Origin of the sequence: Pseudorhizobium endolithicum (assembly GCF_902153245.2) — a bacterium.
Classification (GTDB): domain Bacteria; phylum Pseudomonadota; class Alphaproteobacteria; order Rhizobiales; family Rhizobiaceae; genus Neorhizobium; species Neorhizobium endolithicum.
The window spans coordinates 1-57,671 of sequence record NZ_CABFWF030000014.1 but is presented as its reverse complement, the minus strand read 5'-3'; the positions used below and the strand labels follow the sequence as shown (position 1 = coordinate 57,671).

The following is a 57,671-nucleotide window of genomic DNA, read 5'->3' as shown; positions in this document are numbered from 1 at the left end:
GCTTCTTCCTCCTGCACAGGCGCCGCCTCTTCAACCCTGCGGAAGGCGCCTGGATGGGCTGGGAGCGCAAGCGCGGCAAGCTCCACGAACTCAACCTGCTGCTGCGCGGTGACCAGGACACCAGTTATCTCCCCGGTGCCAACGTCGTGCCGGAGGGTGTCCAGTATGTGATGACCCTGGATGCCGACACGCGCCTGATGCGCGACGCGGTCACGAAACTGGTCGGCAAGCTTCACCACCCCATCAATCAGCCGGTGCATGACCCGGAGACGGGTCATGTGACGGAAGGTTACGGCATCCTCCAGCCGCGCGTGACCCCGTCGCTGACGACAGGCAAGGATGCCTCCGTCTTCCAGAGGGTCTTTTCGGTCGGCCGAGGGCTGGACCCTTATGTCTTCACCGTCTCCGACGTGTATCAGGACCTGACGGGCGAGGGCACCTTCACCGGCAAAGGCCTCTACCATGTGGACGCCTTCGAGCGGTCGATCAAGGGCCGCATCGACGAGAACTCGGTCCTCAGCCACGATCTCCTGGAAGGGTCCTTCGCGCGTTGCGCGCTCGTGACCGACGTGGAACTCGTCGAGGACTTTCCCACCCGTTACGAGGTGGAGGTCTCCCGGCAGCACCGCTGGGCGCGCGGGGACTGGCAGCTGCTGCCCTATATCCTCGACCCCTCACGCGGTGTAACCGCTCTCGGCCGCTGGAAGATGGTCGACAACCTGCGCCGTTCCCTGACCCCGATCGCCTGGTTCTTCGCGTCGGTGCTCGGCTGGTACTTCTTCGAGCCGCTGGGTGCGCTTGTCTGGCAGATCTTCCTGATCTTCCTGCTTTTCGTCGCCCCGACCCTCTCGCTGATCACGGGGGTTTTCCCGCGCAGCACGGATATCGTGCCGAGCGCCCATTTCTACTCGGTCTGGTCCGACATCCGCTCCGCCAACGCCCAGGTCGCACTGCGTATCGTGTTCATCGCCGACATGGCGTGCCTCATGACGGATGCGATCGGCCGGTCCCTCTACCGGCTGTTCGTCAGCCGGAAACTCATGCTGGAATGGAAGACGGCTGCGAGCATCCAGTCCAGCGCGCAGGGCAGTCCGCTCGACTACTACAAGCAGATGTGGCATGCGCCGGTCATCGCGGTGTTCAGCCTGATCTTCGCGGCCATTCCCGGCGACAACGCCTTCCTGGTCGGGCTGCCGTTCGCGGTGCTGTGGATCATGTCGCCGCTTCTCGCCTGGTATGTCAGCCAGTCCGCGGAAACCGAGGACCGGCTCTTCGTTCCCGAAACGGTGGCGACGGAACTTCGGCAGATTTCACGGCGCACATGGCGATATTTCGAGACCTTCGTCACGGCGGAAGAAAACCATCTGCCGCCCGACAATTTCCAGGAAAGACCCGAACCGGTCGTAGCGAGACGGACGTCGCCCACCAATATCGGCGTCTATCTTCTCTCGGTCGTTTCCGCCCGCCAGTTTGGATGGATCAGCTTCGCCGACACGATCGAGCGCCTCGAGCGGACCATATCGACCGTGGAGAAGATGGAGAAGTACCGCGGGCACCTGCTGAACTGGTACCACACCGACAGCCTCGCACCCCTCGGTCCGCGATACATCTCCGCCGTAGACAGCGGAAACCTGGCCGGCCACCTCATCGCCATCTCGTCTGCCTGCCGGACCTGGGGCGAAGCACCCTCGGCCCATCTCCAGTCCAGTCTGGACGGCATCGGCGATGTCCGCGGGATCCTGTCCCTCGCCATGGCAGCGCTTCCGGACGACCGCAAAACCGTGCGGCCGCTGCGCCGCCGGCTCGAGGAGCGGATCAACGGCTTCGGCAACGCGCTGGCGGCCGTGAAACGGGAGCACGAGTTTGCATCGATCCGCATCATCAATCTGGCGGTCCTTGCGCGCGACATACAGAAGCTGGCAACGAACCTGCATCACGAAACCCAGTCTCCACTGAGCGAAGAGCTGCTCTACTGGACAAGCAAGCTCGTCGATGTCTGCGAGGCGCATATCTCCGACAGCGTCTTCGACCATTCAAACATCGAGCCGCTGCGCCGGCGTCTCCTCGCGCTCGGCGACCGAGCCCGCGACATCGCCTTCTCGATGGACTTCACCTTCCTGTTCCGGAAGGACCGCAGGCTCCTGTCCATCGGCTACCGCGTGGACAGCAACGAACTGGATGAGGCCTGCTACGACCTGCTGGCATCGGAATGCCGGCTGACCAGCCTTTTTGCCATCGCCAAGGGTGACCTGCCGAACGAGCACTGGTACCGCCTGGGAAGACAGGTCGTGCCGATCGGCGCCCAGGGTGCGCTGGTTTCCTGGTCCGGCTCGATGTTCGAATACCTGATGCCGCCGCTCGTCATGCAGGAAAGGCAAGGTGGTATCCTCAACCAGACCAACAATCTGGTGGTCAAGGAGCAGATCGCCCACGGCAAGCGTCTCGGCACCCCCTGGGGTATTTCCGAGGCGGCCTTCAACGCGCGGGACCACCTGCTGAACTACCAGTACACGAACTTCGGCGTACCGACGCTCGGCCTGAAGCGTGGACTGGGGCAGAATGCGGTGATCGCGCCCTACGCCTCCATCCTTGCCAGCCAGTACGACCCCCTCTCGGCGCTGGAGAACCTGCAGGACCTTCAGCAACTGGGAGCGCTTGGTCGCTACGGATTCCACGATGCCGTCGACTTCACGCCGACCCGCGTCCCGTCCGGATCGCGATGCGCCGTGGTGTACAACTACTACGCGCACCACCACGGCATGTCGATCGCCGCGATCGCCAACGTCGTGTTCAATGGCTATCTGCGCGAGCTCTTCCACGCCGATCCGGTGATCGAGGCTGCCGAACTGCTCTTGCAGGAGAAAGCGCCGCGTGACGTTCCGGTCATGAGCGCCAAATACGAGGAGACGCCGGGCAAGGGGCAGGCGGATCTCCTGCGGTCCGAAATTCGCACTATCGAGAACCCCGCCTTCAGGGACCGCGAGATCGCGCTTCTCTCCAACGGACATTACTCGGTGATGCTGACGGCCACCGGAGCGGGCTCGTCACGCTGGAACGGCCAGGTGGTCGCACGCTGGAAGCCGGATCCGACGGAGGATCGCTGGGGACAGTTCATCTTCATACGGGACACGGCTACCGGCGACTGGTGGTCGGCGACCGCCGAGCCACGGCGGATCGATGGCGAAGTCAGCAAGACCATGTTCGGCGACGACAAGGTGGAGTTCCACAAGACCGTGGGGGACATCACCAGCGTCGTGGAATGCATCGTGGCCACGGAGCACGATGCGGAAGGCCGTCGGGTAACGCTGCTCAACATGGGCAGCGAAGACCGCTTCATCGAGGTCACGTCTTATCTGGAGCCGGTTCTGGCGTCGGAGGACGACGACAATGCACATCCGGTCTTTTCGCGGATGTTCGTTCGCACCGAGATCGGCAAGCGCGGCGACGTCATCCGGGCCTGGAGGAACAAGCGCAATCCGAACGAGCCGGCCATCATGGTGGCGCATCTTGCCGCCGACAATGCCGGACCGGCACGTCCGACGGAGTTCGAGACCGACCGCCGCAGATTCCTGGGACGGGGTCGCACGCTGTCCGAGGCGGCGGCGTTCGATCCGGATGCGACACTCTCGGGAACGGACGGCTTCACCCTCGACCCGATCATGGCGCTCAGGCGGATAGTGCGCGTGCCTGCCGGCAAAAAGATCAACATGATCTTCTGGACCATCGCCGCACCGAAACGGGACGAGCTGGATCAGGCGATCGAACGCTACCGGCATCCGGACGCGTTCGCCCACGAACTCATCCAGGCATGGACAAGAACCCAGGTGCAGATGCGCCACCTCGGCATCAGTTCGCAGCAGGCCGCGGGTTTCCAGCACCTCGCCCGTTACCTGATCTATCCCGACATGCATCTGCGGTCGGACCGGGAGACCCTGGAGGCGGGGCTGCAGCCGCAATCGGCCCTGTGGCCGGTGGCGATCTCCGGCGATTGTCCGATCTTCGTGCTGCGCATCAACGACGACATGGACATCGGCGTTGCGAAGGAGGCCCTGAGCGCGCAGGAATACCTGCGTTCACGCGGAGTGACGGCGGACCTCGTCATCATCAACGAGCAGGCTTCTTCCTATGCGCAGGAGATGCAGCATGCGCTCGAGAGCCTGAGCGAGCCTCTTCGCCGTGCCGGACAGACGGAATCCGGGCGCCCGCACGTGTTCGTGCTCCGCCGGGACCTGATGGAAGACAGCACCTTCGATGCAATCATCTCCGCAGCGCGTGTGGTTCTCCATGCCCGCAACGGAAAGCTCATCGACCAGATCAACAGGGCAGTTTCCCTTTTCGCGGCGCCCGTTGATCCGTCCACCCATCATCGACTGCTAGCGTCTTCTGCACAGGCCATTTCCTCCAACCGTCAGCGGATGGGCGACGGTCTGGAGTTCTGGAACGGCTTCGGCGGATTTGAGCAGGACGGACGCGAGTACGTGGTGCGTCTCCACGGAGGACAGGCGACTCCTCATCCATGGATCAACGTCATCGCCAACGACCGGTTCGGTTTCCATGTGTCTGCCGAGGGCGGCGGCTATACCTGGGCCCGCAATTCCCGTGATTATCAGCTCACCAGCTGGACGAATGATCCGGTCATCGATCGGCCAAGCGAGGCCTTCTATATCCTCGACTGCGAGACCGGCTCCGTCGTCAGCCCCTTCGCCTCGCTCGCCAGGGATCCCGATCAACAGTTCGATGCGAGACACGGCCTCGGATATTCCGTCTTCTCCACGCAAGACGAAGGGCTCAGGATAACGGTCACGCAGACGGTTGACCGCGAGCGTCCGGTCAAAGTCTCGGGCTTGCGGATCCGCAACGGCGGTTCTGCAACGCGTCAGCTGCGTGTCTTCGGCTATGTCGAATGGATCCTCGGCAACAACCCGGCGCGGACGCTTCCCTATGTCGTTACCAGCCACGACGAGGACAGCGGAGCGGTGCTGGCGACCAACCGCTTCAGCACGGCTTACCGCCGTCACGCCTTCCTGGCTGCCAGCGAGCCTACGGCAAGCTTCACCACGAGCCGCCGTGATTTCATCGGCCGCTTCGGCTCCATCCGCTATCCGGCTGCACTGTCGTCCATGGAACCTCTGGGCGGTACGGTTGGGGTCGACGGCGATCCCTGCGCCGCGATAGCCTGTGACATCACGCTGGCGCCAGGTGAGGAGAAGGAGATAGCGTTCTTCCTAGGCGATGCCGAAACCGGCGAGGAAGCCGTCGAACTGGCTCGGCAGGTGAAGGCGGAGCGCTTCGACAGCATTCTTGCCGAAACGAAGGCCTACTGGAGGGAGTTCACGGGAAAGCTGACGGTGGAAACGCCGGACAAGGCCTTCAACCATCTGGTCAATCACTGGCTTCCCTACCAGGCCCTGGGTTGCCGCGTAACCGCCCGCAGCGCCTTCTACCAGGCCAGCGGTGCCTACGGATTCCGGGATCAACTGCAGGATACGCTTGCGCTCCTTCTCCAGCAGCCGTCGCTTGCCCGTCGGCAGATCATCGGTGCGGCGTCCCGGCAGTTTCCGGAAGGCGACGTGCAACACTGGTGGCTGCCGGAGAGCGGCGCGGGGGTCCGTACGCGGATAGCAGACGACATCGTGTGGCTGGCCTACGCAATACACGAATATATCACCGCGACGGGCGACGATGCCATTCTCGATGAGGTTATTCCCTTCATCGAGGGGCCTTTGCTGGATGCAAAGCAGCATGATTCATTCTTCGAGCCGACCGTATCGACGCAGACAGCCGATCTGTACGAGCATGCGGCGCGCGCCCTGGATCTCGCGATAGAGCGCACGGCCGGCGACGGCCTGCCTCTGATGCTGGGCGGTGATTGGAACGACGGCATGAACCGCGTGGGTATCGGCGGCAAGGGATCGAGCGTCTGGCTCGGATGGTTCCTGCTCGGCGCTCTGGAGAACTTCGCCCGGTATGCTGCCAAGCGCAAGGACCACGCACGTTCGGAGCGGTGGACCGCCCATGCCGTCAGGCTGAAGGAGGTTCTGGAGGACGCCGGCTGGGACGGAGGCTACTACCGTCGCGGCTACTTAGACGACGGTTCGCCTTTGGGATCGAGCGAAGCTCAGGAATGCCGGATCGATTCAATCTCCCAATCCTGGAGCGTTCTTTCCGGGGCAGGCGATCGGGAGCGGTCGGAGCAGGCCATGGATGCGGTCCTGGCGCAACTGGCCGATGACAAGGCCTCGATAATCCGGCTTTTCACGCCGCCTTTCGCGGATACGCTTCAAGATCCCGGCTATGTCAAAGCATATCCGCCTGGCGTTCGCGAGAACGGCGGCCAGTATACCCACGCGGCCGCATGGGTCGTCTACGCCCTCACCCGGCTGGGACGAGGTGATGACGCTTGGCGGTGCTTCAACATGCTGAACCCGGTGAACCACGCCTTGGATCGCGAGGCCGCCGAACGGTACAGGGTCGAACCCTATGTCGTTGCCGCCGACGTCTATGGTGCGGGAGCGCTCACCGGACGCGGTGGCTGGACCTGGTATACCGGCTCGGCCGGTTGGCTCTACCGTTGCGCCGTGGAGGGCATCCTCGGTATCAGCCGGCGCGGCGGCGAGCTCCTCGTTCGGCCGGTGCTTCCGGCGGAGTGGCAGAGTTTCGACGCTGAGATCACGCTCGACGGGCAGTCCTGCAAGCTGGCGGCCCGGAGGCAGCAGGACGGAAGCCTTGCCGTCACGGTCAATGGCCAGGCCCTAGGCGAAGGAGGGCAGATCTCGATATCCGCGATCGCACCGGCGCCGAAGCGCGTGCGGGAAGAAGCCTGAGGGCCGATTGGAAAAGCTCGTCCTATGGCGAGCTTTTCCGGGTCCATGCCGATCTGCGTGAGCTTCAGGATCGGGCGGCTACCGGTTCCGCGCCTTCGTCTTCCGTCAGGATACCGCTGGTGCGAAGCAGGGAGGTAAACCTTCCCCCACTGCGGCTCAACTCGTCGAAGCTGCCCATTTCGATGATCCTACCGTCGTCCAGGAAGATCACCTTGTCCGCGTCGCGAACTGTCGACAGCCGATGCGCGATGATGAACGTCGTGCGGTTTTCGCGCAGCCGGTCGATGGCCGCCTTGACGCGAGCCTCCGTTTCCACGTCGAGTGCGCTGGTTGCCTCGTCCAGCACCAGGATCGGCGCGTTCTTCAAAATAGCGCGTGCGATGGCGATCCGCTGGCGCTCCCCGCCGGAGAGGCGGTTGCCCCTTTCTCCGACGGAGGTGTCATAGCCGGTCAGGCGGCTCTCGATGAAGTCGGTCGCCGCTGCGGCCTCGGCCGCGCGGGCGATCTCCTCCTCCGTTGCTCCTTCCCGTCCCAGCCGGATGTTCTCGCTGATGGACCGGTTGAGAAGCCCTGCGTCCTGGAAAACCGTCGCGATCGAGTGGCGCAGCGAACGCCGCGTGACGGTCGCGATGTCGGTGCCGTCGATGAGGATCTGCCCCTTCTTCGGGTCGTAGACGCGCTGCAGGAGATTGACGAGGGTGGTCTTGCCGGCGCCGGTCGGCCCCACGATGGCTACCGTCTCGCCGGCTCGTGCCCGGAAGGAGACGTCATGCACACCCTGGGAGGTGCTGGCGAAGTCGAAGGTTACGTTCCTGAATTCCACCTCGCCCCGGATATTCTGCAGTTCAGCCATGCCTGCCGGCTCTTCCCGCTCCTGCACCGAATCCTCAAGGATGAAGAATTCCTCGAGCTTCGCCCGCGCCTCGAAAATCTGAGTTGCGAACTGGCGCATCTGGTCGAGCCGTCCGATGAGCAGGTTGGCAAAGCCTATGAAAGCGATGACGTCGCCGACCCGCAATTCTCCCTGCTGAACCAGAAGCGTGCCGATGATGAGGATGACCATCATCGAAACGGTCGAGGCAGTGCGGTTGAGGGCGCTCGCGAGCGCCCACCAATCAAGGACGGGATACTGCGCCGCCAGGAGGTTTTTGGTGTAATCCTGCAAGGCGCGGGTCTCGGCCTCAATGCGATTGTAGCTGTGCAGGACCGAGACATTGCTGATGGAGTCGCTGACGTGGGAAAAGACGTTGTGGTAGTGGCTTTCCACCGACGCCTGTCCTTCCTTCGTCCGATTCATGACCATCTTGCCGATGATCCAGTAGGTGATGCTCAGAACCACGAGCACCACACTCAGCCGCACGTCCATCGAAAAGGCCGTCGGGATCAGCAGCACCAGAGCGACCGCTGTCGCGAGATGCGTCCGCATGAACTCCAGCCACAGCCCAAAAAGCGTTTCGCTTGCCCTGAGAAGCGTGTGAAGGGCATTCGAGGTCCCGCGCTGGTGATGCCAGGAGAGGGGCATCGAAATGATCCGTCCGAAGGCTTCAGTGAGAAGCGAGGCCCGCCTTCCGTGTGCCAGACGATCGGCTTCCCGCGCAACAAGCACGTAGGCCACGGTATTGAACACGCCGAAACCGGCCCACAGCATGAGGATCGAGACGACTTCTCCTCCGGATGAAATGGCGTCGATGATGCGGCCGAACAATATGGGTTCGGCGATCGTGATGACGGCGAGCACGATATTGGCAAGAACCACTACCGCCACGCGAAACCGGTTCTCGGAGAGGTACCTGAGAGCTCTGGTGTAGACTTGGACCAGCGTCACCTTCCGCTATCCTTTCCTTGTTGTCGTTGCGTGCTGCCTGAAGGCCGCGCCGTGGTCAAGCTTCATATCCGCAGCAGCATGAAGGCGATCTGAACAAAGTTGCCGCAAGGAAATCTCCGTTCGTCGGGGGTGGAACCTCTGCCGCCCTTACCGCTTTGATCCGCGGCAGCCTTCCATATGGCGAAATCTAGCCGTGCAAATTCAACCATGGATAATTGCAACTGCAGGATGATCGACACTTGCGGGAGATTTGAACGTGAGGCAAGACTGCGGGAAGACAGGCTGGGGGCAGCTTTGAATATTCATTCGATTGTACATTTTCTTGTTCTTGCGGGTGAAGCCAAGAGCACAGATGAACTGATAAAACAGCTTGACGCATTACTGGCGTCCTACCGTTTCGACTTCTACGAGCTCGCGATCGACGGGCGGCTTCAGGAGGAAGCAGGAGGCCCGGTCCTGGCGGAACGGTGGCCTGGAGGTTGGAGAGAAATCTACGCCGCCAAGCGCTATGCTCTCGTCGATCCTGCTGCGCGGATGTTGGTGATCGCGCAACGGCCCTATAGGGTTCGCGATGCCCTGCCGCTGATGAGAAACGACCCTCGCCGGTCCCGGGTCCAGCGTATGATGCAGGATGCCGTAAAACACGGGCTTCACGACGGATACATGTTTCCGATCCACGGCCGGACAGGCCTGCTGGGGCACATGGCAATTGGCGGCCGGCCGGTCGATCTTTCTCCGGCGGAGGTTGCACTGTTCGACGCCGCGGCCAAACGGATCATGTGGCGTATGCTCGAATTGCGAGGCCTCGCTTCGGATCTGGAGAAGCCGACGCCCGTAGATATTCCTCTGACACGCAGGGAGCTGGATGTCGTTTCGCACCTGACGCAAGGCCTGACCTCCCCGGAGATCGCCAAGGCGTTGCAGATATCGAGCCATACGGTCGACTGGTACATCAACGGCCTGCAGGAAAAGATGAAGGCAAGGAACCGCCAGCACGTGGTCGCCCTCGCCCTCCGCAAGGGCTTCGTGGCGTAGCTGTTTTCCCTATGCAGGCAAATTGAACTTCCCGGACTTAGCAGGTAATGATCCTTCGCAGTGCAGCATTTGCCTGGTTGATGGAGGAGATCTACCTTGCCCATTTCGAAGATACTGGTTGCCAACCGATCCGAGATAGCCATCCGCGTGTTCCGGGCGGCAAACGAACTGGGGATCAAAACGGTCGCCATATGGGCTGAGGAAGACAAGCTCTCGTTGCATCGCTTCAAGGCTGATGAAAGCTATCAGGTGGGGCGCGGGCCCCATCTGGAGCGGGATCTGGGGCCGATCGAAAGCTACCTTTCGATCTCCGAAATCATACGTGTGGCAAAACTCTCCGGCGCGGATGCCATCCATCCGGGCTATGGCCTGCTGTCGGAAAGTCCGGAATTCGTGGAAGCTTGCAACGAGGCGGGCATCATCTTCATCGGCCCCAGGGCTGCAACGATGCGCCAGCTCGGCAACAAAGTCGCCGCCCGCGATCTCGCCGTCTCCGTCGGCGTGCCCGTCGTGCCTGCGACGCCGCCCCTCCCGGAAGACATGGGAGAAGTCGCGCGGATGGCGGCCGAGATCGGCTATCCGGTGATGCTCAAGGCATCGTGGGGCGGCGGCGGCCGAGGCATGCGCGCCATCCGTTCCGAGGCTGATCTGGCAAAGGAGGTCATGGAGGCCAGGCGCGAGGCGAAGGCCGCCTTCGGCAAGGATGAGGTTTATCTCGAAAAGCTCGTCGAGCGCGCACGCCACGTGGAGAGCCAGATCCTCGGCGACACCCACGGAAACGTTGTGCATCTCTTCGAGCGGGACTGCTCCATCCAGAGGCGCAACCAGAAGGTCGTGGAGCGGGCACCCGCTCCTTATCTTTCCGATGCCCAGCGACAGGAGCTGGCGGAATATTCGTTGAAGATCGCCCGGGCGACGAACTATATCGGCGCCGGTACGGTCGAATACCTGATGGATGCCGACACCGGCAAGTTCTACTTCATCGAGGTCAATCCGCGGATCCAGGTCGAGCACACGGTGACCGAGGTCGTTACCGGCATCGACATCGTGAAGGCTCAGATACACATCCTGGAAGGCGCAGCGATCGGTACGCCGGACTCCGGCGTGCCGCGCCAGGAGGATATCCGTCTCAACGGTCACGCGCTCCAGTGCCGGATCACGACGGAGGATCCGGAGCAGAATTTCATTCCAGACTATGGGCGCATAACGGCTTACCGTTCCGCGGCCGGCTTCGGCATCCGTCTGGACGGCGGAACGGCCTATACCGGCGCCATCATCACCCGTTACTACGACCCGTTGCTGGTGAAGGTCACGGCGTCGGGCAGCACGCCCAAGGAAGCCATCAGCCGCATGGACCGCGCGCTGCGCGAATTCCGTATCCGCGGGGTGGCGACCAACCTCACCTTCCTGGAGGCCATCATCGGCCATCCGGACTTCCAGAACAATTCCTATACGACGCGCTTCATCGACACGACACCCGAACTCTTTACGCAGGTAAAGCGGCAGGATCGTGCCACGAAGCTTCTCACCTATCTGGCCGATGTCAGTGTCAACGGCCATCCGGAAACCAAGGGGCGGCCGATGCCGCCGCCGCAGGCGGCAAGACCGGTCGTGCCTTACATCAACGGTCCGATCCCCGACGGCACGAAACAAAAGCTCGATGAACTGGGGCCGCGGAAGTTCGCGGAGTGGATGCGGGGCGAGAAGCGCATTCTGATGACCGACACGACCATGCGTGACGGGCACCAGTCGCTGCTGGCCACGCGCATGCGCACCTATGATATCGCCCGCATAGCCGGGGTTTATGCGCGGGCGCTGCCCAACCTCTTCTCGCTGGAATGCTGGGGAGGCGCCACGTTCGACGTCTCCATGCGTTTCCTGACGGAGGATCCCTGGGAGCGCCTGGCGCTGGTGCGGGAGGCTGCGCCCAACCTTCTGTTGCAGATGCTGCTGCGGGGGGCAAACGGGGTCGGCTACAAGAACTACCCCGACAACGTCGTCAAGTATTTCGTGCGGCAGGCGGCCAGGGGCGGCATTGACGTCTTCCGCGTCTTCGACTGCCTCAACTGGGTGGAGAACATGCGCGTCTCCATGGACGCGGTGCAGGAGGAGGGCCGGCTGTGCGAGGCAGCCATCTGCTATACGGGCGATCTCCTCAACAGCGCCCGGCCGAAATACGATCTGAAATACTATACGGCGCTGGCGGAGGAACTGGAAAGGGCGGGCGCGCATATCATCGCCGTCAAGGATATGGCCGGTCTCCTGAAGCCTGCTGCGGCTCGTATCTTGTTCAGGGCGCTTCGCGAGGCGACGGACCTGCCCATCCACTTCCATACGCACGACACGTCCGGAATCGCGGCGGCGACGGTACTTGCTGCCGTGGAGTCGGGCGTCGACGTCGTCGATGCGGCCATGGACGCCTTCTCCGGGACGACATCCCAGCCCTGCCTGGGATCGATCGTGGAAGCGCTTGCGGGGACGGAGCGGGACCCGGCGCTCGATCCCGATTGGATCCGCCGGATCTCCTTCTACTGGGAAGCCGTACGCACGCAGTATGCCGCCCTCGAGAGCGACCTGAAAGGTCCCGCTTCCGAGGTCTACCTGCATGAGATGCCCGGGGGACAGTTCACTAACCTGAAGGAGCAGGCCCGCTCGCTCGGCCTCGAGTCGAAGTGGCACAAGGTGGCCCAGACCTACGCGGACGTGAACCAGATGTTCGGCGACATCGTGAAGGTGACGCCCTCGTCGAAGGTCGTGGGCGACATGGCATTGATGATGGTCAGCCAGGAGCTGAGCGTCGCTGACGTCGTCAATCCCGCAAAGGACATCGCCTTCCCGGAATCCGTCGTCTCCATGCTGAAGGGAGATCTCGGCCAGCCTCCGGGAGGATGGCCGGAAATGCTCCAGAAGAAGGCCTTGAAGGGTGAGAAGCCCTACACGGCACGGCCGGGATCGCTCCTCCCGGAAGCGGATCTGGAGGCGGAGCGGAAGGAGATAGAGACCAAGCTCGAGCGCTCCGTCAGCGATTTCGAATTTGCATCTTACCTCATGTATCCCAAGGTCTTTACGGATTTCGCTCTGGTCAGCGAGACCTATGGCCCGGTTTCGGTGCTGCCCACCCATGCCTATTTCTACGGGATGGCGGATGGGGAGGAACTGCTTGCCGACATCGAGCAGGGTAAGACGCTGGTGATCGTCAACCAAGCCATGAGCGGTACCGACGCCAAGGGCATGGTCACGGTCTTCTTCGAGCTGAACGGCCAGCCGCGTCGTATCAAAGTGCCGGACCGCGCCCACGGAGCATCCGGCAGCGCCGCCCGCCCGAAGGCGGATAACTCGAACCCGAACCATGTCGGAGCTCCGATGCCGGGCGTCGTCTCGACCGTTGCTGTCTCGGCAGGACAGGCTGTCAAATGCGGCGATGTGCTCCTCTCCATCGAAGCAATGAAGATGGAGACTGCGTTGCACGCCGAGCGCGACGGGACCGTGGCGGAAGTTCTCGTGCGCACGGGGGACCAGATCGACGCCAAGGATCTGCTGGTCGCCTTCGACGGGGGAGAGGCGTAGCTGTTCACACCTGCTCGTGCCGCTACACAAAAAGTGAGATCACGTACCCTGGCGCGGCTTGTCATGCTAATCGATTTAACTAAGTTCGCCGCAGCATGATGGGATGGTGAAGATGGATGTATCTCGCGAGGGCGCGGCGGCGCGGAGCAGTTATGTGACGCGGGAGCGCCTGGCAGTGGCCCTCCTGTTCCTGATGAACGGTTTCATGGTCGGTGCGTGGGCTCCGAAGATCCCGGAGTTCGCGAGCCGGCTTTCGCTTTCCGAAGGCGGACTGGGGCTGATGATCCTGATCTTCGGTCTCGGCTCGCTGGTCATGATGCCGATCGCCGGGAGCCAGATCGCGCGGCTCGGCTCCAGCACCGTCTCCCGCATTGCCGCCGTTCTTGCCACGCCGACCCTGTTTCTTCTCACGCTGGTCGGCGACGTCTGGACCGGCGCGGTGGCAATCTTCCTGTTCGGCGGGCTGATCGGCGCCATGGACGTTGCGATGAACGCGAATGCGGTCGCGGTCGAGAAGTTCATGCGGCGGGCGATCATGTCCTCCTGCCACGCCTTCTGGAGCCTTGGCGGCCTGTTGGGGGCTGCAAGCGGCGGGTATCTCATCGAGCGCCTGGGAGTGGTCGGCCATGCATTGCTCGTGACGGTTCTGGCTGGCGCCATGGTGATGGCCGCATGGCAGATGATCCTTCATGATGCGCCCCATCCCGAGGAAGTTGCGGAGCGGGCACGTCTTCCCCGGTCCGGGCTGCCCTGGCTCATCGGTCTCATGGCTCTGTTCTGCATGATCCCGGAGGGCGCGGTTATCGATTGGAGCGCTCTCTACCTGCGCGAGGAATTGGGATCCTCGGTGACGGCCTCCGGCTTCGCATTCGCGGCCTTCTCCCTCACCATGGCCATTATGCGCTTTGCCGGGGACCTGGTCCGCGACCGCTTCGGTGCTGTGCGGACGCTGCGGGTCTGTGCGGTGGTCTCGGTGACAGGCCTGCTGATCGCCGGTTTCGCGCCGGACGAGACCGTCGCGATCATGGGGTTTGCTCTGGCAGGCATCGGCGTCTCCAACCTTGTCCCGATCGTCTTCTCGGCGGCCGGCAACCTGCCGGGCATGCAGCCGGGAGTAGGCCTGTCGGTGGTCACGACGATGGGATATTCCGGAATCCTGGTCGCGCCTTCCGCGATCGGTTTCATAGCAGAGTATACCGGTTTGGCCGTGATCTTTGCCGGTCTGTCGATCCTGCATCTCGTGGTCCTGCTGCTGTCTCCGCTGGCACGCCATGCGGATGGCGTGCGGCACGATTGAGGGCGGGAGCCGAGGACGGAAGCCCCGGCGGTTGACAAGCCACATTTGATCCTCCACCTGAAAGGCATCCATCCCAGCCGACGAGACCCGAATGTCCACATGCCTTGAGTACGATCCGAAGCCGCGCCGGACGACGGTCGCCGTCGATGTCGGCGGCGTGATCGTCGGTGGCGGCGCGCCGGTCGTCGTCCAGTCCATGACCAATACGGACACGGCCGATGTGGACGCGACCGTAGCGCAGGTCGCGGCTCTCCATCGGGCCGGCTCGGAAATCGTGCGCATCACGGTCGATCGGGACGAGAGTGCCGCCGCCGTGCCGAAGATCCGCGAACGTCTGCTGCGCCTGGGCATGGACGTGCCGCTGGTGGGCGATTTCCATTATATCGGCCACAAGCTTCTTGCGGATCATCCGGCCTGTGCCGAAGCGCTTGCCAAATACCGCATCAATCCCGGCAATGTCGGCTTCAAGGACAAGAAGGACAAGCAGTTCGCCGACATCATCGAGATGGCGATCCGCTACGACAAGCCGGTGCGCATCGGGGTCAACTGGGGTTCGCTGGATCAGGATCTCCTGACGACCCTGATGGACCGCAACGCTGCCGAAGGCTCGCCGCTCTCCGCCCGGCAGGTAATGCACGAGGCGATCTGCCAGTCGGCGCTGATCTCGGCGGAGCTGGCGGAAAGCATCGGCCTGCCGCGCAACCGGATCATCCTGTCGGCCAAGGTCAGCCAGGTGCAGGACCTCATCGCCGTCTATTCCATGCTTGCCGAACGCTCCGGCCATGCCCTGCACCTCGGCCTCACCGAGGCCGGCATGGGGACAAAAGGCATCGTGGCCTCCTCCGCCGCCATGGGCTATGTGCTGCAGCAGGGGATCGGCGATACGATCCGGGTATCGCTGACGCCCGAGCCGAACGGCGATCGCACCCGCGAGGTACAGGTGGCCCAGGAACTGCTCCAGGTCATGGGCTTCCGCCAGTTCATCCCGGTGGTTGCCGCCTGCCCCGGTTGCGGCCGCACCACCTCCACTGTCTTTCAGGAGCTCGCGCAGCGCATCCAGGAGGACATCCGCAAGAACATGCCCGTATGGCGCGAGAAATATCCCGGCGTCGAGGCGCTCAACGTCGCGGTGATGGGCTGCATCGTCAATGGTCCCGGCGAAAGCAAGCATGCCGATATCGGCATTTCGCTTCCCGGCACCGGCGAGACGCCGGCGGCACCGGTCTTCATCGACGGCAAGAAGGCTCTGACCCTGCGCGGCCCAGACATCGCCGCTGATTTCGAAAAGCTGGTGATCGACTACATAGAGCAGCGCTTCGGACAACGCTCCGCAGCGGAATGACCTATCCTTGTCCCCGTGCTGCCGTATTTCGTGGTAAATGACGATTCACCACAGACGACGGGGACATCGATTCGAATGATCAAGAAGCTCGCATTCGTCGCGCTTGCAGCGACCTATCTTTCCGCATGCACCACGACCGACCCCTATACCGGTCAGCAGAAGGTTTCCAATACGGCCGGGGGCGCCGCCATCGGCGCCGGTCTCGGCGCCCTCACCGGTCTTGCAATAGGCGGTGACGGGAAGGGCGCACTGATCGGTGCCGCAGTGGGCGGTCTCGCCGGCGGCGCCATCGGCAACTATATGGACCAGCAGGAAGCCGAACTGCGGGCGCAACTGCAGGGCACGGGTGTTTCGGTCACCCGCATGGGTGACCGCATCGTTCTCAACATGCCGTCCAATGTGACCTTCGCAACGGATCGGGATCAGGTGATCCCACCCTTCTATCCGACGCTGGACTCCGTTGCGATCGTGCTGAACAAGTTCAACCGCACGCTCATCGACGTCAATGGCCATACGGATTCGACGGGAAGTCTTGCCCATAACCAGGGTCTGTCGGAGCGGCGCGCCGCGTCGGTCGCCAACTATCTGGCGAGCCGCGGCGTCGACCAGCGCCGCATGTCGACGATGGGCTTCGGGCCGTCGCAGCCGATTGCCTCGAACGCCACGCCGGAGGGCCGTGCGCAGAACCGCCGCGTCGAGGTCATGATCGCGCCGATCACGCGTTGACCGGTCCATCCCGACGGGCCGTCACTGGCGGCTCGTCAGGAGCCGTCGCATTCCGATCCGGAGCCCGGATCGTCAGTTCTTCCGGTCCGCAATAAATTGTGCTGCCTGCTGCAGGATGGAGGCGCGGGGACCGAAACCGGCGAGGAGGTCGATGGCCTCCTGCGCGAGGGTGGCAAGCCGCTCTTCCGCCCACGCCGTCCCGTGCAGTGCCACCAGCGTTCCCTTGCCTCGACCGGCGTCCTTGCCGGTTGCCTTGCCCATGATCGCGGCATCGGCGGTAACGTCGAGCAGATCGTCCGCGAGTTGGAAGGCGAGGCCGATCTTCTGGCCGAAGGTCCGCAACCGCTGTCGGTCCTCCGTATCGGATCCCGCCACGATGGCGCCTGCCTCGCACGCAAAGCGCAGGAGAGCTCCGGTCTTCATCGCCTGCAGGGTCAAAATTCCCGCTTCATCGGGCGGAGACTTCTCGGCGGCGAGATCCAGCGCCTGCCCTCCGGCCATGCCGCCGATACCGGACGCCCGTGACAGGGCTAGGATCAGTTCGACTTTCGGCCTGTCCGCCAGCCGCGTCTCCGGTGCCGCGATGATGTCGAAGGCGAAGGTCAGCAGGCTATCCCCGGCAAGGATCGCGGAAGCCTCGTCGAATGCCTTGTGGACGGTTGGTCGTCCGCGCCGGATATCGTCGTTGTCCATGGCCGGCAGGTCGTCGTGGATCAGGGAATAGCAGTGCACGCATTCGAGCGCGCAGCCGACTCGCGCAGCGACCTGCGGATCGCCTCCCAGAAGCGCTGCGCTTTCCTGCACGAGGAAGGGCCGCAGGCGCTTGCCGCCGTTCAGCGTTCCGTGCCGCATTGCCGCCAGCAGCGACGCCGGCCGGGCGATCTCGCCGGCCAGGCGGCTGTCGCCAAGCAGAGAGGCCAGAAGTGCCTCTGTTCGCTTGGCGCTTTCGATGAGGTGTTGTTCGAACGACTTCAAGGACATGGTCATGGCGGCTGTTTGGCACGAGTGGAGGCCAACTTCAACGTGCCCTGCGAATGGGTGGTAAGATTTGGCCGATCCACTGGTCATCGCTTGCGCCAAACGTTAAGAGTCGCCGACGCGAGAGGCGAAATTGGACGTTGTACCGGAACGACAGGTAGAAGAGGGGGAGGAGGGATTGCGGCATAGCCGGCAATCATCGGCAGCGCGCTTCCTGCGCCGGCTCATCCTTGTGGTGCTGGTCGTGCTGATCGCTCCCTATCTGCTCATTCTTCTCTATACGCCGCCGTTCGTCCACCCCGTCTCGACGCTGATGCTGGCGGATCTTGCTCTGCTTAGGGGTTATGAGCGCCGGTGGGTGGCTCTGGAAGATATTTCCCCCAATCTCGTCCGATCGGTGATGATGTCGGAAGACGGACAGTTCTGCCGGCATTCCGGGGTGGACTGGGGGGAAATGAAGGCGGTGGTCCAGGAGGCCCTGGAGGGAGAAGCGACGCGCGGCGCGAGTACGATTCCGATGCAGACGGCCAAGAACCTCTTTCTCTGGAACGGCAGGTCCTTCGTCCGAAAGGGGCTCGAAATGCCGCTGGCGATCGCCGCGGACTTCTTCTGGTCCAAACGCCGGCTGATGGAGATCTACCTCAATATCGTCGAATGGGGACCTGGAATCTACGGTGCGGAAGCTGCCGCTCGGCACCATTTCGGCGTTTCAGCCAAGGACCTGAGCCGCAGGCAGGCGGCGCTTCTGGCGGTGGCGCTGCCGAATCCCATTACGCGCGTCGCCGGCAAGCCCGGCAGGGGGATGCAGCGGCTTGCCGGGGTGGTGGAGCGAAGGGCGCGCAACTCCCGGGATTACGTCACATGTATTTATCAGTGACGTCGAGACTTTTCATTGGTCCCGCCGAGTAAAGCTGGGTAGCTATTGCGTGCGCGTGGAGAACCCGATGACCCAGCTTACCCTTTATATTGGCAACAAGAACTATTCCTCCTGGTCGTTCCGTCCCTGGATCGCCTTGACGGCGGCCGGCATTCCCTTCGAGGAAGTCCTGATACCCTTCGACTTCCCTGCCGGTAATCCCCGCTTCTTCGAGGTATCGCCGACGGGGCGGGTCCCGGCCCTTCATCACGGGCCGCTGCGGGTCTGGGAGTCGCTCGCGATCATCGAATATGTCGCGGAGCTCTTTCCCGAGCGGCATCTTTGGCCGGAAAATGCTGCGTCACGCGCTATCGCGCGTTCGATCTCCATGGAAATGCTCTCGGGCTTCCGCGCCCTCCGCGGCGCCTGCCCGATGAACATGCGTCGCGAAAAACGGAAGATCGTCCTTCCGGAAGGCGTAACGGACGATGTCGCCCGTATTTCCACGATCTGGAGGGAATGCTGCGAGATGTCGGGAGGCCCCTTCCTCTTCGGCCGTTTCTCTGCAGCGGACGCGATGTTCGCTCCGGTGGTCAATCGGTTCGATGTCTACGATCTGCCGGTCGACAGGGATGCGCTTACCTATATGGACGCGATGAAATCGCATCCGGCCTGGATCCGATGGCGCGAGGCCGCCCTTGCGGAAACCTGGATCGTTCCGGAGGACGAGGCTTAGGGCTGCGGTGATTTTTTCCCTGCGGGGACTGGTCAAGCGGGGGATCAGCATGTATAAGCCGCCCAAATTTCCGATATTGAGGCTTGTCCAGTTCGGCTAAATTCGGCCGGGGACGACGCTTTGCACGAAAAGTGGAGTAACGAGAATGGCTGTACCGAAGAGAAAAACGAGCCCGTCGAAACGCGGTATGCGCCGTTCGGCCGACGCGCTGAAGGCTCCGACCTACATCGAAGACAAGAACTCGGGCGAGCTCCGTCGTCCGCATCACATCGACCTGAAGACGGGGATGTATCGCGGCCGCCAGGTCCTGACGCCCAAGGAAAGCGCATAACGCTTTCGGATGATTTCGAAGAAAAGGCCGGTTCTCCCGGCCTTTTTTGTTGCTTCGCGCCCGCGGTTGGCGGCTTGGGTCAGAGATTGTCCAGCCTGTTCTGGAGGGTCCGCAACTGCTCCTTCAGCTCCTCGATATCCTTCGGATCGGACTTCTTCGACGAGGATGCTGGCGGCTGGGTCCCGAAGGGCGAGAACATCTGCATCGCCTGACGGAACATTTCCGTGTTCCGGCGAACCTGTTCCTCCATCAACTGCATCGGGGCCTGCAGGTTTTTCGACAGCGAGGTGTCTCCGAAAGCCCGGCTCATCTGCTCGCGCATCTGGACCTGCTGCTGGGCGAACGCCTGCATCGAATGCTCCAGGAATGTCGGCACCACCATCTGCATTTGGTCGCCGTAATAGGAAATGAGCTGCCGCAGGAAGGAGATGGGGAGCAGGGTGTTCCCGGTCTTGGATTCCTGCTCGAAGATGATCTGCGTGAGGACCGAGTGGGTTATATCCTCACCGGTCTTGGCGTCCTGCACGACGAACTCCTCGCCCTTCTTCACCATCTTGGCGAGGTCTTCCAGCGTGACATAGGTGCTGGTGCCGGTATTGTAGAGGCGCCGGTTCGCATATTTCTTGATGACTGTTTCGCCGTCGGTCTTGGCCATTCTTCGCCTCCTCGCTCCTCACATCTGCACGCCGGAGGAGCTCTCCCCAATGGACTGTATGCGCAAACGAAGCGGGCTGACAACGTTTTTGTGCGCCGCGGCGGGAAGCGGTCCGCCGTGGCGCAAGGCTTTCAAATGTCGAATTACTTTCCGATGAAAGTCGCAGTCCCGGCCGTTTGACTTCGCCTCGAAGCTTTGTCAGTCTTTGAGCAAAAGCGAAATGACCAGGAGACACCCGTGACGCAACCATCGATCGTGATCGCATCCGCCGCCCGCACGGCCGTGGGCTCCTTCAACGGCGCTTTCGCCAACGTGCCGGCCCATGAACTCGGGGCCGCAGCCATAAAGGGTGCGCTATCGCGGGCGGGCGTCGAAGGCGGCGAGGTGGATGAGGTCATCCTTGGTCAGGTGCTGCCTGCGGGAGAAGGGCAGAATCCGGCCCGCCAGGCCGCGATGAAGGCCGGCGTCCCGCAGGAGGCAACGGCCTGGGGCGTCAACCAGCTTTGCGGATCGGGATTGCGGGCCGTGGCGCTCGGGCTGCAGCAGATCGCGCTCGGCGATGCGAAGATCATCGTCGCCGGGGGGCAGGAATCCATGTCCATGGCGCCGCATGTCGCCCATCTGCGCGGCGGCGTGAAGATGGGCGACATGAAGATGATCGACACCATGATCAAGGACGGCCTGACGGATGCCTTCTACGGCTATCACATGGGTATCACCGCCGAAAACATCGCCCGCCAGTGGCAACTCTCGCGCGACGAGCAGGACCAGTTCGCCGTCTCCTCCCAGAACAAGGCGGAGGCGGCCCAGGCTGCCGGCCGGTTCAGGGATGAAATCGTGCCGTACGTCATCAAGGGCAAGAAGGGCGACGTCTCCGTAGAGGACGACGAATATATCCGTTTGGATGCCACGCTCGACAATATGGCCAAGCTCCGGCCCGCCTTCGATAAGGAAGGTACGGTTACGGCGGGGAATGCCTCCGGCATCAACGACGGCGCCGCGGCTGCGGTGCTGATGACCGAGGACGAGGCGGTACGGCGCGGCATTCAGCCGATGGTGCGGATCGTTTCCTGGGCGACGGCCGGCGTCGATCCCCAGATCATGGGCACCGGGCCGATCCCCGCGTCCCGCAAGGCGCTGGAGAAGGCCGGGTGGAGGGCGGCCGATCTCGACCTCGTAGAGGCCAACGAGGCCTTCGCCGCTCAGGCCTGCGCGGTCAACAGGGAACTCGGCTGGGATCCGGCGATCGTCAACGTCAACGGCGGCGCGATCGCCATCGGCCACCCGATCGGCGCCTCCGGTGCCCGCATACTGAATACGCTTCTGTTCGAAATGAAGCGGCGAAAGGCCAGGAAGGGCCTTGCCACGCTCTGCATCGGCGGCGGGATGGGCGTCGCCATGTGCTTCGAAGCGATGTGAAGCGGCTTACGCCTCCTGCCGGAGGCGACACCTGCCTTGAAGTCGAACTTGATGCCAGGGGTCCTCGAGATCCTCAGACCGGAGAGGGAGCAGTCGATGACCAGGGTAGCAGTGGTAACGGGCGGCACGCGCGGCATCGGAGCGGCAATCTGCGTGGCGCTCGGCGCAGCAGGCTTCAGGGTCGCCGCCAACTATGCCGGCAACGACGACAACGCCAGGATCTTCGGAGCGGAGACCGGAATTCCCGTCTTCAAGTGGGATGTCTCGAACTATCACGCCTGTTCTGAGGGCGTGAGGCAGGTAGAAGCTGAGCTCGGTCCGGTCGAAGTGCTCGTCAACAATGCCGGAATCACCCGCGATGCCATGTTTCACAAGATGACGCCCGAGCAGTGGAACGAGGTGATCGCGACGAACCTGACAGGGCTCTTCAACATGACCCATCAGGTCTGGGCAGGGATGCGCGACCGCAGTTTCGGGCGCATCATCAATATCTCGTCCATCAACGGACAGAAGGGCCAGATGGGCCAGGTCAACTATTCTGCCGCCAAGGCAGGAGACCTCGGCTTCACCAAGGCGCTCGCTCAGGAGGGTGCTGCGAAGAACATCACGGTGAACGCCGTATGTCCCGGCTATATTGCCACTGAAATGGTCAAGGCGGTTCCCGAGCAGGTGCTGAAGGAACGGATCATCCCGCAGATACCGGTCGGACGGTTGGGGAGCCCCGAGGAGATCGCGCGTTGCGTAGTGTTCCTGGCCTCGGAGGATGCGGGCTTCATCACGGGGTCAACGATAACGGCGAATGGTGGACAATATGTCGCCTGATGGCCGCGGCGGACGGACAAACAAAAATCGGCGCCGAACGATCGGCGCCGATTTCTGCTGAGCGATAGCTGTTAGCGGCAACGCGCTTCGTAGGTGCGGCCGTGGCGGTCGCGATAGATGCAGTAGCCGGAGCGCTCCTGGGAGGCGCCGACGAGGGCACCCACGGCGCCGCCGGCTACGGCACCCACTGCCGCGCCACCCCAGCTGTTCGTCGCGACGCCGCCAATGACGGCGCCGGTGCCGGCACCGATGGCCGTACCGCGTTCGGTGGATGTGCAGGATGCGAGAGAGCCGATAAGGGCGGCTGCGAGCAAGATCTTCTTCATGGTTCTTCCTTCCCGTTTTTGATGACGCTTTACTTAGATCCTGCCCATGAGCAGGAGGATGATCACGATAATCAGGACCAGTCCCAGACCTCCTGACGGTCCATAACCCCAGCTGCGGCTGTAACCCCAATTCGGCAGAGCGCCGATCAGAAGCAGTATCAGGATGACCAGCAACACCGTTCCGAGCATCTTTTTCTCCGTCCGGACATTTCAGGATGCGGGAACAAACGCATCTTCTACCGTTTTGTTCCAAGTCGCAATGACTCAGGGCAAGATGTTCCAGATGCAGCAGATCAAGGCCGCATGCCTTCCGGCGAAAAAGGGGCTAGAGAACAAACCGGCACCGGGCGCCGTCACCGATTCGTCGCCGGTTCGTTCCGCGTTGTTCTGCAAGCGCCGGCTTATAAAACGTGGGAGAAGGGGAGCGACGGCTTGCCATTCCCCCGGCCGATAGCCATTTCTGGCGAAGCCGGTCACGACCTCCGGCGATACAACGTTTTGCGGACACGGTTTTGAATTCCCAGCCCATGATGCTGAGCGGTCGCGGCGTGACTGCCGTGCTCGGTCCCACCAATACAGGCAAGACCCACTATGCCATCGAGCGGATGGTGGCTCACGGCAGCGGCGTTATCGGTCTTCCGCTGAGACTGCTGGCACGTGAGGTTTACACGCGCGTCGTGGAAAAAGTCGGCGTGGCTGCGGTGGCTCTAGTTACGGGGGAGGAGAAGATCACTCCGCCGGGCGCCCGTTTTTCCGTCTGCACCGTCGAGGCCATGCCACGCGAGACGAATGCCGCTTTCGTCGCCATCGACGAGGTGCAGCTTGCGGCGGATCTGGAACGGGGCCACATCTTCACCGACCGGATCCTGCATCTGCGCGGGCGGGAAGAGACCCTTCTGCTTGGTGCGGGCACGATGCGAGCGATCCTGGAGCGGATCCTGCCGGGCATCACGGTTGTCGAACGACCCCGCATGTCGCAATTGTTCTATGCCGGGCAGAAGAAGATCACCCGGCTTCCTCAACGCTCGGCGATCGTCGCCTTTTCTGCAGACGAGGTCTATGCCATCGCCGAACTCATCCGGCGGCAGCGTGGCGGAGCAGCAGTCGTTCTCGGTGCGCTCAGCCCGCGGACGCGCAACGCGCAGGTGGGCCTCTACCAGGAAGGCGACGTGGAGTATCTGGTGGCGACCGACGCGATCGGCATGGGCCTCAACCTCGACGTCGACCATGTCGCCTTCGCCCAGGACCGGAAGTTCGACGGTTTCCAATTCAGAAATCTCACCCCCGGCGAGATGGGACAGATCGCCGGCCGTGCCGGCCGTCATGTCCGCGACGGAACCTTCGGCGTCACCGGTCAGGTCCGGCCGCTCGACGAGGAACTGGTCGAACGCATCGAGAGCCACGAGTTCGAGGACGTGAAGGTTCTCCAATGGCGTTCCAAGGCGCTGGACTTTGCCTCGATCCGGGACCTGCGCGCAAGCCTCAATGTCGCGCCCAGCATTGCGGGCCTGACCCGGGCACTGCCGGCGACGGACAGCCAAGCGCTCGATCACCTTTCGCGCTATCCCGAGATTATCGATGCGGCAACCACGCCGGCAAGGGTGGAAAGGCTTTGGGAAGCCTGCGCACTGCCGGATTACCGCCGGATCGCTCCCGCTCAGCATGCGGACCTCATTTCGACGCTTTTCTTCGATCTGGTGCGCCACGGGACGGTGAATGAAGACTTCATGGCCGAACAGGTTAAGCGCGCCGACCGCACCGACGGCGAGATCGACACGCTGTCGGCGCGAATTGCGCAGATCCGGACGTGGACCTATGTCTCGAACCGCCCCGGCTGGCTGGCTGATCCGACACACTGGCGAGAAAAGACCAGGGAAATTGAGGACAGGCTGTCGGACGCCCTACATGAACGGTTGACGAAACGCTTTGTTGACCGCAGGACATCTGTGCTCATGAAGCGCCTGAGAGAGAATGCGATGCTGGAAGCAGAAATCAGTGTGAATGGTGATGTCTTCGTCGAAGGTCATCACGTCGGACAGTTGGCGGGATTCCGGTTCACGCCCATCGCGGGGGCGGAAGGTCCGGACGCGAAGGCTGTCCAGGCTGCGGCGCAGAAGGCTCTCTCGCTCGAGTTCGAGGCCCGCGCGGCGCGCCTTTATGCTTCCGGCAATGGCGACCTCGCGGTCGGATCGGATGGTTTCGTCCGTTGGCTGGGCGACCCCGTCGCGCGGCTTGCCGAGAGCGATCACATCATGCGCCCGCGGGTGATCCTCCTTTCCGACGAGCAGTTGACTGGCACCGCGCGCGAGCACGTGCTCGCCCGCATCGAAAGGTTCGTCAACCACCATATCGCCACGGTCCTGAAGCCGCTCGACGACCTCTCCCGCGCCGAGGATCTCCAGGGCCTGGCCAAGGGTCTGGCATTCCAGCTCGTCGAGAACCTCGGCGTTCTCTTCCGCCGGGATGTGGCCGACGATGTCAAGTCGCTCGATCAGGACGCCCGGGCTTCCATGCGCCGGTACGGCATCCGTTTCGGCGCCTATCACGTATTCATGCCTGCGCTGCTCAAGCCGGCGCCTGCGGAACTCATCACGCTGCTCTGGGCACTCAAGAACGACGGCCTGGACAAGCCGGGCTATGGCGACCTGATCCCGGCACTGGCGGCTGGCCGGACCTCGGTCGTTGCCGATCCCGGCTTCGAACGCACCTTCTACAGACTGGCCGGCTTCCGCTTCCTTGGAAAGCGGGCGGTGCGCATCGACATTCTCGAGCGGCTCGCGGACCTCATCCGTCCCCTTCTGCAGTGGAAGCCGGGCACGTCGCCCCGTCCGGAAGGTGCCTATGACGGACGCCGGTTCACGACCACCACCTCCATGCTTTCCATTCTCGGCGCCACGCCGGACGACATGGAGGAGATCCTGAAGGGGCTCGGCTACCGCGCGGACGTCGTCAGTGCGGATGAAGCCGCAGCCTTCCTCTCGGCGCAGCAACCTGCGCCGCAGGCGGAAGCCGCAGACGGCAGCGAAGCGGGAGACGCGGCCGCCGAGTTGGAGGCGGAGGTCGCGAAGAATGAGGCTCCGAGCGAGGCCGCTGTCGAGGCGAAGCCCGCCGTGGAGCAACCGGCTGCCGCCGAAACCTCCGCAGACGAGCAGGCGCAAGCCAATGCCGACGCCGCCGCTGCTGAGCCCGAGGCGCCGAAGCCGGTTCTTCTCTGGCGCCCCGGCGGCGGCCGCAACGAGAACCAGCGGACGGGGCGTCCCCAGGGGGGCGACCGCCGTCAAGAGCGCCGCGGCGAAGGTCGCGTTCAGGGAGAGCGCGGTTCTCGCGAGAACGGCCCTCGCGAAGGCGGCAGGCCCGGCCGGGAGAGCCGCCGTCCGGATGGCAAGAGCGACCGGCCCCCGCGCGGCGAACGGCCTGATCGTCAAGAGCGCGGCAAACCGTCGCAGCCGGCGCGTTTCGAGGCCAAGCCGCCCCGCAAGGAGAAGCCGGTGGATCCGGATTCACCCTTTGCGAAGCTGGCCGCGCTGAAGGAACAGATGAAGAAGTAGGCCATGGAGGAAGTCGAGCTACCCGACGGTTCGCCCCAGCGCATCGACAAGTGGCTCTTCTTCACGCGCATGGTCAAGTCGCGGTCCATCGCCCAGTCGCTTGTCGCCGCCGGCTCGGTCACGGTGAACGGTGCGGTGGCTCGGCAGTCCAGCCTGACGGTGCGGCCGGGGGACAAGGTGGGTATTGCGCTGGAGCGGCGGGATGTCCTCCTGGTCGTCCGCGCGGGAGGCTCACGCAGAGGCCCCTTCGAGGAGGCGCGCCTGCTTTACTCCGACATCTCCGAAAGTCTGGGCGAGCAGAAGGTCCTGACGCCGTTCGAGCGGGCGCAAAGACGACCGAAGCCGTGAAGGCCGTGCCAGGGCTTCGACATCCGGGGCGGCCGTTCGAACAGGCTTATCTCGCGGAGAATAATGCTCTTCCTACGGCGGTTTCCGCAGAAGGTTTATCCTTGCTAACGGCCGGGAAAGGTTCTACCTCACACTCGAACGCGGGTGCGCCGGCGGTCCGATCCGGCCGCGGAATCTTGCATCCGCACCGGCGGTTTTGCCTACCTCCCAGGCGAAACCCGCGCGACCGCGATTTCTGGAGTGCCGCATGACCTACGTCGTGACTGACAACTGCATCCGCTGCAAGTACACCGATTGTGTCGAGGTTTGTCCGGTAGATTGCTTCTACGAAGGCGAGAACTTCCTGGTCATCCATCCGGACGAATGCATCGACTGCGGGGTCTGCGAGCCGGAATGTCCGGCAGAGGCCATCAAGCCGGACACGGAGCCGGGGTTGGACAAGTGGCTGAAGGTCAACGCGGAATATGCCCAGGTCTGGCCTAACATTACCGTCAAGCGGGATCCCATGCCGGAAGCGAAAGAGATGGACGGCGTAGCTGGCAAATTCGAGCAGTATTTTTCCCCGGAGCCGGGCCAGGGAGATTGAGGGAGAAGCTTCGCTGTCTTCCGCAAGAGGTCAAACTGCGGTCTTGTCTCTCTCTTGAGCACGCGGCAGTTGATCTCGTCTGACCGCTTACAAAAGCAAATTATTGATTTACGCACTTTTTTGTGGTAGACAGAAGACACTGTTCCACAAGGCGGCACTTGCGTGCCCAAAAAACATCACGAAAGTAACAGATCATTCAACGCGGTTCCCGTGACATTGCCGTTCTGTATATGTCTTCGCGGTTCGCGGTGGAGTTCTTTTTTCGCGCACGTTGGTCGGACCAGTATTGAGTGACCCGACGGTTTCCCCCGTCTCATCCGGGCCTGCCTGACCCGGCCCCGGTCGTTTACCGGGTGCGTAACAGGGAGTTTGTGAAACGTATGACCACCCAGCAGAAGAAATCTCCGGCACGCCAGGGCTTCAAGACCGGTGAAGCAATCGTATATCCCGCCCATGGCGTAGGCATGATCACCGCTATCGAAGAGCAGGAAGTGGCGGGCATGAAGCTCGAGCTTTTCGTCATCGATTTCGAGAAGGACAAGATGCGGCTGAAGGTGCCGGTGGCGAAGGCCGTCAGCATCGGCATGCGCAAGCTGTCGGAGACCGATTTCGTCGACCGCGCGCTCAAGGTTGTCCAGGGCAAGGCCCGCATCAAGCGCACCATGTGGTCGCGCCGCGCCCAGGAATACGATGCGAAGATCAATTCCGGGGACCTGATCTCCATCGCCGAAGTGGTGCGCGACCTTTACCGCGCCGAAAATCAGCCGGAGCAGTCCTATTCGGAGCGTCAGCTGTATGAAGCTGCCCTGGATCGGATGGCGCGGGAGATCGCCGCGGTCAACAAGATGTCCGATACTGAAGCCGTTCGTCTCATCGAGGTCAATCTCGCCAAGGGGCCGAAGCGTGGCAAGGTGGTAGAGGAAGACGAGTCTCAGGACGAGGCGGCGTAACAGCAGCGTTCATCCCAACAAAAGACCCGGCCTTGAGCCGGGTTTTTTATTGGAACTTTTCCGCCGGCGCGACGTTAACCCGCCGGAACGGCGAACTGCTCCCGTCTTCGGACGCTTCAGCGAACCGATCCTCATCAAAAGAATTAGGGGGCTGCCTCCCAATGGCAAGGCCTCCTCGGGAACAAAGAGGAGATGGGAGACAGTTGGGGAACCTCCGTGGCGAACCTTCGTCACGCGTTGCGCAACCGGCCTCTTGTCGAAGTCAGCCAACTTCACGGAGAACTCCATGAAAGCCATGTCCGCGGACCGCAATATGATCAAGATTGCCATGTCGGCTCCCTACCTGGCCAGAGATGAGGAGCGGGATCTGGCCATCCGCTGGAAGGACGACCGGGACCAGGATGCCCGCAACCAGATCGCGCTCGCTCATATGCGCCTCGTGATCGCCATGGCATCCAAGTTCCGCGGCTTTGGATTGCCGATGAGCGATCTGGTTCAGGAGGGTTATGTCGGGCTTCTCGAAGCGGCAGCCCGTTTCGAACCCGCGCGTGATGTTCGCTTCTCGACCTATGCAAGCTGGTGGATCAGGGCGTCGATGCAGGATTACATCCTGCGTAACTGGTCCATCGTCCGCGGTGGTACGAGTTCGGCGCAGAAGGCCTTGTTCTTCAATCTCCGGCGTCTGCGTGCGAAGCTGGCGCGCGGCGACAGCAACCTTACATCGCGCGCGATCCATGAGGAAATCGCCGCGGCGCTGGGCGTCAGTGTGGCGGATGTGCAAACCATGGACGCCCGTCTTTCCGGCAATGACGCGTCCCTGCAGGCGCCATCCATAGCCGGCGATTCAGACAGCGGCGAACGCCTGGACATGCTGGCGAGCGGCGAGCCCCTGCCGGATGAACAGGTGTCGGGAATGATCGACGGCGAGCGCCGCATGCGCTGGCTGCACGGCGCGCTGACCAAGCTCAACGACCGGGAAAAGAAGATCATCCGGGCGCGCCGTCTTACCGACGAGGGAGCTACCCTGGAAGCCCTCGGCGCCGAGCTGGGGATTTCCAAGGAGCGCGTACGCCAGATTGAAAGCCGCGCGATGGAGAAGCTGAAATCGGCGCTGGTCTCGGCAAACCCGCAGATGGCGGCTTGCTGAAGGCCGCTATCACTCGGAGATGATCTTGACCTTCTGGCCGGGGGAAATGGTTCCTCCTGCCGGAATGGCATTGATCAGCTTGAACAGGTCCAGCTTGCGGTCGGTCCCCATCATGCGCGCCGCAAGCGTTGCCAATGTATCCCCTGACCTCGCAGTCACGATGCGCACGCGCAGCGGCTTCAGCGCGGCGATTTCCTGTGGTGTCATCCGCCGGAAGCTCGATGTGAGAACCCGAGATACGCTTTCCAACGCAGGGCTGCCTTTTGGAACGGCGGTCAAGAAGCGAAAGATCTGATCTCCGATCCGGATGACCGTCACATCGAAATCCCACCGTTCGGCGGAGGCGCGTGCCGTCGCCGCAGGAAGACCATTCACGATCGCCGCCCTCACCGTCTCCGGCTTCAGACCGGCAACCCAGCCGCTCGTCAGGTAATTCTCCAGGCTTGTGGTGTCTCCGGCATCCACGCCGTCGAAGCGCACAGCGGTTTCTCCGGGGCCGGTGGCGAGCACCGCATCCACCTTGTTGTCGATGCGGAAATCTGCGGGAACCTCGAAGCGTATGCCCAGCCCCCCATGCAGGAAGGTCTGTCCGCGCACGAAGCCCTCCTCGGGGCTGTCCCCGTAGAGAAGGCCATCGATGCCGGCCAGATAATAGTCCCTCCCGCGATCGCCGACGGTGCCCTCCATTCCCTGGGAGCGGGCGTGACGGCGTGCCAGGTCGACGCGCTGGGGCGCATTGGGGTGGCTGGAAAGGAAATCGAGGCTCTGGTCCGTATCAGGGTCTACGGACGAGAAACGCGCATAGGCCGCCATGGAATCGAGGAAGCGGGGCGCCGCATACGGATCATAGCCGGCTTCCCCCAGCATGCGGACCCCAATGACGTCGGCCTGCAATTCCTGCTGGCGGGAAAAGGCGGCGAGACGCAGCTTGCCGCGGGCGAGGGCCTGCTTTCCGGCGAGGTCGCTGGAAAGAACCTCCGCCACGACCCTGCTGGCGATCACCTCGGCCTCTTCCCGCCGCTGCCGCTCGATCCCATGGTTGGCGGTCACATGCGCCATCTCGTGGGAGAGCACGGCCGCGACCTCGGAGGCATCATTGGCAAGGGCAAGCAGCCCGCGCGTCACATAGAGGTACCCTCCGGGCAAAGCGAATGCATTGATCGCAGGCGAGTTGAGGATCGTGATCCGGTAGGACTGCGACGGATTTTCAGAGACGGCGGTCAAGGCTCCCGCAATGCGGGCGACCAGCTTCTCCGTCTTCTCGTCATGATACTCGCCACCATAGCTCGCCACGATCCGCGGATGTTCGCGCGCTCCCATTTGCGCCCGCGGATCGTTCTTCTGGACCTCGTCTACGATTTGCGGTGAATCGGAGGGGGCGACGTTCGGCTGGTAGGCCTGATCCAGTATGGACTGGCAGCCCGCAAGCATCGCCGCAGAGGCGAGGACAGCGGCAAGGCTCCTCGTCGTCCGGCGATGGCAGGTGCGCGGAAGTGCCGGCATTTCGATCCTTACCGTCGATTTCGGATTTGTCATTCCAAAGACCCGCTGCCCGGCCGTCCGTCGGGATGCCCCATCCTGAACGAGTTCGACTGTTCTTTCCTGTTGCTTATCCACTTTCACGCCGCAATTACAGCGCTCGTTTGACAGATAGGCGCCCCGCCCCACTCAAAAAGATGCTGTTGCTGCGATGCCACCGCGCCACGACCAAATTGTGGCAGCGCGGTTAACCCGCGAGGAACTGCGAGACCATCGGCATATCGGTATGGGACAAGAAATCCGCGGTCGGCTCCTGGAGCAGGATGTTTGCTCGATCCATGAACAGGACGTGGGTGGACAGGCGCCTCAGCTCTTCGGGATCATGGGTGACGATCACCACGGTGCTTCCGGTCTCCCTGTGAAGTTGCGACAGCAGCGAAGCCATGTCGAGGCGCAGGCCGGGGTCGAGAGCGGCGAACGGCTCATCCATCAGGAGCACGGGTTTCCGCCGGACCAGGACGCGGGCGAAGGCGACGCGCTGCCGTTCGCCACCGGAGAGGCTGGGCGGAAGGCGGTGCTCCATCCCCGCCAGCCCCACATGCACGAGAGCGGCGGAAACCGCTTCCCGCTCCGGCGGGCCCAGCCGTCGGAGCGAGGGACGAACGCCGAGGGCGACATTGGTGAAGACATCCAGATGTCCGAAAAGGTTGTTGTCCTGGAAGACCAGGGAAACCGGCCTTTCGGACGGATGAAGCGGGGTCACGTCTTTCTCGTCGAAGAGTACCCGACCGTTTGTGGGGGTCTCGAAGCCCGCGATGAGGTTGAGCAGCGTCGATTTGCCGGCGCCTGAGGGTCCCGCGACGGCGGTGATCGCTCCCGCGGGAATGCGGCAGTCCAGCCGAAAGCGGGTCGCGCCCAGTGTCAACTCCACGGCGTCCAGCCGGATTTCCGGCGCCTCCAAGATGTTACCCATGGCTGTTTCCGCGCCTTTCATATCCGGAGGTCCCGATAAGCGTCAGGACGAGGCACAGCGCGCCGAGGAGGAGCGCCAAGCCATCTGCGTCTGCCGTCCGGTAGCTCGACAGCCGGCTATATAGATGCCATGGCAGCGTGACGAAGTCGTTGGATGCGAAAAGTGCGACCGCGCCCAGGTCACCCAGGGATAGCGACATCGCAAAAGACAGTGCGAGCAGGGCAGGCCGAATGAGTGCGGGGCGATCGATCCGCCAGATCCTGGCCCAACCCGAGATGCCCAGGCTGGCGGTCAACCTGCCGGTTTTCCGGCGATGCTCCTGCATGGCGGGTTCCAGCACCCTGATGACGAAGGGCAGCGCCATCAGGGTATTGATCGAGACGACAAGGCCGGCAGTGAGGGATGAACCGGATGCGAGGGGCCTCAGAAGCAGGAACCATCCGGTGCCGAGCACGACGGGCGGGACCAGGAGAACCAGCAAGGGCGCGGTCCCGAGGGCGGCCGAGAGGGCCAGAAGCGGCTTTCCGGGCGTCTTGGTTTCCCGGACGGTGAGACGGGCGCCGATGATCGCAACCGAAAGAAGAAGTGCCGCGATACTCGACGACAGGGCGACCATGGTGCTCGTCGCCAGGGCTTGGCGGAAGGCGGTGCTGGTGAGAAGGCCGGTCAAGTCGGCCCGTACACCTGCCCAGACGATTGCGCCCAGCGGCAGCAGAAGCATGAGCGTGGCACAGCAGATCATAACGGCATCCCAGATCACGCTTGCCGTGCCCCGGCCGTCTAACCGGCGGCTGCGGCGGCCGGTGGTGACTGACGCTTCCTCGGCTGCAGGAAGCAATGACAGGACGGCGAGAACCACTGCGGTCACGCCGATCTGAAGCAATGCCAGCGTCATGGCACGGGCGGGATCGAAGTCGAAACGCAGCGCCTGGTATATGGCCACTTCCAGGGTTGTCGCCGCCGGTCCTCCGCCCAGCACCAGAACGAGCGTGAAGCTCGTGGCGCACAACATGAAGATCAAGGTGCCGATGCCGGGCAGGATGCGGGAAAGGGCCGGCCACTCGATGCGGAGGAAGATGACCGCGGGCTTCATGCCGAGTTGGGCGGCCAGCATCCAGTACTCGCCGGGAAGCCGGTCCAAGGACGCGACCATCAGGCGGCAAGCCAGCGGCAGGTTGAAGAAGACATGCGCCAGAAGGATGCCGCCGAGCCCGTAGATATTGACCGGCTCATCGAGGCCGAAGCCGAGGAGCAGGTCGTTCACCATCCCTTGGGTACCCCAGACCGTGATCAGGCCAAGAGCAGCCACCAATGCCGGCAGCCCCATGGGAACCGCCATCAGCCGCAGTATCCACAGCCGGCCGGGAAAACGGGGCCGGCGCGCCAGTGCCAGCGCCACGGGAACTGCCAACCCGATGGAAAGAAGCGTGGATAGTCCGGCCTGGAGCAGCGTGAACCGAAGGACGCGCATGGTGTAAGGCGTCCAGAAGGATGTTTGCGAGGGCGGTAGATCCGGCCTGAAGAGCGCGTAGACGGCAAGGGCGACAAAGACCACCAGGGCTGCGAAGGCCGATAGTCCTGTGCCGATGGCCGTCCGTCTTTCCGCCGTCGTCAGCATCCGGCGCTACTAGCGCTCGCTCATGGCGGTGAGCCATTCGTCGATCCAGGCCTGACGGTTCGCGGCCACCTCCGCCGGATCCATCAGAAACGTTTTCGCCGGCTTGACGAGGCGGTCGAATGCGGGCGGCAAAGGCTCGGCCGTTTCGCCCGCCGGCATCATCCAGTTGGTGGTCGGGATGATGTCCTGGAAAGCCGGCGACATCATGAAACGCAGAAACTCCTTCGCCAGTTCCTTCTGCCGGGACATGGTGACGAGGCCCGCCACCTCGATCTGGATGTAATGCCCCTCGGCGAAGGCCGCGGCCTGGTAGCGCGCATTGTCCTCCGCGACCATGTGGTAGGCGGGCGACGTCGTATAGGAGAGGACCATGGGCACCTCCCCCTTGGTGAACAGCCCGTAGGCCTCTGACCAGCCGGGAGTGACGGTCAGCACCCGTTGGCGCAGCTTGGACCAGGCTTCGCCGGCGTCCTCCCCATAGACTGCTTTAACCCACAGAAGCAGGCCAAGTCCGGGCGTGGAGGTCCGGGGATCCTGAATGACGATCTTCCGGGACGCGTCCCCTTCGACCAGATCCTTGAGGCTCGCCGGCGGTGTCTTCATGGTTTCGGTGTCATAGAGGACTGCGAAATGGCCGTAGTCGTAGGGAATGAAGACATCGTCCCTGTAGCCGCCAGGCACACTGATCGCTCCCGTGTCGAGACCGTGCGGCTCGAACAATCCAGTGGCTTTCGCCTCTCCGGCGAGATTGGTGTCGAGGCCCAGCACGACATCCGCCTGGCTGGATTGCCCCTCCAGCTTCAGCCTGGAGAGAAGGGCCACGCCGTCTGCGACAGCCACGAAGTTCACCGTGCAGGAACAGGTCTCTTCGAACTTCTGCTTCACCTTTGGTCCAGGGCCCCAGTCGGCCGTGAAGCTCTCATAGGTATAGACCGTCAGCACCTGGTCCTGCGCCTTGGCGGGCAGGCCGAAGGCCACGGCGAAAATAAGGGGAAGCAGGAATTTTCCCATCGGTACCTCCTCGATGCTGCAAGAAGGATCGGGCGCCGATGAAGAGCCGTCTAATCCCTCCGCCGGTTCTAACCGGATCAGGTTCAGCGGGTTGGACAATGCCTCTCAGCCGCCTGTGCGGCACCCCGTTAGAGCGGTGAAGATGTAGCGAGCGGGGAGGAGCTTGGCAAGCTGCTCCCTTGGGGTCAATGGTGGCGTTGGAATACCCTGAGTTCCCGCGGAAGGGTCGCCATTCCTCCCGTTCGGTCCGCAACGGCGTAACCGATCGACTGTTCGATCACATGCGGCATGACCGGCTTCGTCAGCACGCCGAGCGGCCCATCGTCGCGCCCTTCCACCTCTTCGGGATTGGCGGTCATGAAGATGACCGTCACCCCGTACTTCTCGGCCAGTTCACGGCCGATCGAGGGCCCTGTCCGTCCGTCGGCGAGATTGACGTCCACGAGTGCGATATCGGCGCTCTGGGCCAGAGCCATGGCATGGTTGCGGCCATTGGCGAAGCCAACCACCTGCAAGCCCATCGCCTCGACCGTCTCGGCGACATCCAGCGCGATCAGGAACTCGTCCTCGACAATCAGCACGCGCTGATCGGAGGAGTCCCGGACCTGCCAACCACTCGGTACACTTGTCAGCATCGCTCTTCTCCTGCTGGTTCCGCCGGTCGATCTCTGGCGTATCAGATCGACACTGCCACCCGAACGAAGACTTGCAGATATTGTTCCGGATTGAGCCACTGCCCCCGAAGCCAAGCCTTTGGTATGGCTAACAGATCGTTAAGGCTGGCCCTCGAGTTCCTCGCGCAGCATCTCGAGCTCCAGCCATTCCTCTTCCATGCGGCTCAGGCTGTTGCGCAAGCCTTCAAGTTCCGCCGCGAGCCTGTTGAAGGCGGCAGGGTCGCGCGTGAAGAGAGCAGGGTCGGCCATCGTCCGTTCGCGTTCGGCGATGTCGGCCTCGGCCTTCGCCATCTCCTTGGGCAGATTTTCCAGCGCGAACTTCTGCTTGAAGGAAAGCTTGCCCTTGCTCTTCGGTGAACCAGGCGCAGGCGACGCGGGTTCGGCCTTCGGCTTTTCCTGCCTTTCGGCGCGTCGCCGTTCCTCCTGCGCTCCGCGGCGCTGGGCAAGCATGTCGGTATAGCCGCCGGCATATTCGATCCAGCGGCCGTCCGGCGCTTCCGGATTGGCCGGTGCGATGGTGGAGGTGACGGTACGGTCCAGGAAGTCGCGGTCATGGCTGACCAGGATCACGGTGCCGTTATAGCCGGCCACGATCTCCTGCAGGAGGTCCAGCGTCTCGATGTCCAGGTCGTTGGTCGGCTCGTCAAGGATCAGCAGGTTGGAGGGCTTTGCCATGATCCGCGCCAGGATCAACCGGGCCCGCTCGCCGCCGGAAAGGTTCTTGATCGGGGTGCGGATCTGTTCCGGCTGGAACAGGAAATCCTTCATGTATCCTGCGACGTGTCGCTGCTCGCCATTGACCAGCAGGGTCTCGCCGCGCCCGTCTGTTAGGTAGTGGGAAAGCGTGTCGTCGGGATCCAGTTCCTCGCGCTTCTGATCCAGTGTTGCAACGTCGAGGTTCGTTCCCAGCCGGACCATGCCGGCGTCAGGCTGGAGTTGACCGGTCAGCATCTTCAGGAGCGTCGTCTTGCCGGCGCCGTTCGGTCCAACGAGGCCGATGCAATCGCCCCTGTGAACACGGATGGAGAAAGGCGCGACGATGGTCCGTTCGCCGTAGCTCTTGGTGATGCCGTCCGCCTCGATCACCAACTTGCCGGATTCGCGTCCCTCCGATACCTGAGCCTGTACGGTGCCCTGCGGTCCCTTGTGGCCGCGATAGGCTGCGCGCATGTTCTGCAGTTCTCCGAGCCGGCGCATGTTGCGCTTGCGACGTGCCGTAACCCCGTAGCGGAGCCAATGCTCCTCGCGCTCGATCGCCTTGCCGAGCTTGTGCTGTTCCAGCTCTTCGGCCTCCAGCACCTCGTCACGCCAGGTCTCGAAATGGGCGAACCCGCGGTCGAGGCGGCGGGAGGTGCCGCGGTCGAGCCATACCGTCGCGGTCGAGACCTTCTCGAGGAACCGGCGGTCGTGGGAGATCAGCACCAGGGCGCTGCGGGTCTTTCGCAACTCGTCTTCCAGCCACTCGATCGTCGGCAGGTCTAGATGATTGGTCGGTTCGTCGAGCAGGAGAATGTCCGGCTCCGGTGCCATCACCCGTGCGAGGGCGGCGCGCCGGGCCTCGCCACCCGACAACTGGCGCGGATCCTCGTCGCCGGTGAGGCCAAGATGCTCCAGGAGGTACGTGATCCGGTAGGGATCGTCGCCGGGACCGAGGCCGGCTTCCGCATAGGCCTGAACCGTCGCGTAGCCGGCAAAATCCGGGGCCTGCTCGAGATAGCGGATCGTGGAAGCGGGATGGCGGAAGACCTCGCCGGACTGCGGCTCTACCATCCCGGCCGCGATCTTCATCAGGGTCGATTTACCGGATCCGTTTCGTCCGACGAGACAGATCCGGTCGCCCGGCTCGACCTGCAGGCCGGCACCCGCCAGAAGCGGCGTTCCGCCGAAGCTGAGGTGAATATCGTCGAGTTTCAGGATCGGGGGTGCCAATGCTTCAGGCTCCGGTCAGGTCATAGGGGCGGGCGAGGATAATCGCCCTGCCGCGATCAAGGGAAAAGCGGACGGGGCCTTCCGCGACGTTCGATATGGTGCGCGACGAGCCGAAGGGCAAAGAAAAGCTGTCGAGCGGATAGCGTGCATTGCTGATCGTCAATCCGTGAAGATCGGAGAGGCCTATCACCGAAAAGAGGGAACTTCTCGGGAGGTCCATGACCCTCGATACCGCGGGTATCAGAGGCACACCCTCCTCGCGTCCGGAGGTGAGAAGCACGTCGAGGCCCCGTTCGGCAAGGCTCATGCCGTGCAGGAAGTGCTGCAACGCGTGGTCGCTCCGCTCTCCGCCGAGCGCGCCTGCAAGGATCAATCGGCGCGCACCCCTTTCGATCGCTTCGGCTGTTGCGATCTCCCCATCGGTTTCGTTCTTTGCGGGCGGATAGGGCTGCCGTTCCACGCGCGGCCAGGCATCGACCAGTTCCCGGGGGGTGGAATCGAAATCCCCCACCCAAAGCTCCGGCTCGACCTGCAGGGTAGCCGCATGGCGCATGCCGCCGTCGGCCGCGATGAAACGGCTCCTCGCCAACGTGTCGCGCAGGCGTGGCGTCAGGGTAAGGTCGCCGCTAAGCAGGATGGTGAAGGTCGAACCGGTCATGATCGATGCCCTTAGCCGAAACCGGGCCGGAGGCAAAGCGGCTTGCCTGCCGAGGGTCGAGCTTCTAGTTTGCCGGCGAATACGACAAGGGTAGTTCATGCAGTTTCACGGTACCGCGGATTATATCGCCGACAAGGATCTCATGGTCGCCGTGAACGCGGCCATCCGGCTGGAAAGGCCGCTTCTGGTCAAGGGCGAGCCGGGCACCGGAAAGACAGAGCTTGCCCGGCAGGTCGCCAGGGCGCTCGGTCTGCACCTGATCGAGTGGAATATAAAATCCACGACGAAGGCGCAGCAGGGGCTCTACGAATACGACGCCGTCTCGCGGCTGCGCGACAGCCAGCTCGGCGACGAGCGCGTCAACGACGTGCGCAACTACATCCGGCAGGGCAAGCTTTGGCAGGCCTTTACCGCGCCGGGAAAAACCGTTCTGCTGATCGACGAGATCGACAAGGCCGATATCGAGTTTCCCAACGACCTCCTGCAGGAACTCGACCGGATGGAGTTCCACGTCTACGAGACGGGGGAGACGGTGACGGCGAAGGTGCGTCCCATCGTGATCATCACCTCGAACAACGAAAAGGAACTGCCCGACGCCTTCCTGCGCCGGTGCTTCTTCCACTACATCCGCTTTCCCGATGCCGATACGCTGTCTCGGATCGTCGGGGTTCATTATCCCGGCATCAAGCAGGACCTCGTCCGGGAAGCCCTGGCGCGCTTCTTCGAGATCCGCGAGATGCCGGGACTGCGCAAGAAGCCTTCGACGTCGGAGGCGCTTGATTGGATCCGATTGCTGGTGTCCGATGATGTCGATCCCGCCGATCTTGCGGCCAACATCAAGACGGCCTTGCCGAAACTGCACGGCGCCCTTCTGAAGAACGAGCAGGATGTGCACCTCTTCGAGCGGATGGCGTTCCTGGCCCGTCGGGAGCGATAGGCGGCACTTCTTGACCTTTGGCACCCGCGGGCGTAATTGAACGCTGTTCCGTGGTGATTTGGCCGGCCGGCTTGCAGCCACGTTAAACAAGTCGCTAAAGGGCCGCGCGAAGTCGACTTTCACGCGCCGGTTGCGATTTGTTCGCCGCCGGCTTTTTGTTTTGTGAGTGTGCGATGCCGATCAAGATTCCCGATACGCTGCCGGCTTTCGAAATCCTCGTGCAAGAGGGTGTGCGCGTGATGACCGAGACAGTCGCCATCCGCCAGGATATCCGCCCGCTGCAGATCGGGCTCCTCAATCTCATGCCCAACAAGATCAAGACCGAGATGCAGATGGCGCGGCTGGTCGGTGCCAGTCCGCTGCAGGTGGAGCTGTCGCTGGTCAGGATCGGCGGCCACAAGGCGAAGAACACCTCCGAAGAGCACCTGCTCGCCTTCTACGAGACGTGGGAGGAGGTGAAGGACCGCAAGTTCGACGGCTTCATCATCACGGGCGCGCCGGTGGAAACACTGCCGTTCGAAAGCGTCACCTACTGGGACGAGATGCAGCAGATCCTCGACTGGACCACCACCAACGTCCATTCGACCATGAATGTCTGCTGGGGCGCCATGGCGGCGATCTACCATTTCCACGGCGTGCCGAAGCATGAGCTGAAGGAGAAGGCGTTTGGTGTCTACCGGCACCGCAACCTGTGTCCTGCATCGGTCTACCTGACCGGCTTCTCCGACGATTTCCAGGTGCCGGTGTCGCGCTGGACCGAGGTGCGGCGCCAGGACATCGAGAAGGTGCCGGACCTCAAGATCCTCATGGAATCGGACGAGATGGGCGTATGCCTCGTGGAAGAGGCAAAGGGGCGGCGGCTCTATATGTTCAACCACGTCGAATACGACTCCACATCCCTGGCGGACGAATATTTCCGCGACGTGAACGCCGGCATCCCGATCAAGATGCCGCACGACTACTTCCCCCACAACGACGTGACGCTGCCGCCTCAGAACCGCTGGCGCAGCCATGCCCATCTCCTGTTCGGTAATTGGATCAACGAGATCTACCAGACGACGTCGTACGAGCTGGAGAAGATCGGTACGGTCTAGGATGCTGCTTTCCTTCTTCCTCGAGCTGAAGGCTGCGAAGGTCCCGGTCACCTTGCGGGAGTACCTCTCGCTCATGGAGGGGATGAAGCAGGGGCTGGCGGATTTCGATGTCGAGGCGTTCTATTTCCTCGCCCGTACCTGCCTGGTGAAGGACGAGCGTCATATCGACCGGTTCGACCGGGTCTTCGCCGCCCGTTTTCGCGGTCTCCAATCTGCAGTTGGCGGCTCCGGGCCTGCCGCGGCCGACCTGCCGGAGGAATGGCTGCGGAAGTTGGCAGAACGGCACCTGACGGAGGGGGAGAAGGGACTGGTCGAGGCTCTCGGCGGTTTCGACAAGCTCATGGAGACCCTTCGTCGGCGGCTGGAAGAGCAGAAGGGTCGCCATCAGGGCGGCTCCAAGTGGATAGGCACTGCAGGCACTTCGCCCTTCGGCGCCCATGGCTACAATCCGGAAGGGGTGCGCATCGGGCAGGACGGTTCGCGTCATCGCCGTGCGGTGAAGGTCTGGGATCGGCGGGAGTTCGCGGATCTGGACGATACGGTCGAGCTCGGTACCCGCACCATCAAGATCGCGCTGCGCCGGCTGCGGCGCTGGGTGCGCGAGGGAGCGGCGGAGGAGTTCGACTTGCCCGGCACGATCCGGTCGACGGCGGAGCACGGCTATCTGGACGTGCGCACCCGGCCGGAGCGGCGCAATGCGGTGAAGCTCCTGATGTTCTTCGACGTCGGAGGCTCGATGGACGATCATATCCGCGACGTCGAGGAGCTGTTTTCGGCGGCGCGAAGCGAATTTCGCCACCTGGAGCACTTCTATTTCCACAACTGCCTCTATGAAAGCGTGTGGAAGGACAATAGCCGCCGGTCCGAACGGATCGCGACGGAGACGATCATCAACGGTTTCGGCAGCGACTACCGCGTCGTCTTCGTCGGCGACGCCTCCATGAGCCCGTACGAGATCACCCATCCGGGCGGTTCGGTGGAGCACTGGAACCGCGAGCCGGGCGAGGTCTGGCTGCGGCGCATGACGGAGCATTTCCGACGCTCGATCTGGCTCAATCCGGTGCCGGAAGGACATTGGCAGCATACTCACTCGATCGGCCTCGTCCGGCATCTCCTGTCGGGACAGATGTATCCTCTCACCCTCGGCGGCCTGGAGCAGGCAACCCGCGCCCTCAGCCGATGACGTCTTGCCGATTGCGCGGGCGGAAGAAATCGATCAGGTTCGCCCAAGCTGATTTGGAGGCATGCAATGGCTGAGCGCGAAGTCTTCGGAACGACTGCAAGCGGAGAAACGGTCTCTCGGGTAGCGATCCGCGGCGGCGGCTTGACCGCGCATGTCATGACCTGGGGCGCTGTCATCCAGGATCTGCGCCTCGAGGGACACGAAGCACCGCTCGTTCTCGGTTTCGATACCTTCGACGACTACCCCCGCTATTCCTCCTATTTCGGAGCGACGCCGGGGCGCTGCGCCAACCGCATCACCGGGGGGCAGTTCGAACTGGACGGCGAGTCCTACCAGCTGGAACTCAACGAGAAGGGCGTCACCCATCTGCATGGCGGAAGCGACGGCATCGCCAAGCGCAACTGGGACATTCTTGATCTTGCGGAGAACAGGGTCGTGCTGCGGATCACCGACCCCGACGGCCGCGCCGGCTATCCCGGCAACTGCACCGTCACCGCCACCTATCACCTGGCCGGCAACGGTGCGCTCAACGTGCTCTACGAGTCGACCGCGGACCAGCCGACGCCCTGCAACATCTGCCAGCACACCTATTTCAACCTCGACGGCCACGAAACCCCCCTAGGCCACGACATCATGATCGCCGCCGATGACATCGTGGAGGTCGATGAGCGCCAGTGCCCGACGGGCCGGCTGTTGCCGGTCGATGGAACGGTCTTCGACCTCAGGGCCATGGGGCCGATGAACCGGAAACAGGGCGGCAGCCAGGTTCTGTTCGACCACAATTTCTGCCTGTCGGAAGAGCGGGTGGTCAAGCGTTCGGTGGCTTTGGCTCGCAGTGTGCATTCCGGTGTCTCGCTGGAGGTGCGCACGACGGAGCCCGGCATCCAGTTCTATTCCGGCTTCAAGCTCGATGTCCCGGTGCCGGGGCTGGAAGGCCGCCGCTACGGTCCCTTCGCCGGCTTCTGTCTCGAGACGCAGGTATGGCCGGATGCCGTGAACCATCCGAATTTCCCGAACGGCGTGCTCCGGCCCGGCGAGGTGCTGCGGCAGGAAACGGATTACGTGTTCGCAAAGAACTGACAGCCGTCCGGCCCCGGGCGACCCGGCCCCTTCCGGCGGTCGGGCCGCGGCCCGTCGATATCCGAACGCAGGTGCCTTCGAGCTGTTACGGATGTCCTCGGAACAGGCAAATGGCGATTTTCTCTGGAAAATATGAAAACTGGAGCGGGCGAAGGGATTCGAACCCTCGACCCCAACCTTGGCAAGGTTGTGCTCTACCCCTGAGCTACACCCGCTCATCAAACCGCGATCCGGGGTAGACGCTGGACCGTGGGTCGCGGCGCTGCCGGCGACGGGCGCTATATGGCCCAAGTGATTTTCGAATGCAACAGGGAAATGTCAGTGTGGCGGAGAATTTTTGGCGGCGGCGGGAAGGGGCGAGCTTTGGCGATCTTCGAATGGTCGAGGGTGGATAGGAGCGGGAGATCTTGTGCTTGTCGGGGCTCCACCGGCGCGATAAGCCAGGCATCGCCGTTGCGCGTCATAGTCCACACGCAGGAGAACCTTGGTCGATCATGAGCGATGCTGTCCCTCTGCCCGATTTGAAGACCCCCGACGACCTGTTCGCCTTTCTGAACGCGCTCGGGATTTCCCATGCCACCAAACGGCATGCTCCCGTCTTCACGGTGGCGGAGTCCGTCGCGCTGCGCGACGAGATCCCCGGCGGCCACACGAAGAACCTCTTCGTGAAGGACAAGAAGGACAGGTACTTCGTCCTGACGGTCGAGGAAAACGCAACCGTCGACCTGAAGACGATCCACAAGGTCATCGGGGCAGCGAGCCGCGTCTCGTTCGGCCGGCCGGAAAAATTGATGGAATATCTCGGCGTCGTGCCGGGCTCGGTGACGGTGCTGGGGGCATTCAATGATACCGGGGGCAACGTCACCTTCATCCTGGACGAGGACCTGATGAGGAACGAGATCATCAACGCGCATCCGCTTTCCAACGACGCCACGACCTCGATCCGCCGGGAGGATCTGCTGCGTTTCCTGGAAGCGACAGGCCATCCGCCGCTTGTCTTGAAACTGACCGACTGACATACGATGTTTCGCGGCATATAACGGCAAGACGATCGCGGGAGACCTTCATGAGCGGCACAGACAATCCCTACGGTGGCTCCTATGGCGGGCAGATGACGGCCTCGGCGCAATTCGGGGGCTCTGCGCCGACGAACGGGAGCGGACCTGCCGCCTCCTTCGTCAAGGATACGACGACGGCTGCCTTCGGCGCCGACGTCATCGAGGAGTCCCGCCGCCAGCCGGTCCTCGTCGACTTCTGGGCGCCCTGGTGCGGCCCCTGCAAGCAGTTGACGCCGGTGCTGGAGCGGGTGGTCAACGAGGCGCAGGGCCGCGTCCGGCTCGTCAAGCTCAACATCGACGATCATCCGGCCATTCCCGGCCAGATGGGCATCCAGTCGATCCCGGCGGTCGTCGCCTTCGTAGACGGGCGTCCGGTCGACGGCTTCATGGGCGCCGTTCCCGAAACCCAGCTCAGGCAGTTCATCGACAAGGTTGCCGGCCCGGCCGGCGCGGACCGTGCCGCCGAGATCGAAGCGGTGCTGGGCGAAGCGGACGGGCTTCTGACGACGGGGGATGTTCAGGGTGCCGCGCAGCTTTTCGGCGCCGTCCTGCAGGCGGATCCGGACAATGCCAAGGCTGCCGCCGGCATGATGCGCTGCATGATCGAGCTCGGCGACCTGGCGCGCGCCTCGCAGATGCTGGCTTCGCTTCCGGAGGAAGTCTCCAGGGAGCCGGCAGTGCAGGCGGTGGCCAAAAAGCTGGAGCAGTTCGAGGAGGCCCGCAAGCTCGGCGATCCTGCGGCGCTGGAGCATGAACTCTCGCTGCATCCGGACAATCACGAGGCCCGCATGAAGCTCGCCAAGATCCGCAATGCGGAGGGAAAGCGCGAGGAAGCGGCGGAGCATCTGCTCTACATCATGCGCAAGGACCGGGAGTTCGAGGAAGACGGCGCGCGCCGCCAACTGGTCGAATTCTTCGAGGCCTGGGGGCCGAAGGACCCGGCCACGCTGACCGCCCGGCGACGCATGTCTTCCATCCTGTTTTCGTGAAACACGCGCCGGCAAGCCGCCCTTGCGATCCCTGCCGGCTGCCCCACATTATCGCCATTGGCGGCGCTGCCGCCGCGCTGTCGTGGTCCGGGAGGTTGGGACCCCATGATCGTGGGAAATGCCAGATATGTGAAGCGGGAGGACCTCCCCGAGACGGTTCGGGTCTTTCCCCTGACGGGAGCGCTCTTGCTTCCGGGCGGCCAGTTGCCGCTCAACATCTTCGAGCCCCGCTATCTCGCCATGTTCGACGCGGCGCTTGCCGGGGACCGGTTGATCGGGATCGTGCAGCCGTCGCTTTCGGAGGCGGAGAACGGCGAAGGTTCGCGCTCTGCCTTGAGCTGTGTCGGCTGCATCGGCCGCATCACTTCCTTCGCCGAGACGGGTGACGGCCGCTATATCACTTCGCTCAGCGGCGTCTGCCGCTTCCGCCTTCTGGAGGAAATCGGCGAAGGACATCCCTACCGCACCTTTCGGATTGCGCCTTTACTGGCGGACCTGTCGGCCGAGGACGACGAGGCGGCGGTGGATCGCGCCGAGCTGCTGCGCGTCTTCCGGGCCTACCTCGATGCCAACAAGCTGGAGGCGGACTGGGAAAGCGTGGGGCGGGCGGGAAACCGGACCCTGGTCAACTCGCTGTCTATGATGTCGCCCTTCGGCCCCGCCGAGAAACAGGCGCTTCTCGAGGCGCCGGACCTGAAGACGCGGGCGGAAACCCTGATCGCCATCACGGAAATCCTGCTCGCCCGCGGGCCGGGCGATTCCGACACCGTGCTGCAGTAGGTGCCATGGACGAGCGTGTAAGCAAGGTCGATCCGAAGCTTCTGGAGCTTCTCGTCTGTCCGCTCTCGAAAGCGCGCCTCTCCTTCAGCCGCGAGACCAGCGAGCTGGTCTCGGAGAAGGCGAAGCTGGCCTATCCCATCCGGGACGGCGTGCCGATCATGCTGGTCTCGGAGGCCCGCAGGATCGAGGAGTAGTTCTAGATCGCGCTGCCGGCCAACAGCCTCGGTCCATCCTCGCCGGTGATGCCTGCAGCCTCGCTGATGAAATAGGACTTGAGCCGCGGCAGCCGCTCGACGATCCCGAGGCCGATGTCGCGCGCGATCCGGACGGGCGTCATGTCGTTGGAAAACAGGCGGTTCAGGACATCGGTCGTAACGCCCATCCGGAAGGTGTCGAAGCGGCGCCAGGACTGGTAGCGCTCCAGGACGTCGAGTGCGCCAATGTCGAGGCCCAACCGGTCGGCTTCGACCACGGTCTCCGCCAGTGCGGCGACATCCTTGAATCCGAGGTTGAGGCCCTGGCCGGAAATCGGGTGGATGCCATGGGCCGCATCCCCGGCCAGCACGAAGCGCGGCGCCACGAAGGCGCGTGCGAGGGTTAGTCCCAGCGGAAACGCCTTTCTGCTGCCGGCGACCGTGATCTGCCCGAGCTTGTGGCCGAAGCGGCGCTGCAGCTCCTCTTCGAAGACGAGATCGTCCGAAGCGACCAGTTGTTCCGCCTCGGCCGTGCGTTCGGTCCAGACGAGGGAGGAACGGTTGCCGGTGAGCGGAAGGATTGCAAACGGGCCGGACGGCAGGAAATGCTCTTCCGCAACGCCCTCGTGCGGTCGTTCGTGCTCGACGGTCGTCACGATGCCCGACTGGCCGTAGTTCCAGCTCACCGTCTTGATCCCGGCCATGTCCCGCAGTCGGGACCTGACGCCGTCGCAGGCCACCAGCAGGCGGGTGTCGATAGTGCCGCCGTCCGACAGCGTCACTTCGTTCCGGGTGCTCCTCGTCTGGAAACCGGTGGCGGAAAGCCCGTGGCGGATCGGGATCCCCAGCTGCTCGCAGGCGCCCCGCAACGCCCGAACCATCGCGACATTGGGGACCATGTGGGCGAATGGGCGGCCTTCGTCCACTTCGCCGTCGAAGGTCAGGAAGACGGGGCGAACCGGATCCGATGTGCGTGAATCGGTGACGATCATCCGGTTGATGGGTTGCGCCTCGGGCAGGATTTCCCCCCAGACCCCGAGAACCTCCAGCATCCGGCTTGCAGCCGCGATGATTGCCGAGGCCCGCTCGTCCTTCTGCCAGACATGCTCCGGAGCCGCCTCGATGACCTCCACCTGAAGATGCGGCGCCGACTGCTTCACCGCCACCGCGGCCGACAATCCGACATAGCCCCCGCCGACCACAAGCATATCACGCATTTTCCGTGCACTCCGTGAGACTTGAGAAGATCACACCGCCCATATAGATCATCCGGCATCTGCTTCCTATGCCGGAGTTCCCAGAATGTCGCGTCAGCCAGAACGGCAAGCCCCCATGGACCAGCTCCTGTCGACGCTCGACCTCGAAAAGCTCGAGGAGAACCTCTATCGCGGCAGCAGCCCGCAGGTGGGCTGGCAGCGGGTTTTCGGCGGACAGGTCATCGCCCAGGCGCTGATGGCCGCGCAGCGGACGGTGGACGAGAGCCGCTTCATCCATTCCCTGCATGCCTATTTCATGCGGCCCGGCGATCCGGCGGTGCCGATCGTCTATCAGGTGGAGCGCATCCGCGACGGATCAAGCTTCGCGACCCGGTGGATCGTCGCGATCCAGCATGGCCGGCCGATCTTCTCGATGTCGGCCTCCTTCCAGGTGGAAGAGGGGGGCTTCGATCACCAGGTGGCCATGCCTCCCGTCACGCCCCCCGAAAAACTGATGGGCGAGAAGGAATTCAAGGAGCTTTTCCTGGCGCAGGCTCCGGCGGTGGTCCGCAAGTACTGGAGCCAGGATCGGCCGATCGAAATCCGCCCGGTTTCGCTGGTGCATTACCTGACGAAGGACAAGCTGGAACCGCGGCAGGACATATGGGTACGGGCCGTGGGAACGGTGCCCGCCGAGCGTCACTACCAGGCCTGTGTCCTGGCATACCTTTCGGACATGACGCTGCTCGATACCTCGCTCTACCCGCACGGCACATCCATCTTCGATCCGAAACTGCAGGTCGCAAGTATCGACCACGCGATGTGGTTCCACCGTCCCTGTGCTCTGGATGACTGGCTCCTCTATACCCAGGACAGCCCCAGTTCGTCGGGCGCCCGCGGGATGACGCGCGGCAGCCTCTATACGCGCTCGGGCGAATTGATCGCCTCCGTTGCGCAGGAGGGACTGATTCGCAAACGGGCAGATGAGTAGATATTCAGCATCTCCGAAACTTTGCCTATATCTTGGGCATGCCTCCAGTCCTGTTCTGCCTCTGCTTTGGGCGGAGCGATATTTTCTGCTTATTATACAAGGATCTAGATCCTCAGTAGCGATCTGGCACGTCCTTTGTATCTGAACCATCCAGTCGCCTTGGTCAGTCCGCAGGCGATGAGGGAATCCGGCCTCGGCCGGACAAACAGAGGATGGGAAAGCCAGATGAAAATCGTGATGGCGATAATCAAGCCGTTCAAGCTGGACGAGGTGCGCGAAGCGCTCACAGCCGTCGGTATCCAGGGCCTGACCGTAACCGAAGTCAAAGGGTACGGCCGGCAGAAGGGACATACCGAGATCTACCGCGGCACAGAATACGCCGTGAGTTTTCTGCCGAAGCTGAAGATCGAGGTCGCGGTACCTTCCGACGTGGTCGAGAAGGCGGTGGACGCCATAGCGTCGGCCGCCAAGACCGGACAGATCGGCGACGGCAAGATCTTCGTCTATTCGATCGAGCAGGCCGTGCGTATCCGGACCGGCGAAACCAGCGCGGACGCGCTTTAACGAACGGCTGATTGGGGAGCTACCAATGCAATTTTCAAGGATCACCACCTCGCTCGGTCGCCTCGGCGCGGTTTCTGCAGCCCTGATGGCGCCGGCCATCGCTTTTGCCCAGGACGCTGCAGCGCCAGCTGCCGAGGCGGCTGCCGCTGCGCCGGTCCCCGATAAGGGCGATACCGCGTTCATGTTCATCTGCACGCTTCTCGTTCTCTTCATGCTGATGCCGGGGCTCGGGCTGTTTTACGGTGGCCTCGTGCGGGCAAAGAACATGCTGTCGGTCCTCATGCAGTGCACCGTCGTGGGGGCCGCCATGATGATCATCTGGGTTATCTACGGCTATTCCTTCGCCTTCGGCGGCTCGGAAAGCGCCTATTTCGGCGGTACCGCCAAGATGTTCCTGTCTGGCGTGACGATGGACTCCACGGCCGCGACCTTCTCGGACGCCGTCATTCCGGAATTCGTCTTTATGATGTTCCAGATGACGTTTGCCGCCCTGACGCCGGCGCTGATCGTGGGCGCGTTCGCGGAACGCATCAAATTCTCGGCAGCCGTCCTCTTTTGCGTCCTCTGGGTGACCTTCGTCTACTTTCCGATCGCTCACATGGTCTGGGATGCGAACGGCCTTCTCTTCGGCATGGGCGCGCTTGATTTTGCGGGCGGGACCGTCGTCCACATCAATGCCGGCATTGCCGGTCTTATCGGCGCATTCCTGGTGGGCAAGCGCATCGGCTACGGCAAGGACATGATGGCGCCGCATTCGATGACGCTGACGCTCGTCGGCGCCGCGATGCTCTGGATCGGCTGGTTCGGCTTCAACGCGGGTTCCAACCTCGAAGCGTCCGGCGGTGCGATGCTGGCTGCGGTCAACACCTTCGTCGCAACGGCAGCGGCCATTCTCTCCTGGTGCGTCGTCGAAACCTTCGCGCGCGGCAAGGCCTCCATGCTCGGTGCCGCCTCCGGCATGATCGCCGGTCTCGTCGCCGTCACCCCGGCGGCCGGTATCGCCGGTCCAATGGGTGCCATCGTCATGGGCATCCTCGTTTCGCCCATCTGTTACTTCTTCATCGCCGTCATCAAGAACAAGTTCGGCTATGACGATACGGCCGATGTCTTCGGTGTCCATGGCGTGGGTGGGTTCTTCGGCGCGCTTGCTACCGGCATCTTCGCCTCGTCCTCCCTCGGCGGGATCGGCTATGCCGACGGCGTGACGATGGGCGGCCAGTTCATGACCCAGCTGACGGCCGTCGTGATCACCATCGTCTGGTGCGGCATCGTCTCGTTCATTCTCTACAAGATCGTGGACGTCATCGTCGGCCTCCGCGTCTCCGTGGAAGCCGAGCGCGAAGGTCTCGACCTGGCGAGCCATGGCGAGGCAGCCTATCACTCCTGATCGAGATTGCGGCGGCGCCGGTCGCCGCAGAACCTCCCGTCGCGGCCGCCGTTCCGGTGGCCGCATTTGCCCGGACCTCGGTCCGGGCTTTTTTGTAGCTATGGCCGTACCGGCCGGCCCACCTGATCTCTGGTTAAAGTCGCATTAACCATCAGCACGGTACCTTCCATGCACTATGCCGGTGTGTGCCCTGGTCAACCGCCGGCCTTCCACGTGGCAACAGCGGACAGAGTGATGGGTAGAAGCAATTCGGCAGCAATGGGCAACCGTACGGCCCGGGCCATGCTGGCCGCCTTCGTCATCCGGCAGGCCATGGCCCTTGCGGGATTCGGGATCTTCATCGGGCTTGCGCTGGCCGTGGCCGCACTCTCCACATGGAACGTTTCCGACCCCAGCTTCTCCTATGCGACCGACAACGAGCCGAGGAACCTACTCGGCCATGCCGGCGCTGCCTTTGCCGACCTGATGATGCAGTTCCTGGGCCTAGCCAGCCTGGTGGCGCTCCTTCCGGTCCTCGCCTTCGCTCTGGCCCTCATCTCCGGGCGCGAGTTCAATCGCGTGCCGGCCCGGCTCGCCGCATGGGCGGGCGGCACCCTGCTTGCATCCGCATCGCTCGGGTGCTTTCCGGCTCCGCTGACATGGCCGATACCGAACGGCATCGGCGGCGTCATCGGCGACATGATCCTCCGCTTCCCGGCCCTCTTCGTCGGCGCCTACCCCACCGGCATGCTGGCGACCATCCTGGGCATGCTCTTCGCCGTGCCGGCAGGGTGGCTGTTGCTCTTCGCGTCCGGCCTCATCGGAGAGGCCTTCGATGACGAGGACGAGGAATACGTGCCCGCCAGCCCGTCGGCCGTCCGCCGCAGTCCGGTCGAGGAGGACGAGGAGGACGAAGGCGGTTTCGGCGGGTTTCTCGCCCTGGGCGCCATCGCGCACTCCTGGTACATCGCCCAGGCCCGGATGCGGCGCCTGTTCGGCATCAAGCCGGCGCGAAGCACTTTCGACCAGCCGTACGACTTCAACGAGGACGAATTCGGCACGCTCAACGAACCCGTGCGCCCGAAGGCCGCGGCTGCCGGCCTGCATCGCGTCGAACCGTCGCTTGAGGGGCCGGCGCGCGATGTCCCCGCCCGCCGCGCCATCCATGCGCCGCCCATGGCGCATGATGACGACGACTTCGATGACGAGCCACCGGTCCGGCCTGCCGGTATTCTGGACGATGAGGACGACATTCCGTTCTCCGCGGCAACTCGCCCTGCGGCCGTCGGATCCGGCCGGGCACAGCCGCGGGTCGTAGCCCCGCCGCCGTCGCCGAAACCCAGCCCGCGCGTTGCCCGCGAGGCGCAGGCGTCGTTCATCGATCCGGACGGCTTCCAGCTTCCCTCCGTCCATCTCCTGGCGGAGCCCAAGGCGGTCGCCCGCGATGCAACGCTGTCCGCCGACGCGCTGGAGCAGAATGCCCGCATGCTGGAAGGGGTCCTGGAAGATTTCGGCGTCAAGGGCGAGATCATCCACGTCCGCCCCGGCCCGGTGGTGACGCTCTACGAGCTGGAGCCGGCGCCCGGTATCAAATCCTCGCGGGTCATCGGCCTGGCCGACGACATTGCCCGATCCATGAGCGCGATCGCCGCCCGCGTGGCGGTGGTGCCGGGCCGCAACGCGATCGGCATCGAACTGCCGAACCGGACGCGCGAGACCGTCTACCTGCGCGAGATGATCGGCTCCAAGGATTTCGAATCCAGCAAGGCGAAGCTCGCCATGGCGCTCGGCAAGACGATCGGCGGAGAGCCGGTGGTCGCCGACCTCGCCAAGATGCCGCATCTGCTGGTCGCCGGTACCACCGGATCGGGTAAGTCGGTCGCCATCAACACGATGATCCTGTCGCTGCTCTACCGCTACACGCCGGAGAAGTGCCGCCTCATCATGATCGACCCGAAGATGCTCGAGCTTTCCGTCTACGATGGCATCCCGCATCTGCTCTCGCCCGTGGTGACGGATCCGAAGAAGGCGGTCGTGGCGCTCAAGTGGACCGTCCGCGAGATGGAAGAGCGCTACAAGAAGATGTCGAAGATCGGCGTGCGCAACATCGACGGCTTCAACAGCCGGGTGGAGCAGGCGCTGGCAAAGGGCGAGGTGCTGACGCGGACCGTACAGACCGGCTTCGACCGCGAGACGGGCGAAGCGATCTACGAGACCGAAGAATTCGACCTGCAGCCGATCCCCTACATCGTCGTCATCATCGACGAGATGGCCGACCTGATGATGGTCGCCGGGAAGGACATCGAAGGTGCCGTGCAGCGTCTGGCGCAGATGGCGCGAGCAGCCGGCATCCACGTCATCATGGCGACGCAGCGCCCCTCGGTCGACGTCATCACCGGCACGATCAAGGCGAACTTCCCGACTCGCATCTCCTTCCAGGTCACGTCCAAGATCGACAGCCGCACCATTCTCGGGGAGCAGGGAGCCGAACAGTTGCTCGGCATGGGCGACATGCTCTACATGGCCGGCGGCGGGCGTATCCAGCGCGTTCACGGACCTTTCGTTTCAGATACGGAAGTGGAGGAGATTGTCGCCTATCTGAAGACGCAGGGCGCGCCGCAATATCTCGACGCCATCACGGCGGACGAGGACGAGGATATGGATGGGGCCGGCCCGGCCGGAACCGCCAACCTGTCCGAGTCGGAGGATCCCTACGATCAGGCGGTCGCCATCGTCCTGCGTGACGGCAAGGCCTCCACCTCCTATATCCAGCGACGATTGGGCATAGGGTACAACCGTGCAGCCTCGCTGATCGAACGGATGGAGCAGGAGGGGCTGATCGGGCCCGCCAACCACGCCGGAAAGCGCGAAATCCTGGTGCCCACGGAGGCGGACATCCTGGAACGCTGATCGCTGGCGACGCGTTGTCATCAAGCCGCCGCCTTTTGATTTCAGGAAGCGGTTGAAGGAGAACAGAATGAAGAAAAAGACCGCGTATTTTCCTGCGCCGGAAGCTGTCAGTCGCAGGGCCTTCTCTGCCGGCCTGCTTGGTTTTGCCGCGGCGGCACTGATGCCGGGAGGTGCTGGCGCACAGGGTGCCGGCGGCTCTGCGGCGGCCCAGCGGATCGCGGACCACTTCTCTTCGGTGAAGACGATGATGGGCGAATTCGTCCAGTTCGGTCCCCGCGGCGAGCAGACGGGCGGGAAATTCTTCATCGAGCGTCCCGGCAAGCTGCGGTTCAACTTCGAGGATCCCTCGCCTATCCGCGTCATCGCCGACGGCAAGAACGTCGTCATCGGCAATACGAAGCTGAAAACCTGGGATCTCTACCCGCTTTCCAAGACCCCGCTCAGCCTGCTCCTTGCCGAACGCATCGACCTGTCGAACCAGATGGTCCGCGACGTCCGCGAGGAGCCCGATCTGACGACGATCGTGCTCGGCAACAGGACCATCTTCGGCGATTCGACGATCACGATGATGTTCGATTCGAAGACCTTCGAGCTCAGGCAATGGACCATAACCGACGCCCAGAACAAGGACACGTCGGTGATGATCTACAACGTCAAGAATGGCGTCGGCTTCGATGAACGGGTCTTCCGTATTCCCTACGATGAAGTCCGCAAGCTCTAAGCCTTCCGGATTCCAGAAGGTCGCCGTTTTTGCTTCACCCGCCCGGTGAAATCCCCTAAACCCTGCGGCATCCCGCCTGAGGTTTAGGAATGACATTCTCCATCACCACCTGGAACATCAATTCGGTGCGGCTTCGCATGCCCATCGTCGAGCAGTTCATCGTCCGTCACCAGCCGGACATCCTGTGTCTCCAGGAGATCAAGTGCCAGGAGCACGAGTTTCCGCTGCAGCCGCTGAAGGACCTCGGCTACGCCCATATCATCATCCACGGCCAGAAGGGCTATCATGGCGTGGCCATTGCCTCGCGGGTACCGCTGGCTGAGGATCATCGCCAGAACTACTGCGGCGTCGGCGACGCACGTCACATCTCGGCAATCTTCGAACGCGGCTCGCGTCGCATCCGGCTTCACAATTTCTATGTGCCCGCGGGCGGGGATGAACCGGATCGCACCGTCAATCCGAAATTCGGCCACAAGCTCGATTTCGTGGAGGAGATGAAGTGCCTGAAGGCGGATGTCATTCCCGGCATTTCGTCCATCCTCGTCGGCGACCTCAATATCGCGCCGCTCGAGCACGACGTCTGGTCGCACAAGCAGATGCTGAAGATCATCAGCCACACGCCCGTCGAGACCGAAGGCCTGCTCGAGGTGATGAGCAAGGGCAAGTGGCTGGATCTGATGCGCCAGCACGTGCCGGCGGAGGAAAAGCTCTATACCTGGTGGAGCTACCGGGCCAAGGACTGGGCGGCGGCCGATCGTGGGCGGCGGCTCGACCATATCTGGTCGTCGCATGATCTGGGGCCGTTCCTGGACCGCATCGAGGTGCTGAAGGAAGCGCGGGGCTGGAACCAGCCATCCGACCATGTGCCGGTGACCGCGGTCTTCAAGTTCTGAGTATCAGCGGAACCGGCTTTGCAGCCCGGCGGCTGCGCTTGCCATGGCCACGATGTTGTCGCGGATACGGCCTTCCACCATGCGGCCCACCTGCGGGTATTCTTCGAGGAGCCGGTGGAAGAGCGTCCGCGTGACACGGAGGACTTCGGCATCCTCCACGGCGATCGCCGTGAACTTCCGCTCCACCATCGTCACCAGCGCAAGCTCCGAGAGAAGCGTTCCCGGCACCGCGACATCCTGGAGGCGCGCCGTGCCCCGGTCGGAGGCGTAGAGCTCGAACGCGCCCTTGACGACCACGAAGGCGCATTCCGCGGGAGACCCCTCACGAAACAGCTCCTGTCCCGCCGCAACGGCCCGGCGTTCAGCGCCGAAGGCCAGAAGCCGCAACTGGTCGTCGGTGAGCTGCCGGAAGAGTGTGACCTGCGATAGAAGCCGGATGTCGTCGTTGAGGGCCATCGGATGCCTTAGGGAACGATCTTGTAGCCGCCGTTCTCGGTGACGAGAATTTCGGCGTTGGACGGATCGCGTTCGATCTTCTGCCGGAGCCGGTACACGTGGGTCTCCAGGGTGTGGGTTGTCACGCCGGAGTTGTAGCCCCAGACCTCTTCCAGGAGGATATCCCGAGTCACGACCTTCTGGCCGGCCCGGTAGAGATAGCGGATGATTGCGGCTTCCTTCTCCGTCAGCCGGATCTTCTTTCCGTCGTCGGCCGTCAGCAGCTTCTGGCTCGGCTTGAAGATATAGGGACCGACCGTGAAGGTCGCGTCTTCGCTCTGCTCGTACTGGCGGAGCTGCGCGCGGATGCGCGCAAGCAGGACGGCGAAGCGGAAGGGCTTGGTGATGTAGTCGTTGGCACCGGCCTCGAGGCCCAGGATCGTGTCGGAATCGGTGTCATGGCCGGTCAGCATGATGATCGGTGCCTTGAAGCCGTTCTTGCGCAGCAGCTTCACCGCTTCCCGACCGTCCATGTCGGGAAGGCCGACATCCATGATCAGCAGGTCCACCTGGCTCGACTTGGCGACTTGCATCGCCCTGCTGGCGTTCGGCTCCTGCAGAAGCGAGAATTCCTCGTACAGAGACAGCTGTTCCGTCAGCGTTTCCCGCAGGTCGTCGTCGTCGTCCACCAGCAATATCGTACGAGCTGCCATATGTTCTTGCCTCTTGTTCTATCCGCTCTTCTTCGACTGTGTGAGAGAGAGCAATCGGTTCAGGCACTTGATCTAAGTCGCATCGTGCTATGAATTCAAACCAAATCATCTTCAAAGCAAGAATTCGTGAGGGAATATGGCCGATTTGCGTAGGGGCGGACGGGTTTCCATGCCGGTCGTCACCGTCCGGGCGGCTCCCGGAAACCGCTCGCGGGGCACCGTCACCCTGGGTGGCATCACCGTTCCGGCTGCCCTCGGCCGGTCGGGACGCACCGCCGTCAAGCGGGAGGGCGACGGCGCGACACCCATTGCCGCCATGAAGGTCCTCCATGGTTTCACCCGCGGCGATCGCGTCCGGTCCCTCCACACGGGCCTGCCGATGCGGCGCATATCGAAGGATATGCTGTGGTGCGATCAGCCGGATCATCCGAGCTACAACCGGCTGGTCAGGGCGCCGTTTCGGCCGAGCCACGAGGAGATGATGCGGAAGGATGGCCTCTATGACGTCTGCATCGTGCTGGACTGGAACATTTCCTCCCGGCGGCGACATCGTGGCTCGGCGATCTTTTTCCACCTGATCAGGCCCGGCTACCAGCCGACGGCAGGCTGTATCGCGGTCAGCCTCAGGGACATGCGGCGGCTGCTCCGCTTCATGCGGGCCGGAACGGTCGTGCGCGTGTTGTAGCGGCCGGCGGCGGATGTCGCATAACCGTAATGGAGCGCTTCTAGGTTGCCACGCGTCGAACAACGATTGCGTCAAGGAGACTGCCATGACCGAAGACCTCTGTCCGAAGATGTTCCCGACCACCCAGCTGGAAGAAGCCGATGGCGATGGCCACAATTCGAGCCTCAATCCGACGATGGGCGAGATCATAAGCCGCCGCTTCTCCCGCCGCGATTTCCTCCAGGGATCGCTTGCGGTGTCCGCTATCGCGGCAACCGTCAGCCCCGTTGCCCTGATGACCGCCGAAAAGGCAAGAGCCGCCACCGGATCGGCCTTTTCCTTCCCGGAGGTGGAAGCCGGCGTCGATGCCAACCACCACGTCGCAGAAGGCTACGATGCGGATGTTCTCCTGCGTTGGGGCGATGCGCTGTTCCCGGACTCACCGGAGTTCGATCCCGTGAACCAGACGGCCGAGGCCCAGGCAAGGCAGTTCGGTTACAACAACGACTATGTCGGCTTCATCCCGCTCGGCGGTGCGGCAGATCACGGTCTTCTGGTCGTCAACCACGAATATACGAACCCGCATCTGATGTTTCCGGGCCTCGTCAAGGTCGTCGACGGAAAGCTGGAGCAGGGGCCGCTCACCCAGGAACAGGTCGATGTGGAGATGGCCGCACATGGCGGCACCATCGTCGAAATCCGCCGGGTCGACGGCAAATGGCAGGTCGTCCGCGAGGGCAAGAACAACCGGCGCATCACCGTCAACACCGAGATGCAGATTACCGGTCCGGCGGCCGGCAACGATCGTCTGAAGACCTCGGCCGACAGCACCGGGACGAAGGTCATCGGCACGCTCAACAACTGTGCCGGCGGCGTCACGCCCTGGGGCACCTACATCATGGCGGAGGAGAACTTCCACGGCTACTTCATGGGCGAATTGCCGGCAGGCCATCCGGAGGCGTCGAACTACGAGCGCTACGGCGTGCCGGAGGGGAGTTACGAGTGGGGCCGTTTCTACGACCGCTTCGACCTCTCGAAGGAGCCGAACGAGCCCAACCGTTTCGGTTGGGTCGTCGAAGTGGACGTCTCCGATCCGAACTCGGTCCCGAAGAAGCGCACGGCGCTTGGGCGCACCAAGCACGAGGGTGCCGAATCGATCGTCGCGAAGAACGGCAAGGTGGTCTTCTATCTCGGTGACGATGAACGGTTCGACTATGTCTACAAGTTCGTCACCGAGGGCACGTACAATCCCGATGACCGAGCAGCGAACATGGACCTGCTCGAAGCCGGCACGCTCTATGTCGCGAAGTTCAACGAGGACGGCAGCATGGGATGGCTGCCGCTCGTGCACGGTCAGGGACCGCTGACGGCGGAGAACGGCTTCGCCAGCCAGGCCGACGTCCTCATCGAGACACGTCGCGCCGGCGATGTGCTGGGCGCCACGAAGATGGACCGTCCGGAGGATGTCCAGCCGAACGAGGTGAACGGCAAGGTCTACGTGATGCTGACCAACAACACGAAGCGCAAGGCCGACGAGGTCGATGCGGCCAATCCGCGTGCCGAGAATGCCTTCGGGCACATCATCGAAATCTCGGAAGCTGACGGGGATTTCTCCGCAACCTCGGGCAAGTGGGAAGTGCTGCTGAAATGCGGCGATCCTTCCGTCGCGGAAGTCGGCGCCACCTTCTCGACCGAAACGACCAAAAACGGTTGGTTCGGTATGCCGGACAACTGCGCGGTCGATTCCGCCGGCCGCCTATGGGTCTCCACCGACGGCAACAGCAACGAGGCGACCGGCCGCACGGATGGCCTGTGGGCAGTCGATACGGAGGGCGACGCACGGGCGACGTCCAGGCTCTTCTTCCGCGTGCCGGTGGGCGCCGAGCTTTGCGGCCCGTTGTTCACGCCGGACGACGAGACGGCTTTCGTCGCCGTACAGCATCCGGGCGATGGCGGCGAGGACTGGGGCGGCCATGGACGTCCGTCCTACTACGAGGACCTCTCGACCCGCTGGCCGGATTTCAAGGACGACATGCCGGTGCGCCCGTCGGTGCTTGCCATCACGAAGGTCGGTGGCGGCAAGATCGCCGTCTAGGGACCTGTAGGCACAAAAAAAGAAGCCCCGCAGCGATGCGGGGCTTCAGACTGCTGACAAACCCCTGACCTGGCTGGGGGTTTTGTGATTCACTGGGACATGTTGAAGAAACCTGCTCCCGAACAGACAGCTCTCGAGATGGTGACGC

46 protein-coding genes, 1 tRNA gene, 1 pseudogene and 2 riboswitches (1 of these 50 running past the window's edge) are annotated in these 57,671 nt (G+C 63.1%); of the genes and pseudogenes, 32 read left to right on the top strand and 16 right to left on the bottom strand.

Going from position 1 to position 57,671, the window contains the following annotated elements:
• Positions 1 to 6,824: the 3' portion of a GH36-type glycosyl hydrolase domain-containing protein gene (locus RTCK_RS15570; protein WP_142593466.1), read on the top strand. The gene continues 1,687 nt to the left of window position 1, outside the view; the window shows 6,824 of its 8,511 coding nt (coding positions 1,688–8,511); its start codon lies beyond the left edge, outside the window; it ends in the stop codon at positions 6,822 to 6,824.
• 64 nt (positions 6,825 to 6,888) lie between these two features.
• Here RTCK_RS15570 and RTCK_RS15565 read toward each other — a convergent pair whose 3' ends face one another.
• On the bottom strand, positions 6,889 to 8,649 hold the full coding sequence (locus tag RTCK_RS15565; protein ID WP_142522563.1) for a glucan ABC transporter ATP-binding protein/ permease: 1,761 nt from the start codon (positions 8,647 to 8,649) through the stop codon (positions 6,889 to 6,891).
• 294 nt (positions 8,650 to 8,943) lie between these two features.
• Here RTCK_RS15565 and RTCK_RS15560 point away from each other — a divergent pair, with 294 nt between their 5' ends.
• The 5 genes from RTCK_RS15560 to RTCK_RS15540 all read left to right on the top strand — a co-directional run bounded on the left by RTCK_RS15560 (position 8,944) and on the right by RTCK_RS15540 (position 16,616).
• Complete coding sequence (locus RTCK_RS15560; RefSeq protein ID WP_142522564.1) at positions 8,944 to 9,684, top strand: helix-turn-helix transcriptional regulator; 741 nt, start codon at positions 8,944 to 8,946, stop codon at positions 9,682 to 9,684.
• Positions 9,685 to 9,780: 96 nt separating this feature from the next.
• Positions 9,781 to 13,251, top strand: a complete 3,471-nt coding sequence (pyc, locus tag RTCK_RS15555; RefSeq protein WP_142593465.1) for a pyruvate carboxylase — start codon at positions 9,781 to 9,783, stop codon at positions 13,249 to 13,251.
• Between the two features lie 112 nt (positions 13,252 to 13,363).
• The gene (locus RTCK_RS15550; RefSeq protein WP_142593464.1) at positions 13,364 to 14,548 is read left to right on the top strand and encodes an MFS transporter; all 1,185 of its coding nucleotides are present in this window, start codon (positions 13,364 to 13,366) and stop codon (positions 14,546 to 14,548) included.
• Between the two features lie 91 nt (positions 14,549 to 14,639).
• Positions 14,640 to 15,890 carry a flavodoxin-dependent (E)-4-hydroxy-3-methylbut-2-enyl-diphosphate synthase gene (ispG, locus tag RTCK_RS15545; protein WP_142593463.1) on the top strand — a complete coding sequence of 417 codons (1,251 nt, stop codon included), beginning with the start codon at positions 14,640 to 14,642 and terminating at the stop codon, positions 15,888 to 15,890.
• A gap of 75 nt (positions 15,891 to 15,965) precedes the next feature.
• Positions 15,966 to 16,616 carry an OmpA family protein gene (locus RTCK_RS15540; protein WP_142593462.1) on the top strand — a complete coding sequence of 217 codons (651 nt, stop codon included), beginning with the start codon at positions 15,966 to 15,968 and terminating at the stop codon, positions 16,614 to 16,616.
• 72 nt (positions 16,617 to 16,688) lie between these two features.
• Here the strand turns inward: RTCK_RS15540 and RTCK_RS15535 are convergent, their stop codons facing one another.
• The gene (locus RTCK_RS15535; RefSeq protein ID WP_142593461.1) at positions 16,689 to 17,603 is read right to left on the bottom strand and encodes a polyprenyl synthetase family protein; all 915 of its coding nucleotides are present in this window, start codon (positions 17,601 to 17,603) and stop codon (positions 16,689 to 16,691) included.
• A gap of 124 nt (positions 17,604 to 17,727) precedes the next feature.
• Here RTCK_RS15535 and mtgA point away from each other — a divergent pair, with 124 nt between their 5' ends.
• From mtgA to rpmF, 3 genes are all read left to right on the top strand, one after another.
• Positions 17,728 to 18,471 carry a monofunctional biosynthetic peptidoglycan transglycosylase gene (gene mtgA, locus RTCK_RS15530; protein WP_142593460.1) on the top strand — a complete coding sequence of 248 codons (744 nt, stop codon included), beginning with the start codon at positions 17,728 to 17,730 and terminating at the stop codon, positions 18,469 to 18,471.
• A 67-nt stretch (positions 18,472 to 18,538) separates the two neighbouring features.
• The gene (locus RTCK_RS15525; protein WP_142593459.1) at positions 18,539 to 19,186 is read left to right on the top strand and encodes a glutathione S-transferase family protein; all 648 of its coding nucleotides are present in this window, start codon (positions 18,539 to 18,541) and stop codon (positions 19,184 to 19,186) included.
• A 145-nt stretch (positions 19,187 to 19,331) separates the two neighbouring features.
• A complete protein-coding gene (gene rpmF, locus RTCK_RS15520) occupies positions 19,332 to 19,517 on the top strand; it encodes a 50S ribosomal protein L32 (RefSeq protein WP_012067326.1) in 186 nt (61 codons plus the stop codon).
• Between the two features lie 79 nt (positions 19,518 to 19,596).
• Here the strand turns inward: rpmF and phaR are convergent, their stop codons facing one another.
• Positions 19,597 to 20,172, bottom strand: a complete 576-nt coding sequence (gene phaR, locus RTCK_RS15515; RefSeq protein WP_142522572.1) for a polyhydroxyalkanoate synthesis repressor PhaR — start codon at positions 20,170 to 20,172, stop codon at positions 19,597 to 19,599.
• A 237-nt stretch (positions 20,173 to 20,409) separates the two neighbouring features.
• On the opposite strand from phaR, the gene RTCK_RS15510 reads away from it, so the two are divergent.
• Both RTCK_RS15510 and phbB read left to right on the top strand, forming a co-directional pair.
• Positions 20,410 to 21,591, top strand: a complete 1,182-nt coding sequence (locus RTCK_RS15510) for an acetyl-CoA C-acetyltransferase (RefSeq protein WP_142593458.1) — start codon at positions 20,410 to 20,412, stop codon at positions 21,589 to 21,591.
• Between the two features lie 96 nt (positions 21,592 to 21,687).
• The gene (gene phbB, locus RTCK_RS15505) at positions 21,688 to 22,413 is read left to right on the top strand and encodes a beta-ketoacyl-ACP reductase (RefSeq protein WP_142593457.1); all 726 of its coding nucleotides are present in this window, start codon (positions 21,688 to 21,690) and stop codon (positions 22,411 to 22,413) included.
• A gap of 71 nt (positions 22,414 to 22,484) precedes the next feature.
• Here phbB and RTCK_RS15500 read toward each other — a convergent pair whose 3' ends face one another.
• Both RTCK_RS15500 and RTCK_RS15495 read right to left on the bottom strand, forming a co-directional pair.
• The gene (locus RTCK_RS15500) at positions 22,485 to 22,739 is read right to left on the bottom strand and encodes a YMGG-like glycine zipper-containing protein (protein WP_142522575.1); all 255 of its coding nucleotides are present in this window, start codon (positions 22,737 to 22,739) and stop codon (positions 22,485 to 22,487) included.
• Between the two features lie 33 nt (positions 22,740 to 22,772).
• On the bottom strand, positions 22,773 to 22,928 hold the full coding sequence (locus RTCK_RS15495) for a DUF3309 family protein (RefSeq protein ID WP_142522576.1): 156 nt from the start codon (positions 22,926 to 22,928) through the stop codon (positions 22,773 to 22,775).
• A 338-nt stretch (positions 22,929 to 23,266) separates the two neighbouring features.
• Here RTCK_RS15495 and RTCK_RS15490 point away from each other — a divergent pair, with 338 nt between their 5' ends.
• From RTCK_RS15490 to RTCK_RS15470, 5 genes are all read left to right on the top strand, one after another.
• On the top strand, positions 23,267 to 26,287 hold the full coding sequence (locus RTCK_RS15490) for a helicase-related protein (protein WP_142593730.1): 3,021 nt from the start codon (positions 23,267 to 23,269) through the stop codon (positions 26,285 to 26,287).
• Between the two features lie 3 nt (positions 26,288 to 26,290).
• Positions 26,291 to 26,635, top strand: a complete 345-nt coding sequence (locus RTCK_RS15485; protein WP_142522577.1) for an RNA-binding S4 domain-containing protein — start codon at positions 26,291 to 26,293, stop codon at positions 26,633 to 26,635.
• Positions 26,636 to 26,882: 247 nt separating this feature from the next.
• Positions 26,883 to 27,221, top strand: a complete 339-nt coding sequence (gene fdxA / locus RTCK_RS15480) for a ferredoxin FdxA (RefSeq protein ID WP_142522578.1) — start codon at positions 26,883 to 26,885, stop codon at positions 27,219 to 27,221.
• Between the two features lie 380 nt (positions 27,222 to 27,601).
• The gene (locus tag RTCK_RS15475; protein ID WP_142593456.1) at positions 27,602 to 28,171 is read left to right on the top strand and encodes a CarD family transcriptional regulator; all 570 of its coding nucleotides are present in this window, start codon (positions 27,602 to 27,604) and stop codon (positions 28,169 to 28,171) included.
• A gap of 286 nt (positions 28,172 to 28,457) precedes the next feature.
• Positions 28,458 to 29,318, top strand: a complete 861-nt coding sequence (locus RTCK_RS15470; protein ID WP_142593455.1) for an RNA polymerase factor sigma-32 — start codon at positions 28,458 to 28,460, stop codon at positions 29,316 to 29,318.
• A gap of 9 nt (positions 29,319 to 29,327) precedes the next feature.
• Here the strand turns inward: RTCK_RS15470 and RTCK_RS15465 are convergent, their stop codons facing one another.
• From RTCK_RS15465 to RTCK_RS15435, 7 genes are all read right to left on the bottom strand, one after another.
• The gene (locus tag RTCK_RS15465) at positions 29,328 to 30,821 is read right to left on the bottom strand and encodes a M48 family metalloprotease (RefSeq protein ID WP_142593729.1); all 1,494 of its coding nucleotides are present in this window, start codon (positions 30,819 to 30,821) and stop codon (positions 29,328 to 29,330) included.
• Positions 30,822 to 31,044: 223 nt separating this feature from the next.
• Positions 31,045 to 31,770 (bottom strand): thiamine ABC transporter ATP-binding protein, encoded by a 726-nt coding sequence (locus RTCK_RS15460; RefSeq protein WP_142522581.1) that lies wholly within the window; start codon positions 31,768 to 31,770, stop codon positions 31,045 to 31,047.
• Positions 31,763 to 33,388, bottom strand: a complete 1,626-nt coding sequence (locus tag RTCK_RS15455; protein WP_142593454.1) for a thiamine/thiamine pyrophosphate ABC transporter permease ThiP — start codon at positions 33,386 to 33,388, stop codon at positions 31,763 to 31,765. Before RTCK_RS15455 ends, RTCK_RS15460 begins: the two co-directional genes overlap by 8 nt.
• Positions 33,389 to 33,397: 9 nt before the next feature.
• Positions 33,398 to 34,399, bottom strand: coding sequence for a thiamine ABC transporter substrate binding subunit (thiB, locus tag RTCK_RS15450; protein WP_142593453.1), 1,002 nt, complete (start codon positions 34,397 to 34,399; stop codon positions 33,398 to 33,400).
• Between the two features lie 37 nt (positions 34,400 to 34,436).
• Positions 34,437 to 34,537: riboswitch (TPP riboswitch) on the bottom strand.
• A gap of 47 nt (positions 34,538 to 34,584) precedes the next feature.
• Positions 34,585 to 35,034 (bottom strand): response regulator, encoded by a 450-nt coding sequence (locus RTCK_RS15445; protein WP_142522583.1) that lies wholly within the window; start codon positions 35,032 to 35,034, stop codon positions 34,585 to 34,587.
• 138 nt (positions 35,035 to 35,172) lie between these two features.
• A complete protein-coding gene (locus RTCK_RS15440) occupies positions 35,173 to 37,002 on the bottom strand; it encodes an ABC-F family ATP-binding cassette domain-containing protein (RefSeq protein WP_142593452.1) in 1,830 nt (609 codons plus the stop codon).
• Positions 37,003 to 37,006: 4 nt separating this feature from the next.
• A complete protein-coding gene (locus RTCK_RS15435; RefSeq protein ID WP_142593451.1) occupies positions 37,007 to 37,660 on the bottom strand; it encodes a thiamine diphosphokinase in 654 nt (217 codons plus the stop codon).
• 97 nt (positions 37,661 to 37,757) lie between these two features.
• Between RTCK_RS15435 and RTCK_RS15430 the strand changes: the two genes are divergently transcribed.
• The 4 genes from RTCK_RS15430 to RTCK_RS15415 all read left to right on the top strand — a co-directional run bounded on the left by RTCK_RS15430 (position 37,758) and on the right by RTCK_RS15415 (position 41,954).
• A complete protein-coding gene (locus tag RTCK_RS15430; protein ID WP_142522586.1) occupies positions 37,758 to 38,597 on the top strand; it encodes an AAA family ATPase in 840 nt (279 codons plus the stop codon).
• Positions 38,598 to 38,637: 40 nt separating this feature from the next.
• Positions 38,638 to 38,715: riboswitch (SAM riboswitch) on the top strand.
• Between the two features lie 55 nt (positions 38,716 to 38,770).
• Entirely contained in the window at positions 38,771 to 39,691 is a 921-nt protein-coding gene (gene metA, locus RTCK_RS15425; RefSeq protein WP_142522587.1) for a homoserine O-acetyltransferase MetA, read from the top strand.
• A 1-nt stretch (position 39,692) separates the two neighbouring features.
• A complete protein-coding gene (locus RTCK_RS15420) occupies positions 39,693 to 40,874 on the top strand; it encodes a vWA domain-containing protein (protein WP_142593450.1) in 1,182 nt (393 codons plus the stop codon).
• Positions 40,875 to 40,940: 66 nt separating this feature from the next.
• Entirely contained in the window at positions 40,941 to 41,954 is a 1,014-nt protein-coding gene (locus tag RTCK_RS15415) for an aldose epimerase family protein (RefSeq protein WP_142593449.1), read from the top strand.
• A 140-nt stretch (positions 41,955 to 42,094) separates the two neighbouring features.
• Here RTCK_RS15415 and RTCK_RS15410 read toward each other — a convergent pair.
• Positions 42,095 to 42,169, bottom strand: a tRNA-Gly gene (locus RTCK_RS15410).
• A 279-nt stretch (positions 42,170 to 42,448) separates the two neighbouring features.
• Here RTCK_RS15410 and RTCK_RS15405 point away from each other — a divergent pair.
• The 4 genes from RTCK_RS15405 to RTCK_RS15390 all read left to right on the top strand — a co-directional run bounded on the left by RTCK_RS15405 (position 42,449) and on the right by RTCK_RS15390 (position 44,975).
• Positions 42,449 to 42,970, top strand: coding sequence for a prolyl-tRNA synthetase associated domain-containing protein (locus tag RTCK_RS15405; protein WP_142522590.1), 522 nt, complete (start codon positions 42,449 to 42,451; stop codon positions 42,968 to 42,970).
• Between the two features lie 50 nt (positions 42,971 to 43,020).
• On the top strand, positions 43,021 to 44,001 hold the full coding sequence (gene trxA, locus RTCK_RS15400; protein WP_142593448.1) for a thioredoxin: 981 nt from the start codon (positions 43,021 to 43,023) through the stop codon (positions 43,999 to 44,001).
• A gap of 105 nt (positions 44,002 to 44,106) precedes the next feature.
• Complete coding sequence (locus RTCK_RS15395) at positions 44,107 to 44,781, top strand: LON peptidase substrate-binding domain-containing protein (RefSeq protein ID WP_142593447.1); 675 nt, start codon at positions 44,107 to 44,109, stop codon at positions 44,779 to 44,781.
• Positions 44,782 to 44,786: 5 nt separating this feature from the next.
• Entirely contained in the window at positions 44,787 to 44,975 is a 189-nt protein-coding gene (locus RTCK_RS15390) for a Trm112 family protein (protein WP_142593446.1), read from the top strand.
• A 2-nt stretch (positions 44,976 to 44,977) separates the two neighbouring features.
• Here the strand turns inward: RTCK_RS15390 and RTCK_RS15385 are convergent.
• Positions 44,978 to 46,198, bottom strand: a pseudogene (locus tag RTCK_RS15385) (ubiquinone biosynthesis hydroxylase); the annotation flags it as partial.
• A 79-nt stretch (positions 46,199 to 46,277) separates the two neighbouring features.
• On the opposite strand from RTCK_RS15385, the gene tesB reads away from it, so the two are divergent.
• From tesB to RTCK_RS15355, 6 genes are all read left to right on the top strand, one after another.
• Positions 46,278 to 47,162 carry an acyl-CoA thioesterase II gene (gene tesB, locus RTCK_RS15380; RefSeq protein ID WP_142593444.1) on the top strand — a complete coding sequence of 295 codons (885 nt, stop codon included), beginning with the start codon at positions 46,278 to 46,280 and terminating at the stop codon, positions 47,160 to 47,162.
• 225 nt (positions 47,163 to 47,387) lie between these two features.
• Positions 47,388 to 47,726 carry a P-II family nitrogen regulator gene (locus RTCK_RS15375; RefSeq protein ID WP_142522596.1) on the top strand — a complete coding sequence of 113 codons (339 nt, stop codon included), beginning with the start codon at positions 47,388 to 47,390 and terminating at the stop codon, positions 47,724 to 47,726.
• A gap of 25 nt (positions 47,727 to 47,751) precedes the next feature.
• Positions 47,752 to 49,113, top strand: coding sequence for an ammonium transporter (locus RTCK_RS15370; protein ID WP_142593443.1), 1,362 nt, complete (start codon positions 47,752 to 47,754; stop codon positions 49,111 to 49,113).
• 234 nt (positions 49,114 to 49,347) lie between these two features.
• Positions 49,348 to 52,002: a DNA translocase FtsK gene (locus tag RTCK_RS15365; RefSeq protein ID WP_142593442.1), complete on the top strand. Its 2,655-nt coding sequence runs from the start codon at positions 49,348 to 49,350 to the stop codon at positions 52,000 to 52,002.
• A gap of 67 nt (positions 52,003 to 52,069) precedes the next feature.
• Positions 52,070 to 52,723, top strand: a complete 654-nt coding sequence (locus RTCK_RS15360; RefSeq protein WP_142522599.1) for an outer membrane lipoprotein carrier protein LolA — start codon at positions 52,070 to 52,072, stop codon at positions 52,721 to 52,723.
• Positions 52,724 to 52,812: 89 nt separating this feature from the next.
• A complete protein-coding gene (locus tag RTCK_RS15355; RefSeq protein ID WP_142593441.1) occupies positions 52,813 to 53,616 on the top strand; it encodes an exodeoxyribonuclease III in 804 nt (267 codons plus the stop codon).
• Between the two features lie 3 nt (positions 53,617 to 53,619).
• Here RTCK_RS15355 and RTCK_RS15350 read toward each other — a convergent pair whose 3' ends face one another.
• Both RTCK_RS15350 and RTCK_RS15345 read right to left on the bottom strand, forming a co-directional pair.
• Entirely contained in the window at positions 53,620 to 54,072 is a 453-nt protein-coding gene (locus tag RTCK_RS15350) for a cyclic nucleotide-binding domain-containing protein (protein WP_142593440.1), read from the bottom strand.
• 8 nt (positions 54,073 to 54,080) lie between these two features.
• Complete coding sequence (locus RTCK_RS15345; RefSeq protein ID WP_142593439.1) at positions 54,081 to 54,764, bottom strand: response regulator transcription factor; 684 nt, start codon at positions 54,762 to 54,764, stop codon at positions 54,081 to 54,083.
• A 136-nt stretch (positions 54,765 to 54,900) separates the two neighbouring features.
• On the opposite strand from RTCK_RS15345, the gene RTCK_RS15340 reads away from it, so the two are divergent.
• Entirely contained in the window at positions 54,901 to 55,449 is a 549-nt protein-coding gene (locus tag RTCK_RS15340) for a L,D-transpeptidase family protein (RefSeq protein ID WP_142593438.1), read from the top strand.
• Between the two features lie 85 nt (positions 55,450 to 55,534).
• On the top strand, positions 55,535 to 57,523 hold the full coding sequence (locus RTCK_RS15335; protein WP_142593437.1) for a PhoX family protein: 1,989 nt from the start codon (positions 55,535 to 55,537) through the stop codon (positions 57,521 to 57,523).
• Positions 57,524 to 57,671: the final 148 nt, after the last annotated feature.

What these genes read in the sequence shown, in the direction of transcription:
- RTCK_RS15550 (WP_142593464.1), top strand. Translation starts at nt 13,364, where the DNA reads ATGGATGTATCTCGCGAGGGCGCGGCGGCGCGGAGCAGTTATGTGACG.
- ispG (WP_142593463.1), top strand. Translation starts at nt 14,640, where the DNA reads ATGTCCACATGCCTTGAGTACGATCCGAAGCCGCGCCGGACGACGGTC.
- RTCK_RS15540 (WP_142593462.1), top strand. Translation starts at nt 15,966, where the DNA reads ATGATCAAGAAGCTCGCATTCGTCGCGCTTGCAGCGACCTATCTTTCC.
- RTCK_RS15535 (WP_142593461.1), bottom strand. Translation starts at nt 17,603, where the DNA reads ATGACCATGTCCTTGAAGTCGTTCGAACAACACCTCATCGAAAGCGCC.
- RTCK_RS15525 (WP_142593459.1), top strand. Translation starts at nt 18,539, where the DNA reads ATGACCCAGCTTACCCTTTATATTGGCAACAAGAACTATTCCTCCTGG.
- rpmF (WP_012067326.1), top strand. Translation starts at nt 19,332, where the DNA reads ATGGCTGTACCGAAGAGAAAAACGAGCCCGTCGAAACGCGGTATGCGC.
- phaR (WP_142522572.1), bottom strand. Translation starts at nt 20,172, where the DNA reads ATGGCCAAGACCGACGGCGAAACAGTCATCAAGAAATATGCGAACCGG.
- phbB (WP_142593457.1), top strand. Translation starts at nt 21,688, where the DNA reads ATGACCAGGGTAGCAGTGGTAACGGGCGGCACGCGCGGCATCGGAGCG.
- RTCK_RS15500 (WP_142522575.1), bottom strand. Translation starts at nt 22,739, where the DNA reads ATGAAGAAGATCTTGCTCGCAGCCGCCCTTATCGGCTCTCTCGCATCC.
- RTCK_RS15495 (WP_142522576.1), bottom strand. Translation starts at nt 22,928, where the DNA reads ATGCTCGGAACGGTGTTGCTGGTCATCCTGATACTGCTTCTGATCGGC.
- RTCK_RS15490 (WP_142593730.1), top strand. Translation starts at nt 23,267, where the DNA reads ATGATGCTGAGCGGTCGCGGCGTGACTGCCGTGCTCGGTCCCACCAAT.
- RTCK_RS15485 (WP_142522577.1), top strand. Translation starts at nt 26,291, where the DNA reads ATGGAGGAAGTCGAGCTACCCGACGGTTCGCCCCAGCGCATCGACAAG.
- fdxA (WP_142522578.1), top strand. Translation starts at nt 26,883, where the DNA reads ATGACCTACGTCGTGACTGACAACTGCATCCGCTGCAAGTACACCGAT.
- RTCK_RS15475 (WP_142593456.1), top strand. Translation starts at nt 27,602, where the DNA reads ATGACCACCCAGCAGAAGAAATCTCCGGCACGCCAGGGCTTCAAGACC.
- RTCK_RS15470 (WP_142593455.1), top strand. Translation starts at nt 28,458, where the DNA reads ATGAAAGCCATGTCCGCGGACCGCAATATGATCAAGATTGCCATGTCG.
- RTCK_RS15465 (WP_142593729.1), bottom strand. Translation starts at nt 30,821, where the DNA reads ATGCCGGCACTTCCGCGCACCTGCCATCGCCGGACGACGAGGAGCCTT.
- RTCK_RS15460 (WP_142522581.1), bottom strand. Translation starts at nt 31,770, where the DNA reads ATGGGTAACATCTTGGAGGCGCCGGAAATCCGGCTGGACGCCGTGGAG.
- RTCK_RS15455 (WP_142593454.1), bottom strand. Translation starts at nt 33,388, where the DNA reads ATGCTGACGACGGCGGAAAGACGGACGGCCATCGGCACAGGACTATCG.
- thiB (WP_142593453.1), bottom strand. Translation starts at nt 34,399, where the DNA reads ATGGGAAAATTCCTGCTTCCCCTTATTTTCGCCGTGGCCTTCGGCCTG.
- RTCK_RS15445 (WP_142522583.1), bottom strand. Translation starts at nt 35,034, where the DNA reads ATGCTGACAAGTGTACCGAGTGGTTGGCAGGTCCGGGACTCCTCCGAT.
- RTCK_RS15435 (WP_142593451.1), bottom strand. Translation starts at nt 37,660, where the DNA reads ATGACCGGTTCGACCTTCACCATCCTGCTTAGCGGCGACCTTACCCTG.
- RTCK_RS15430 (WP_142522586.1), top strand. Translation starts at nt 37,758, where the DNA reads ATGCAGTTTCACGGTACCGCGGATTATATCGCCGACAAGGATCTCATG.
- metA (WP_142522587.1), top strand. Translation starts at nt 38,771, where the DNA reads ATGCCGATCAAGATTCCCGATACGCTGCCGGCTTTCGAAATCCTCGTG.
- RTCK_RS15420 (WP_142593450.1), top strand. Translation starts at nt 39,693, where the DNA reads ATGCTGCTTTCCTTCTTCCTCGAGCTGAAGGCTGCGAAGGTCCCGGTC.
- RTCK_RS15415 (WP_142593449.1), top strand. Translation starts at nt 40,941, where the DNA reads ATGGCTGAGCGCGAAGTCTTCGGAACGACTGCAAGCGGAGAAACGGTC.
- RTCK_RS15405 (WP_142522590.1), top strand. Translation starts at nt 42,449, where the DNA reads ATGAGCGATGCTGTCCCTCTGCCCGATTTGAAGACCCCCGACGACCTG.
- trxA (WP_142593448.1), top strand. Translation starts at nt 43,021, where the DNA reads ATGAGCGGCACAGACAATCCCTACGGTGGCTCCTATGGCGGGCAGATG.
- RTCK_RS15395 (WP_142593447.1), top strand. Translation starts at nt 44,107, where the DNA reads ATGATCGTGGGAAATGCCAGATATGTGAAGCGGGAGGACCTCCCCGAG.
- RTCK_RS15390 (WP_142593446.1), top strand. Translation starts at nt 44,787, where the DNA reads ATGGACGAGCGTGTAAGCAAGGTCGATCCGAAGCTTCTGGAGCTTCTC.
- tesB (WP_142593444.1), top strand. Translation starts at nt 46,278, where the DNA reads ATGTCGCGTCAGCCAGAACGGCAAGCCCCCATGGACCAGCTCCTGTCG.
- RTCK_RS15375 (WP_142522596.1), top strand. Translation starts at nt 47,388, where the DNA reads ATGAAAATCGTGATGGCGATAATCAAGCCGTTCAAGCTGGACGAGGTG.
- RTCK_RS15370 (WP_142593443.1), top strand. Translation starts at nt 47,752, where the DNA reads ATGCAATTTTCAAGGATCACCACCTCGCTCGGTCGCCTCGGCGCGGTT.
- RTCK_RS15365 (WP_142593442.1), top strand. Translation starts at nt 49,348, where the DNA reads ATGGGTAGAAGCAATTCGGCAGCAATGGGCAACCGTACGGCCCGGGCC.
- RTCK_RS15360 (WP_142522599.1), top strand. Translation starts at nt 52,070, where the DNA reads ATGAAGAAAAAGACCGCGTATTTTCCTGCGCCGGAAGCTGTCAGTCGC.
- RTCK_RS15355 (WP_142593441.1), top strand. Translation starts at nt 52,813, where the DNA reads ATGACATTCTCCATCACCACCTGGAACATCAATTCGGTGCGGCTTCGC.
- RTCK_RS15350 (WP_142593440.1), bottom strand. Translation starts at nt 54,072, where the DNA reads ATGGCCCTCAACGACGACATCCGGCTTCTATCGCAGGTCACACTCTTC.
- RTCK_RS15345 (WP_142593439.1), bottom strand. Translation starts at nt 54,764, where the DNA reads ATGGCAGCTCGTACGATATTGCTGGTGGACGACGACGACGACCTGCGG.
- RTCK_RS15340 (WP_142593438.1), top strand. Translation starts at nt 54,901, where the DNA reads ATGGCCGATTTGCGTAGGGGCGGACGGGTTTCCATGCCGGTCGTCACC.
- RTCK_RS15335 (WP_142593437.1), top strand. Translation starts at nt 55,535, where the DNA reads ATGACCGAAGACCTCTGTCCGAAGATGTTCCCGACCACCCAGCTGGAA.